Raw genomic sequence first — 57,479 nt, forward strand, 5'->3', positions numbered from 1 at the left:
AGAATGGGCATCGCATCATAGATGATCACATGGTCAAACGCGTCATCCAGGGAGAATGTTCTTGATTCTCCCTTTTTTCAAACCACCGACTGGACAGCTTGTCCGTCAGGGCTAGGACAACTTACGCCGTCAATTGGCGGACGGTATGGTTTAGCAGTAACAGTAATGGCAGTTACTAGGGTAGGAAACTCCACCTCCGCCAATACTGAAAAGGCAATTGATATTACAATTGATTTAACAAAATAATTATTAAGGTGGCATATGGAAATTCACGGTCAATCCTTTAGTAAAGCGGAACTGGAAGAAGTTGAGTTGGCAAGGGAGTTATGTAGAGGGATGAAAGTGAATGGTGAGGAGATTATTTGTTTTGAGGTTCTTTCAAGTATCTTAAATAATAACATAGCCGCAGAATCTAGAACGAGAGAATTGCTATTAACAACATATAGTCAAATAAAGCAATACAATGAGTTCTGGGTAGATGCAGCTTGGTTCGACAACAAATTTATGGAAACTATACTGTCTAAAGCAAAAAGTTTAGTGAATGAATTGTTAAAATAATAACCAAATGGCTAATTCTATTAATTGTTTTCTACCCCAAGTGAACTAAAAACTCTCTTGGGTTATCTTTTTGTCCGTCGCTGTACCGCTAACAACTTTATAAATAAGGATATGTATGAAGGGATATTACGATCCAATGAGTTTCAATCACTATATTTTTCGTATATATCGAATAATCCTTAAACACATTGTTGACCCAAGCTGACATGGTGGGATGCCTACAAATCTTGCATCGGCATTGATTAATTGAGGAAAGAAAAAACAGCGGAAGCTATGAATTTAACTATAAGAAAGGGAATAGTATTGAAGATTCCTACCATAAATGTTTATTTAAGAACTGCAGACGATGCAAGAAGAGAACATACACTTTATAAACCTAGGGGTGGTTGTGTTGTTAACAGAAGATGAAATTAGAGTGATACTTACAAATAGGTATCCATTATGGAATATATATCTGAGTCAATCAGGTGTAGCCATATGGATTGATATGAATGATGGTGTTGCGAATTTCTTTGTAATACAAGTTACACGAAAAGATGGAGTAGGCATTTCGATAAGAGAAGAACCAGTAGGTTTGGATTTTAGTGGTCATGATGCAGCATTTAGTAGTCTTGATGAAGCTCTAGATTATATGGATGGAATAGTGAATAAGCGCAAAGATAGAAGCTGATAACACCAATGTCTTCTTTAACCACACAATATAAGAAATATCAAAAGATTAGACTAAAAGAGAACCACTTACTGAATTAATCCCCAGTGAGTGGCTTCCTTGTTTTTGAACCTATTAGACTTCCAATCCATATGACAGGAATGATCAACAAATCACTTATCACATTTTGGAATAAGGGATCACCTTTAGGGTTAGAGATATCCGCCACGGTCCCAATTGCACTGAATATCAAAATGATCATACCAACAACCAGTGAATTTTGCAGTTTGTGAGTATTAGCCTTTAAAGCTGTACCATAACCAGAGAGAAGAATAGCTAAGTACCAAACAAGATACTCGACAATGACCTCAACACTCCTCAGAAATGTATTGTCCATCTGAAGTATCGACGACATAAGGAATGCAATGAGTAATGGGAGAACGAATATCCCAACTAGATATATTAGCATCCCTAGTGAAATGGACTTTAAGTCAAATTTATACTTCAAAATGAATCCCACCCATTTGCCTTTTAGTCTAAGGTTAGCAGATTAAATTTGATTGGTCTACCATCCAAATCCACAAGTTTGTCGGCTAATAATGATTCATCCCAGCCAGCCGGAAGATATTTTTTTGTGCCTTTACCCCCCTCTATTCGAACTGTGCAAGCTCGTACTCTCTCACATAGTATAAAGCATCCTCTTTCAGACGGGTGGTGAGAGATATGAAAACAATCAACTATTACACGTTAGCATTAGGCTTGTTGGGTGCGGCTAAATTAATTTTGGACGCATTTGGCATGGACTTGATTACAGATGATACAGCGAATGCCATTGCCAATGGCGTAGCTGCATTACTTTCTGTTATTGGTGTCTACACAAACCATCAAAAAGAAGAATAATTCAGAACACCCTGCACACCATTGACACCGATATTTGCCTAGTTGAATATCGTATTGGACTGAAGTGATTTCCATAACGGAGGCGTCAATCGTGGGATACTATGTTCAAGTGGATAATGGTGTGAAATTGTTTATTGAAGATGTAAATCCAAAAGGGACGAAGACCATCCTATTTATTCATGGGTGGCCTTTGTCACATACACAATTTGAGTATCAATTTAATGTGCTACCCAGACTGGGATATCGCTGTATTGGGATGGACTGGCGGGGATTCGGTCAATCGGATAAACCGATGGATGGCTACACGTTCGATCGGCTGGCAGATGACCTGCACGCTGTGATTCTTGCGTTAAAGTTGGAGGGGATAACGCTTGCAGGTCACTCTACAGGCGGCGCAATCGCTATCCGTTATTTGACCAGACATCAGAGCCAAGGCGTGTCGAAGCTTGTGCTGATCGATGCAGCTGCTCCCACGGGATTTACCAATGAAACCGCAGCTAAGTTTCTACAGCAGAATGCCAACGATCGCGCAAATATGCTGCAAAGTGTAACGGATACGTTCTTCTTTCAGTATATTACAGAGCGATTCTCGGACTGGTTTTTTCAAATGGGCTTAGAAGCTGCTAGCTGGTCAACCGCGGCTGTTATTCGATTGCTGCGAGATGAGAATGTAGCTGCCGATCTAGGACGAATTGAGGTGCCGACCTTGATCGTACATGGTATTCATGACAAAGTGATTCCGTATCAACAAGCGGTTGAGATGAATAAAGGGATTCCTAACTCTCAGCTAGTACCGTTTCATTACAGTGGGCATGGTGGGTTCTGGGAGGAAAGAGATCGGTTTAACTATGTCCTCACCCAGTTTATTGGTTGATGGATACGTGAGAGCAACCCGAGGTTTTGACGATGAGCTTCCCAACTAGGGGGGCTTATTTACGTGCCAGTGGGGGTTGATCTTCCTATATACAGTCTATTAAAAGACTTGTCTCTTATGCAGATGTTCATTATGATGGGAGAGAAGAGATTTTCTATCAAGGGGTTCACACTTTACGGGCGTGAAACAATTTCTATAGGCGGAAATGAGAAATAGCTGGAAGATCTCGAAAATCTCCAGCTATTTTTTGTCGTATTTAGTTAGACGAGCTGCCTCGAGCAAGCTCTTTACGAACAATCGGCGCAACCTTCGTGCCTAACAGCTCAATGGCATGAAGCATTTCACGATGCGGCATCGTACCTACGTTGAGATGGAGGAAGAAGCGGGTAACGCCTAGGTTTTTGCGCAAAAGCAGGATTTTCTCGGCGACATACTCCGGATCGCCTACATAGAGTGCGCCACGCAGACTGCGAGCGGCGTCGAAGGTAGCACGAATGTAGGCTTGACCCCAACCGCGTTCGCGTCCGATGACGTTCATTTGCGCTGCGGTCGGCGCGTAAAATAACTCAGCTGCCCTCTCACTCGTGTCACTCACAAAGCCATGTGAATGCGTAGCAATTTGCAACGTATTGGGATTATGACCGGATTGTCTGGCCGCTTCTTTATACAGCGCCACTAAGGGTGCAAAGCTCTCTGGCATTCCGCCAATAATCGCGAAAGCAATAGGTAGTCCTAGGATCCCTGCGCGAATAGCTGATTCTTGATTCCCACCGCTCGCAATCCAGACGGGAAGAGGGCTCTGAACAGAACGTGGGTATACACCGAGATTGGGGATGTCAGGACGGTGAGTACCTTGCCAAGTGACCTTCTCAGATTCACGTATTTTCAGCAGTAGCGCCAATTTCTCCTCGAATAACTCATTGTAATCATCGAGACTATAGCCGAATAACGGGAAGGATTCGATGAAGGAGCCCCGACCTGCCATGATTTCGGCACGACCATTCGAGAGGCCATCGAGCGTTGAGAACGATTGATACACCCGAACTGGATCATCCGATGAAAGCACGGTGACGGCACTGGTGAGTCTAATATTCTTTGTTACCGCAGCAGCGGAGGCTAAGACGATTGCTGGAGCCGTACCTGCATAATCAGCCCGATGATGCTCGCCAATCCCATATACGTCCAAGCCGACTTGATCGGCTAGCACAATTTCTTCAACGGCATTGCGAATCCGTTCGGCGTGGCTCATTATTTGACCTGTTACGGGATCAGGCGTTGTTTCTAAAAATGTACTAATACCTATTTCCATCGTTGCTGCTTGTTCAGACATCTACGTTCGCCTCCAAGAAAAGTAATGACTATATTGTCTCATGTGAGGAACGTGGGGACAAGTATTAAAGGTATGAAGCTAATTTCAACTCCATTTCTGGCGTTCTCAGTCGTTTAAAACAGCCAAATCAGCTCGCTAAGCCGCTGAGGTTCAGCGATCAGCTGCATTTCGGAGATTTTCCCGTTCATCATCGAGAACGTGAGGATGAATAACATTTTTCCACGAGGTGCTACGAGTACGCCGATGTTTCCGTTGATCAGAATAGGTCGCGCGCCTTGTGCACGGCCAGCGAATTGAGCGGGCACGGCTTCGGAGCCGCGAACCTCTGTCTTTGCTGCCACTGGCGCGAATGTAGGGTCGTTCCAGAGAACGACATTCGGGTCGAGTACGGTGAGCAGGGAGGCGAAGTCGCCTGCGCGAGAGGCAGCGAGGAAGGCATCGACGAGCTCTCGTTGGGGGGTAGATCCGCATCGGGAGCGATCTCTGCGCCTTGCAGTCTGCGGCGGGCGCGGCTCGCGAGCTGTCTAGCAGCCGCTTCCGTGCGTCCCACGATGGGAGCGATCTCTCCAAAGGGGAGCGCGAAAATATCGTGCAGCACGAACGTAATCCGCTCGGCATGATTCAAGGTGCCGAGCACGACAAGCAGCGCAACACCCAGAGTCAGCTAACAGAGCTTCATACTCGGGGTCGCTGCCGTCCTCTGAGCTCGTGATGGGCTCAGGCATGTGCTCGCCTATGGGGTCTTCACGCCTCGATTTTCGCGAGCGCAGCATATCGAGGCATACACGCGCGACGACGGTCGTCAGCCATCCGCCTAGGTTCTCGATGCGATTCGCATCAGAGCGGCTCAGGCGGATCCAGGATTCTTGAACGGCGTCGTCCGCCTCGTTCAGGGATCCAGCATGCGGTAGGCCATGGCTTGCAGATGGCTCCAGTGCTCTTCGAATTGTTTGGCAAGTGAAATGTGGTGTATGTGTTCGCATGGATGTGACAGAGCGGTAGTAGACAAGGCCATTTTGCTGGAGGAAAACTTTCTCATCTGAATCGGTCACAACCTTGTGAAACATTCCGTCATCCTAGTGAACGACGAAAATGAACCCTAGGAGATGATCGTTATGAGTTTAAGTTTGATCCCTTTTTTAGAAATGAACGGTAGAGCCAAGGAAGCGATTGATTTCTATGTACATGCACTGGATGCTAAGGTTTTATATACGCAACCGTTCGATTTTGTTCCAGGAAATCCAGATGCACCTGTGAATCCAGCTAACAAAGATCTCATTTCTTTTGCCATTTTGAAAATCGGCAATTCGGAGCTTCATTTTACAGATAACGTGACAGGCAGCACTTACGTGAAAGGTACTCAAATTACGATCGTGATTCAAACGAATGACAAGGAACAAGCTTCCCAAATCTTTCATGCCTTGATTCATTATGCACAACCAATGGCAGGGATATTTTGGCACGCATGGAATATAAAAAGAAGAACGTGAAAGGAGACTTACCATGATCGAATGTCCTTGGTGTCTTGAACATGTGCAGTTAATTGATGATATATGTCCTGCTTGTAAGCAGGAGGTTCTCACGAATCATTTGGATCAGAAGTGGGATGAACGTGATGTCGAGGAATTATCCGAGTTGAAAGAGATCGCAGATTTGAGTTTGGAGGAGCAGATCTCGCATCAGTTCAAGTGCAGCAAATGTAAGCATGAAGAGTGTCGCATTAAAGAAGTAGCCATGACAGGGACGGGCCTAAGCAAAATGTTCGATATTCAGCATCATCATTTCTTATTTGTCTCGTGTGAGAATTGTGGTTTTGTTGATATCTATGATCCGAATGTGTTACATAGTAAGAAGGCAGGTTCATTAGGAACGATTCTAGATCTTTTATTTGGAGGATGAAATGGAATGAGAGTTGTAGGTCTTATACGACATGGCGTAACGGATTGGAACACAGAAAGGCGTATACAAGGTCATACGAATATACCTTTAAATGCAGATGGACGGAAACAAGCAGAGCTGCTTGCGCACCGCATGTTGGATGAGGAGTGGGATGTCATCTATGCAAGTGATTTGGGGCGAGCGCAGGAAACAGCGGAGTTTATTGGACAAGTAAAACAATTGGCAGTGACAACGGATCCTCGTTTGAGAGAGATGTATTGTGGTCAGATTGAAGGAACGACGCTAGAAGAACGTGTGGCAAAATGGGGAGAAGACTGGTCCCAATTGGATTTGGGTATAGAAACGCATCAAGCCATTGCTGCGCGCGGGGTGAGCTTCATTCAGGAAGTGATCGACAAACATCCGGATCAGAAAGTTCTAATCGTTAGTCATGGCGGATTACTAAGCTTAACTTTAATGGATCTGATCCCGCATGAAGATATCGAAGAACATCTCCATAATACGTCTGTTACGAAATTACGCCATGTTGAGAATCGGTGGGAATGTTTATTGTACAACTGTATTGCGCATTTAAGTACGGAGCAGAACGCTTAGATGTTTAATAAAGCTTTATATGCCAACAAGAAGTTAAATTTCGTGATTCTTTTCTTAGCGTGGGTCTATCTGCTTATTATGCTGAAGTTGCTATTTCTGCGAGTTAGATTTATAGGCGAAGGACAAGATTACATGTATAATCTAACGCCATTTAAAACGATTCGAAACTACATCCTACATGCAGATTATTATCCATTTCGTGTTTGGTTTAACAATTTACTCGGAAATATTGTGTTATTCATTCCAATTGGTTTGTTTTTGCCTTTAATGAATCGTGTATTTCTACGAGTATTTCTATTCATAGTTACAACGATACTACTAATTTTTTTCGTCGAATTGATTCAAATGCTAACATGGTTAGGTAGTTTTGACGTTGATGATATTATTTTGAATTCATTTGGAGCATGTATTGGTTTGATAATCACGAAGCTGACTGTCCTTAAACTAAAGCAAGGTCGATATCTTGGAGGCAAATAAACCTATGCTAATATACCAAACAGAAGTACTAACCGTACGTGAACTCGAACTCCGTGACAAGGACCTGCTAGTTACATGGCTGAATGATCCCTTGGTATTATCCTACTATGAAGGCCGGGATCGCCCACATGACGGGGATATGGTGGATGCGCATTTCTATCAGGAAGATTCGGTGACCAGATGCCTAATCGAATTTCATAATCAACCGATTGGTTACATTCAATTCTATGAGTTGGGCGAAGAGGAACGCTCCGAATACGGTTATAATGACGCGTCTGAGAAAATCTACGGAACCGACCAATTCATTGGTGAAACGGCATATTGGGATAAGGGAATCGGTAAGCTGCTTGTGAGTTCGATGTTGGATTATTTAATCAGTAAGATGAAAGCAGATCGAGTTGTGATGGATCCGCAGCAATGGAATGTTCGAGCGATCAGTTGCTATGAAAGTTGTGGCTTTGTGAAAGTGAAGGAACTGATTGCCCATGAGATGCACGAGGGACAGCTTAGAGATTGTTGGTTGATCGAGTACTCGCGAATTACAAAGATTAGAGATGAAGAGAGAAAATATCATGAAGCTTGTTATGAGAATTATAAGTTATTTGAAGAAGGTTCATGGTTGTCTAAGCCTGTGAAAACGGTGATGGAGCAATTATCCCATTTCGACGATTATGATGAAGTGTCGGTACTGGATCTTGGCTGTGGGGTTGGACGAAACAGTATCCCGATGGCGGAAGCCTTGAGCCCAAGAGCCGGGCAAGTTGTTTGTGTAGACATCGTGCAATCCGCGCTTACCAAGCTGCGAGCTTATAGTGAACAGTTCGGAGTCAGTGAGCGGATTGAAACTTATTTATCAGATATTGGCGACTATGAAATCCCCCCAGAAGCCTTTGACTACATCGTAGCAGTATCGACGCTTGAGCATGTTGACTCTGAAGAAACCTTCGAACATGTGCTGACTAGAATTGCTGCTGGCACGAAAGTTAATGGGGTTAATTGTTTGATTATCAATTCGAATCTACAGGAGATTGATGTTCTAACTGGTGAGGAATTAACGCCTTGTATCGAACTGAATCTCACGACAGATCACTTACAACATCTATTGAACAAGCATTTTGATGGTTGGCAAATTCTATTAACGACATTAAAGAAATTATCATTTCATATTGAGCGAAATGGTAGACAGATTCAATTGAAGACAGATTGTCTCACTTATGTTGTTAAGAAAAAGGGAATCTGTTGATGGTATGTATGTGCTAGCCTTCTGCGGTTACACTACAATGGGGAAAGGGGCATTATCCCATGGATTTGGAAACAGTCTATGTTACGTATAAACAGCTATTATTTTCTGTCGCATACCGGATGTTGGGGTCGGTATCTGATGCAGAAGATATGCTGCAAGACATGTTTATCACGTTGCAAAAGACGGACACAGCGCATGTAACGAACTTGAAATCGTATTTAGTCAAAATGGTGACCAACCGCTGCTTGAATTACTTACATTCAGCAAGCAAGATGAGAGAAACCTACATAGGCTCGTGGCTGCCTGAGCCCAAAGTGACTTCATCCCGTGAGGATCCGATGGGAAGTCTTGTCCAAGAGGAAACGATTTCTTATGCGTTGCTCGTTTTGCTGCAACAATTGTCCGCCGTAGAGCGGGCGGTCTTCGTGCTCAGAGAAGTGCTCGGCTATGAGTATGATGAGGTCGCCGATATGGTCCAGAAGACAGAAGCTAACTGCCGCAAAATTTATAGCCGCGCGAAGACCAAAATCAACCATTCATCTGACGACGAAGACGAATTCACGCTAGGTGAGACGGAGCCTCTCGTTACGAAGTTCCTTCACGCCGTTGAAACGGGGAACTTCCAAGATTTCGTCACACTGTTAATGGAAGATGCTGTAATGGTTTCAGATGGGGGCGGGAAAGTACGCACCGCTATACACCCTATCTTTGGCAAGCAACGGATTGCTGCGTTTTTCGAAGGTGTTCGAGCCAAAGGGGCACTTGAGGGGCAATGGCTGCACACGACGATCAATGGTCAGACTGGACTTGTACTCCTGCTGGATCAACGACCTCAAATGGTTATTTTGTTTGAACTAGCTGCAGGGCAGCAGCAATCCAGCCACATGTATCTCATTCGTAATCCAGATAAATTGCATCATATTTCTGCTATGCTGTAATGTCACAAAACTTCAACCTCATTTGTCTTATATGCGTAAAACAAAAATAGAGGTATGTGGAGGAGATTTCAAATGGAAGTTAGAATTCAGCACGGTAAAGTTAACCCTGAGGCTTACCAAACGATGATGAAGCTAGAAGGATTCATTAAGGAAAGCGGGTTAGATGCAACCCTTTATGAGTTTATTAAGATAAGAGCATCCCAGATCAATGGCTGTGCATTTTGTTTGGATATGCATACGAGTGCGCTTCGTAAAATGGGTGAGACCGAGCAACGTATCTATTTGCTTAGCGCATGGCGTGATGCACCCTTGTATACAGACAAGGAACGTGCGGTGTTGGAATTAACAGAAGCCGTAACTATGATTTCCGCGTCAGGTGTTCCACAAGAATTGTTCGATCGTGTACGCACGCAATTTGACGAGCGCGAGTTTGTCACGCTGATCATGGCGATCAATACCATTAATTCTTGGAACCGTATTGCGATCTCGACAGGCATGTTCCCTGGTTGCATGTAGGATTTTTGTCATCATAAGTTGTTAAAAAAGGAGCTCTTTCACCATGTGAAAGGCTCCTTTTTCAAATGCAGCCTTCCGCCTATAGAGGAGGCTTCTTGCCCTCATTTTCAATCAAATGGTCATGTTCCCCATCTTCCATGATATTACGAGTTGAGTTACGAAACTCACGCAGAGTATCCCCGAAGGCGCGGCCAAGCTGCGGCAACTTGGAAGGTCCGAAGACGATTAAAGCAATGGCCAGAATTAAGATTAATCCTGAAACCCCGATATTGTTAAACATACAAATCATCCTCTTTTCATTTCATATCTTTTTTTTCATTCTTCAACTAGGTTTAACTTCGCAACACGTTGCATAGCTCGCCATTGCCAGCCGGCAACCAATACGCTGATTTCAAACAAGAGAATTAACGGCACGGTAACTGATAAGTGTGAAATCATATCTGGTGGTGAAATGCAGGAGCCTGTGATCGCGAGCGCGACATACGCGTATTTTCTGGACATTTTCAGAAGCTGAGGGGTTAATAACCCGATTTTCGTTAAAAACAGAAGAACCACTGGCAGCTCAAATGCGATGGCCATCGGAATGACAATTTGAAATAGGAAAGCGAAATAGCGATCTATGCCATAGGTTTCAACGGCGCCAATCGATTGATTCATCTTGATCATGAAGCGCATCATCATCGGGAAAACGATCCAATAGCTGAACGAAACACCGATGATAAATAGTGCGAACGCGACAGGGATGTAAGGAAGCGCGTTCCTGGCTTCACTCTCAGTAAGTCCTGGCTTCACGAAAGCCCAGGCTTGGTAGAGAATGACGGGCACTGTAAATAAGCCAGCGAACAGAAATGCACATTTCATATAAATCATCAGCCCATCTGTAAACGAAAACACATTCCACTTGATTTCACCGATCAATGGCTGTGATTTCAAGTACAGCAGGATATCTGACGAGACATACAAGCCGATACAAAGCGTGACGATGAACCAGGCAAATACGATGAGCAATCGCTTGCGAACCTCGGTTAAATGTAAGATCCAATCTTCCTGCTCCATTAAACGACACTTCCGCCTTGTTTCAAATATTTCGCAATGCCATCGACAGCCCGATAGGCCAATGCGCCAACGGTTCCAGTTGGATTGTAACCACTGTTATGTGCAAACGCTGATGCACCTACCACGAATACATTTTCCGCGTCCCACATTTGCAGATACGAGTTCACAGCAGAAGTGGAGGGATCAGCGCCCATTATCACACCGCCCGTGTTGTGGGTCGATTGATAGGGAACGATGTTGTACGGTGCTAGCTGATCCGAGGAACCAATGGTCGAAGGATTCATTTCTTTCATGATTTCTGCCGCTTTACCAGCTACGAATTTGATCATTTGCCGATCCTGTTCTTCAAAATCGAAGGTGATACGAGGGAGCGGTAAGCCGTAGGCATCCTTATAAGTCGGATCCAAATCCACATAATGATGTTTCCATGGCAGGCTGCTGCCCTGTGGAGAGACGGACAAGACACTGTTCGCATATTTCAGCGATTTTTGTTTAAAGTCTTTTCCCCAGGCCGGTGTGCCTTTAGGAACGGAATTCGTCGCAATGGGCCGTTGGCCAGTTTGAGAGATACGAATTCCCGCGCCATGGATGAAATTCAGATTCGTATGGTCGAAATTATCACCATTGAAATCAGGAATCTCCATGCCCAGGGAGCCAGCGCCAGCAAACAAATTGAACTGTTTTTCATCGAAAAAGCCTGTCGCATTTCCACCGTTGGTTTGGTAACAGTAATTTTTACCGATGACACCTTTACCCGTGGCTGGGTCATAGGGTTTACCCAATTTGGACGTGAGGAGAAGCTTAATGTTGTTAAATACATAGCTGGCCATGATGACAACTTCCGCTGGCTGCTCGAACTGCTCGCCCGTGACCGTGTTCACATAAACGACGCCGCTCGCTTTCTTGCCGTCATTCAGGACTTGGATCACATTGGAGTAAGAGCGCAGCTCGAAATTACCGCTTTTCTGCGCAACGGGGAGAACGGTCACGATCACATCTGCTTTTGCCCCGTATTCACAACCAAAGCGCTCGCAATAGCCACAATATTGACAGGCTGCACGGGTAATGCCATCGGGGTTCGTATACTGCTCTGACAAGTTAGCCGATGGCATCATATAGGGATGGTAACCGAGCTTTTTGGTCGCATCCTCGAATAATTTCAAGATGGGTGTTTTCACCATCGGTTTGGTTGGGAAAGGAGCTGAACGCTTGCCCACTAGCGGATTCTGATCAGCTTCTCCAGAAATACCTGCTAATTTCTCGAATTTATCGAAATAGGGTTCTAACGTATCGTAAGTGATGCCCCAATCCTGGATCGTCATGCCTTCGGGAATTTTCTGTTTCCCATAGCGTTCCACCGTTTTGCTGTAAATCTCGAAGTCGTAGGGGAGAAATCGTAATGTCTGCCCATTCCAATGCACACTCGCGCCACCAAGACCCTCTCCGAGCAGGAAAGAGCCGTATTCGCGCATAGGCACTGCGGCCATTTTTTCCGTATTGCGGAATGTCACGGTTTCTTTGGATAAATCCTGCATGAGATCATAACGAGAGGCGTAACGCAGCTCATCATGCACCATATAGTAATCTGCGGTACTTCGCGGCTTCCCGCGCTCTAAGCCAACAACTTTGACACCTTGTTTTGCTAGTTCTGCGGCAATAATTCCCCCGACCCAGCCCATACCAACTATGACAACGGGGACTTTCGGCATTTTAGTAGCCATAACCGTATTCCTTTCTTCCAGAGAATCGAACCTTAATGAACGAAATGGTCGTGCAAACTGCGTGGCTCGAGGGCCACGAATTGATCTTTTTCGATCATATTCATATAACTCATCTGATTGCCTGGATATTTACGCATTTTCCAGCCAGCCATATTCTTATTCCCGCCATATAAGGGATCGGAATACACGCCTTCCATGACGAGCATGCGGAATAGATTAAAGAAGGTTTTACCCGTAATCCCATTCACGACGCTAATATCACCTTTTTCCATCGAGGTAAGAATCGCATCTTGTTCTTCTGGTTGAATGTCTACGAAGCCCTTCGAATGCTTGGTTTTTGCTGTTTCCTCTAGGCTGTTTAGCCCCATCGTGACGAGTTCATGACGTTGAATACTGAGGTAATCACCCTGTGTCACTTCACCCTTCACAAACGGTCCCATCCGATATGTGCGGGCATTCACGCCCCAAGGACTGGCTAACTGATGGTCAATATAAAAGGCAGCGCCAAGCTCTGAAGCACCAGGGCCGCTATCGTCCTTAGGAAAGATACGTTCAGCTGCGGCTTCGGCTATTTGCAGTTGGGTTTGATTGAAAAACATCGGTGCTTGGTTATAATCAGCTGTGACAATCGGTTTAGGACTAGTGGAAGGTGATGGAGAGGAGGTGGTTGACTCTTTCTTAAAGCCCCCTGACATTGCGCTCCCAATGACGCCACCAACCACAACACCACCAATGGCAGTTCCGGTATATTTGAGAAAACGGCGACGTGAGTGATCGAGTGTCTGATTATGCGAGTTTTTGTCAGCCAAACTTGTCATACCTCCTTGGCATATTATGTACAACTGGGTAGTTATGGATAAGTTGGTCTATAAGCGTATTTCCTATGCATGAATTGCATGAAAATATGGAAACGCGGGCAATGTAGTGGTAGGTATCCGATTTCTATACAGTGCATTTGAACCTATGAATGTGAGGAGAAGCATGCTCATGAACAGAAAGATCGTAGTCCTCACTCTTTTGCTTGCTGGGGCATTATCGGCTTGCGGAAAGAGTGAAACGACACCTAGCCCAACGCCAGGCATGACTACAACAACACCAACGGCAACGACAAGTACAGGAGCAACTACTAAAGTGGATGCACAAGCGGTCTTCAAGGCAAACTGCGTCAGCTGTCATGGAGCTAATTTGGAAGGAATGGTAGGACCGAATCTCCAGAAAGTTGGCGGAAAGCTCTCGAAGGAACAACTTGCCACGATCATTTCGAATGGGAAAGGTGCAATGCCAGGATTTAAAGGGAAGCTTTCCGATGATGAAGTTAGCTCGTTGTCCACTTGGCTTGCAGACAAAAAATAAGTAAGAATGAACCCGCCCTTCGCTGTATTGCGGACAGGCGGGATTTTTCTTTTGTGCCAAGAGAATTCATTTCGTTCAAATAGAGGCATAGGATAATTAAGTAATTGGAAAAATACAGGGATAAGGTGCTTCCTTTTTTTCATTATGCAATTAGGGAGATGAACCAGATGAAGGGCAAAGATCGTTGGAATGATCTCTTTGAACTAGCGATGTACATACTGGCTGGCGGTTGTTTTATTTATTTTCTGGTGAAGGGCAACTGGGCTAAAATGTTCCAAGCGGTCCTCATCGTAGCCGTTCTGCAGCTGATTCGACTTGTTGTAAAATGGACGAAGACAACCATGTTCACATCGTTACGGTTCTGTGTGCTGCTGTTTATTTTTGTTACGATGTTCGTTGCCAACGAATTCGGCTATTATAGCGTCATTCCCTATCTGGATAAAATGGAGCATCTTTTTTCAGGCGTTATCCTCTGTTTCATCGGCTTATTAATATATAGCAAGGCGGCTAGTCATCACGAGGGGTCCGAACCCCCTTCATCGAATGTCGCAGTGTGGCTTTGCTTGTTTTTTTCCGTCGCGATGGCGGGCGTTTGGGAAATTTATGAGTTCGCAACAGACCACCTCTTTGGTCTAAATTCACAAAATGGAAGCTTACGCGATACGATGGGGGACATCATTTGCGGGACATCGGGAGCGATCTTGACTGCTTGTTATTTGGCTATGAAGGCGAGGAGAAAGTCACTACCTTTAGTTGATATAAGATGAAGAAGGAGTAGTGGGGAGTAGGTGGCATTTAGGTTGGCGGGTCGTTCATCTCTTGTCATTTCGCCTAGTTTGTGGCACTATAGTGACTATTGAATGGAGGAATCGACAGCATGGAAGAATTGCCTAACTGCCCCAAGTGCCAATCGGCCTACACGTATGAAGATGGTAATTTACTGGTGTGCCCGGAGTGTGCGCATGAATGGTCGTCATCAGTAAGTGAAGATGAGAACGCTGACGATCAAAAAGTGGTCAAAGACGCGAACGGCAATGTATTACAGGATGGTGACTCCGTTACAGTCATCAAAGATTTGAAAGTAAAAGGGACTTCATCCGTTATCAAAATCGGTACAAAAGTGAAAAACATTCGATTGGTCGAAGGCGATCATGATATTGATTGTAAAATCGATGATTTTGGAGCGATGAAATTAAAGTCGGAGTTTGTTAAAAAGATATAGGAATGGGGTCCGTGCTAAGCGCGGATCTTTTTAGAAGGGAAATATGGAGCAAGAGGTGAATCCGTATGTCTGATGTAACTTTTATATACGTGACCTATATCGCGACAACACCAGAGAAGATATGGACCGCATTGACTAGCACGGATTTTACGGAACAATATTTTTTCGGAACGGCTGTCCAATCCGATTGGCAAGAAGGCTCGACCGTCACCTATTCGCGGGAAGGGAAAGTGACGGATCATGGCATTATTTTACTATGTGAGCCGAATCGATTATTGTCGTTTACCTGGCAGTATGTTGCAGATACAACAGAACGTCCGCAACCGACACGGGTAACCTTCGAACTAAAACCGATGAATAACACTGTAAAACTAACCTTGAAGCATGAAAATCTTGTTCAAGGAGATATCGTGGAGCGAGATGATACCTTCGAAGGCTTTAATAATGGCTGGCCAGCCATTATGAGCAACTTGAAGAGCTTGCTGGAAACAGGGAATACGTTAGCGTTTATGTAAGATAGGAAAAGCAGAGACTCCTTCGTGGATTCTCTGCTTTTTCAAATGCTTATGGTTTTTTGGAATCCCATAATGCATCAAGATCAGGAAGCAGGAGGACACTCTCCTGTTCATTGGGGTCGGTTCGGGCTATCACACACGTACAAGAATCCGATTCACTTGGATTATAAGGCAGATGGGGCATTCCTGCAGGAATGTAGAGAAAATCACCTTTTTCCAGCTCCATATGCTGTTCCAAGTTTTCCCCATACCACATGGCCGATTTCCCATCCAGCATATAAATGGCGGTTTCATGGTCTTGATGAAGATGAGCCGTTGCTCTTTGACCCGGAAGAATGGTTAATAGCATCATACATAACCCTTGCGAATCAGCACTTTCTTTGGAAATCGCCTCGGCATAATCAAAGCCTTGCTTCCCATGGTAGGTTCGTGATGAACGGATGAGTCGACATGCACGCTTATTGTCCACGTAGCAGCACCTCCTACAACTATCCTATGCCAAATATACATAATTTAGCTTCTTGTGACCCATCTTAATAATAAGATTAAGTGATGGTGGATTTCACAAAGGAGGGACTCAATTGCAGTTATTTCATTTCTGGTATATTTTATTTTTTAGCGCATTACTTGCGGCAGGAACGATAGGAGTAGCGTGGTTTGTATATCATAAGCGGAAAAAAAGGGCTCGTTAAAACACTTTTGATAGATTTAGGATGGATAGATACCCGGTGGAGCAGGATAAAGCTCAATCGGGTTTTATTTGTTCATAGACCAATTCGTCTACAGTAAAAGGAAATATGAAGCTTTTCACGAATACCATTTAGGGTGTCGAATTGCCTATCATGTGAATACGGAGGACAAATGAAACGCTTTAGGAAACTATATAAAAATAAAATGGTCTGGGCGTTGCTTATTCTGATTGGATTTATCTACGTGAATAACACATCGTTACTTGCCAAGGAACGAAGTCAGGATCCGTTTCTAATGGCACATCGCGGGCTCGCACAAACATTTCACACTGAAAATCTGAAAAACGATACGTGCACAGCTGAACGTATTTTTGAACCAGAGCATCCCTATCTGGAGAATACGATCCCTTCGATGCAAGCAGCTTTTGACGCTGGTGCGGATGAGGTTGAGTTTGATATCCACGTAACCAAAGATGATCAATTTGCTGTCTTTCACGATTGGACGCTCGACTGTCGGACGAATGTCAAAGGCCAGTCTAAAGATTACACGATGGCTGAGTTGAAAAAGGTAGATATTGGTTACGGCTATACGGCCGACAATGGAAAATCATACCCTTTTCGAGGCAAAGGGGTCGGATTAATGCCTTCGTTAACGGAAGTATTCGCACAGTTTTCAGACAAAATGTTCCTCATACATATTAAAACGGATGATCCCCATGAAGGGGACCTGCTGGTTGATATCTTGACAAAGTTATCGCCAGAGCGTAGAAGCCAATTGACGATTTATGGCGGGAACGTACCTGTTGCCATTGTGAAGGAAAAGCTGCCTGAGATGCGCATCATTTCTGTAGATACGATGAAAAGCTGCCTACTTCCGTACCTTGCCTATGGTTGGACAGGTGTTACGCCTGCTGCATGCGAACATATACAAATTCATATTCCTGAGAAATTGGCACCATTGCTGTGGGGATGGCCGAACAAGTTTTTAAACCGAATGGATAAAGTGGACACAAGAGTTATCGTGGTTGGTGGCAATGGCACGGAGTTTTCAACGGGGTTTGATACACTTGAGGATTTGGAGCGACTTCCGTCAAACTATTCAGGAGGAATTTGGACAAATCGGATTGATCGCATTGCACCATTCTATAAGGAGAAGCAGCGCTAAGTGAAATTGGACTGCAGTGGTATTCGATTTTTGTTCACCTTCTCCAACACCAAAAAGGGCGTCCCAAGCCAAAAATGGCGAGGGGCACCCTTTTTTCAATTTCCCAAAATAAAAGTAAACTGAAGATTGTGGAAAAATGCAAAAGTGCATCCTTTTTTTTGGAATTAACCTCTTGATCTAAAATGCTTGCAAAAGTGCAACTAGTATAGCCAGCACACATCATTTTGGCACTTTTTAGGGCCAAAAGGTTGCACTTTCACACTAATTTATCTATTTTATGATCTTTTCCCAGAAAATAAGTGTACTTTAGCATCTTTGACATTTCTCATGCACGCTTTCTTAGCATAACCTTACTTATAAAAAGAAGACTGAAACGGTGTGATTGCGGCAATGACCGCATCCCGAAAAATATCACGCCGCGTAATTCTTCCGTCGGTAAACAATCCATAAGCGCCTTCTTGGTGATTGCTCCCAACCGTATTGCTCAATTCATCAATTATATGTCGCAGCTCGATTCCGCCTAGCTTCAATTTCTCTCCAATTACATTGGGGATTGGTAAATAAAGCCCTTTACCGACGAAAAGCTGCATCCCGTCCCAAGCAGCACAAACAGAGAAAAGATACCATTGCTTCGTATGGATCTCGTCATAGGTAAGCCCGCCTTCAAGGCCAAGTCCAATGTCTGCTTCGGGCTCAGCTTCAAGTGCATTTTTCGCCCGATTGATGGCCCCAATGATGGTTTCATCTTCTGTCATTGGCTGATCAGAAACACCAGAAGGGACAGAATGACATATCGGTTCTACCCCAGCAGCCAGCACCACAGCAGCTCGTTTCGCTTGATTGTGCGTGCCTAACGCAATTCTTACCTCTTTTTCAAACATATCTAACAACTCCCTACAAACCAAATGCGGCTAAAATTGATAATTTAGCATTAGTATAACATGTTTTCAATTCTGGGATGGTAACGGATGAATATGCTTTTTCTAAAGCTTTTTCAAAAATTACAAAACATTTCCAGTCTCGGTTGCGTCAAACATATAGTTGGAATGTCTAGGGGGAACAAGGGATGAAATTATTGATTCGTGGTTTCTTCGTATTGTTGAGTGTTATTTTACTTACTTCATGCTCAGGTGAGAAATACGACGTGGATAAAGCGACTGAAAAAGGAGACGTCATTAATATCCATGGCAGAATTATCAATCTGGATCGTTTCAATCAATTTCTGAATAATGTTGAAGGTCACGTCGAAAGTAAGATCCGCATAACGCAAATGACCATTGAAGGGGATCCAGTTCATTATGATTTTGCATTCAAAAAAGATAAGATCTCCTATACCTATGATAATTCAGGGGACAGTCATGGTGACAACCAACATTTAAAAACAGAATGTACACGTATCGTTTCAGAGAAAATAGAAAAAGGTGTTTCCTATAAGCTGGATGGTTGTACAGATGCGTCGATTGGGCAATCTTTTAACTTCGTGGTAGCGGGTAGCGGGGGATAGATATTTTGTTGATTATCAGTTTTACAGGGAGTGATTTTTTGCCATTTACATTTGCTCATCCATTGTATTCATTTCCGATAAAATTTATTAAACCCCGATATTTTAGCTTATTGGGTCTTATTCTTGGGAGTATGTCGCCTGATTTTGAGTATTTTATTGCTCTTGAGCCATATCAAAGTATAGGACACACATTTAAGGGGTTACTACTACAATCAATTCCTATATGTATTGTCATGTTACTCCTACTACAGATCATTATGAAGGTAATTACGATTCATCTTCCTTCGTTTTTACATATCGATGTCAAGGCTTATTGTTCGTTTAGACACTTTGACCTACGAAATAGTAAGAATTGGATCGTTTTCTTAATGTCTGTAGTCATTGGATTCTATAGTCATGTATTTGTCGATTCGTTCACGCATAAATCAGGTTATTTTGTTATGAATTTTACTGTTTTACAGAATTTATATGTTTCAGTTCCATTGTACAAGTTACTACAACATCTACTTTCGATCATTGGTATCTTGGTACAGATGCTGCTACTCCTATTTTTAATAATCAAAAGCCCATATACGAAAAGACCTTTTAGAAGAGTTGATATGAAAAGCAAGATCATTTATTGGGTAGTCGTACTTTTAATTACAAATGTCGTGGTAATCACCAAGGTGGTTTTAACGACAAGTACAAATGTTTTAGGGATATTGGTTGTCTCTCCCATATCAGGATTCATACTTGGGCTAATTGTTTCAAGTCTTATTTTTCGAAAGAGAGTAGTTTTAAAATAGAAGGGAGTCGAATGGGATGAGATTGTATACAGACCCTAGAGGCGATGCGTACGAGCAGGTCATTGATTTGGCGATTCGGAATTCAGAATGTTTTGTGCTCGGGGAGAAAATTGCGGTTGCTGAGGTACGGGGCCAATACGCAAGCGTATTGGAATCGTTGGAACCTTACCTGGTAAAGACAATAGTAATCCAAAGCAATGATATCGATGAAATTAGACGAGTTAGCAATATCTATCGCAGTCATGCCTTTTATTCCTCGGGAACCTATTATTTATATAGATGCTGTGAAGAAAGCGGGAACGTCTTAAAGCAAATGGCAAACCGTCTGTCAGATTGGATTTATCCTAAAGTGCCGGAAGACTTGTGTTTCTTGAAAGCAGGTGGCGGAGACTACCTTTACTCGGTTGTGCATGAACATATGTATGGTATGGACGTAACTGAGGAAGAAGCAATCGAACTGATGGATCGAATTACAGGGCTATTTTTGGAATTAAAGGCTCACCGTGACCTGGATCGTCTGCTAGATGATGCCATTAAGCATAAAACTGACTGGCTAAATATAAGTGGACATAGGCTGACAGAGCTGCCTGAGAGAGTCCGGGAACTGACAGAGCTGCGTGATCTTGAAATTTTTGAACAGGATCTTTATCGTCTACCTGAAGGGTTGTTCGAGTTAATCAAGCTTGAACGCTTGAAAATCCTGACAGCTGATTTGGAGAGTATTCCCGCATCCATAGCTAATCTGAAGAACTTGAGATTACTTAGTATCCAATGTGCGAGTTCGGATCGGCCGACTCCTGGTTATCGGTTCAAGCCGAAGGAAGAGATCAGCTTAAACCGCATCCCACCGGAGATTGGAGAGTTGGAACAACTAGAGCAACTTACGATTCAATACACCTCGATCCATGAGCTACCGATTGAGCTAGAGAAGCTGAAGAATTTACGATTCCTGGACTTAGGCGTATGTATGATCAATCGGAAGCCTGATTTCCTCTATGCTATGAAGGAACTGAAATACGTTTATCTGTCACAAGATTCGTTATGAAAATCCCAAAAAATAGGACTTAACACTTTGTGTTATTGGAATTAAAGCAGATGCGATAAGATATAACGACGATAAGTATCTCAAACAAGCAGAAGAAGTACAAAAAAGAATCGATAAATTGAAAAAAGGAAAAGAAGAATACCAAAAAAATGAGAAGACCGTAAATCAACTCCGTAAAGAACTCGATATTCCTGTAAATTAATTTCAAAAGTTTATTTAGTAGAGTCGACAAAGTCGACTCTTTTTTGAGTATGGTTCCTGCATACCGACATTTGAGTACTGAGAAGATTGTTTCCGCTTACATAAAGCAACTGGAAGATTTTGAGCCATGTTTTCGCAGATTTCACATGTTACAATCGTTTAGATCCATATTGGATCAAAAACTTAGAAGGCCGAAGCTTTTTTGAAGCACGGGGGACCCAATCTTTGGGGTGAAGCCGCGATCCGCGGCCGGGTGATTACTCTTTGATCCGAATCCGACAGCTAACCTCGCAGGCCGCAAAAAGGAGAGGTTTATTTTGAATCGTTACAAAAAGCTAGTAGTTACAGGTGCACTAGGTTTGAGCGTCCTTATGGGGGCGAACGCGGCATTTGCTGCAACAGGAGCTCATACGGTAGCAGGCAATGATACCATGTGGTTGATCTCCAAGAAGTATGGTGTAAGCCTATCTTCGCTTATCAAGGCAAACCCTCAAGTTGCCAATCCGAACGTAATTTGGTCGGGAATGAAACTCAATATTCCTGGAAGCACGAGCTCAAATGTTGCTACCAAACCATCGGTTACGCCTGCGCCAACGCAATCTACTTTTGCTAGCCAAGTGGTTAACATTGTTAACCAGGAACGAGCTAAGGCTGGACTGAAGCCTTTAACCAGTAATAGCGCGCTTACCGCGATGGCGCTAGATAAAGCGAAGGATATGTACAACAACGGTTATTTCGATCATACATCGCCGACGTACGGTTCTCCTTTTGATATGATGCGCTCCTACGGAATTAACTATTCCTACGCGGGTGAAAACATCGCGAAGGGTCAACAAACACCACAAGCCGTCATTACAGCATGGATGAACAGCGCGGGACATCGTCAGAACATTTTAAGTCCTAATTACACGCAAATAGGCGTGGGTTATTATAATGGTGAGTGGGTTCAAGAATTTATCGCTAACTAATAAATGCCACATAGTAAATAATATTATTAAATACAATTAAGCGTCTGTAGAGTCTTTACAGGCGTTTTTGTGTTGTGTGCTTGTACTATTAGCTCATTAGTTATGGGTTTGACCATTCGCAAAATTTACCACACATATTGCAACACTTTCCTAACAACTCCCTGTTAGTATTTCAGGTAGCAGAACACGTATTTAAATTCGTCACTACAAGTCTTTTAGGAAGTGATGCCCACAACGGGTAGAGATGTACATGGCGATTTGCGAAACAAATTATATCAGATCACACAACAATAGGAGGATTTACAAGTGAAGAATAGCACAAAGAAGATTCTTTCGGCAACACTGGTGGCAATGATAGCCACCACAGCTTTATCTGCTAGTGCATTTGCTAGAGACGTAGAGGCGGATCGGGCGTGGTTGGAATTTATCAATCGAAATGTAACTGGCACTTTTGGAGAGACATGGAATGTTAAGCCAGTTGTTCCAGAAGTAAAGCCTGTCAGCAATGAAGTTGATATCTTCCTGGAAGGATATGAGCTTCCCGCAACGGGAGTGATTGATAATGGTTCAACTCTTGTGCCAATGAGAGTTATCTTCGAAGCAATTGGATACGGCGTGGCTTGGAATGACACAACGAAAACAGTTACAGGCACAGGATCGGATGGAACTAAAATTTCTCTAACGATTGGCAGCACAAATGCTACTGTTAAAGGGGTAAAAAAGTCGTTACCTGTAGCACCAAAAATAATCGATGGCAACACAATGATTCCTGTACGCTTTGTGTCGGAGAACTCAGGATATGATGTTAAATGGGATGGAACAATGCGCAGAGTTAATATCACAGCCGCCAATGTGTGGTCTGATAGAGAAAACATGAACTCCGTCATTTCATACACGGACACAAATGGAAAAACTCTGAAAATGACGAAAGCACAGTGGGATGATTATTTTTCCGACTTTGAAGGTTCAGACGTTCCTCAAGAATTATACGGAAAATTCTTTATAGACTGGTGGGCATCATTCGAGGAAGAAGTTGTATATTTTCATGATGTAGCTAGTGATAAATGATTCATATACAAAGCTTCAACATAAGTCAATCTTTAGACTCACGGTATTAGTACAATTGACCACCCTACAAAACTGTTGCGGTTTATTTTTTTGTCGGAAATTAACATGATATGACCGAACGGGACATGTTATTTCAATCAATAATATCTATCCAAGTCACAGGACACCTAATTCAAAGGTGTTCTTTTTGTTAACCGCTGATACTCCGAGCATAGTTAGCCAATGTGTACTTGTGCTACACATTGTTCAATAGAATTGCTGCTTACAAGACATTTGAGGTGTCTGGAGATGATACACATAAATAGGTGCAAAGACTCACACCACAAAAGTACAATTCATCCTTAGATAATATCCTCCGTCTATCGTAATGGTATCTTCTGAGTAGTCCTGCAAAATACCTGTTTCCTCAACTTCTCCAGCAACGCTCACTTCTTCTGTCAAGGATTGAAAATAGATGCAGTTATCAAAATCAGCGTCAGTCCATATAACTTTCTAACTCATATGGATTTATTTGTAAAAAAATTGTTTTGAATTTCAGGAGTGGAAGTTGTGATGCATGGGAATGGAAGAAATAAGTCCTATGAAAAATAGGCGTTACGTAATAGTATGGATTAAACTGAAATGTATCGATCAAATATTTAGGAATTATGTAAAACTATGAAGAGTAAGGGGAGAAAAGAATGAATAGAACAAAGTTTTCAATGTTATGCCTGATCATCATGTTGTGTTCAGTAATTATGCCATTCAGGGTGTTGGGTGAATCGAATGAGCCATCAGTTACACCTTATTTTACCAAGGTTGCCGCTGGTTCAAGACATACGGTTGCTCTTAAAAACGATGGTACTGTTTGGACTTGGGGATCGAATCTATATGGTCAACTTGGTGATGGGACAATAAGAGATGATAAAAGTAGTCTTGTGAAAGTAAAGGGAATAAGTGGTATTGTCGATATTTCTTCGGGTGGAGAAACCACGTATGCATTAAAAAATGATGGAACAGTATGGGCATGGGGTTCAGATGCATATGGACAACTTGGTGATGGAACACCAGTTGAAGATGGAGTATTACTTAGTAGATTGGTTCCTGTTAATGTACAAGGTTTGACAGATGTTATTTCTATAGCCAATGGGGGACTTGCTTTAAAAAAAGATGGTACAGTATGGGCGTGGGGATACAATCGTGATGGTGAGCTTGGTGATGGAACTAAGATTAATAGAGTAACCCCAGTAAAAGTCTTTGGGCTTAACGATGTAGTTTCAATATCAAAAGGAGCTTTACACTCCCTAGCATTAAAAAAAGATGGTACAGTTTGGGCTTGGGGTCAAAATTATAGCGGACAATTGGGTGATGGTACTACAATAGATAGTATTACCCCAGTGCAAGTGCAAAATCTTGTGGGAGTAACACAGATTGAAAGTGGAAGTTCACATAATATTGCTCTTAAAAATGATGGTACAGTCTACGCATGGGGATTCAATAATAAGGGACAATTGGGTGATGGTACAACAAATTACTATAGTTTACTCCCAAAACAGATCACAGGTCTTATTGATATTGCAAAAATAGCTTCTGGAGAATTTCATAACTTAGCCGTTAATATAAATGGAGAAGTTTGGGCTTGGGGGGTGAACTTTCTAGAGAATGATGGTGGAGGAATGCTTGGGGATAGTACAAATCTTGACCAGCGAGTTCCAGTAAAGGTTTTAGGTCTTTCTGAAGTAAAAGATGTAGCGGCAGGTTATTCTCATAGTGTTGCATTAAAGCAAGATGGGACTATTTGGTCTTGGGGTTCAAATTTATATGGACAACTTGGAAATGGGATTTCTGTAAAGGATATTAATTTAAAAGTTCCAACACATATACAAGGTCTAACTGATGTAAAGATGATAGCTGGGGGAGTTCAACATACTGCGGTTTTAAAGAAGGACGGAACGGTCTGGGGTTTCGGGAATAACAATGCCCATCAACTAGGTGATGGGACTCGAAATGATAGCACAATACCAATACAGGTATTAGGCTTAGATTCAATTAATAGTATCGTTGCTACTGAAACTCATACTCTAGCATTGAAAGATGATGGCACTGTTTGGATTTGGGGAACAACTTATAGCCTTCAGCCTGACGAGCAGACAATAATATATCAAAAACCAACTCAGATTGATGATCTTGCTGGTATTACTAATATTAGTGCAAATGGTAGGCAATTTTTTGCATTAAAAAATGACGGCACCGTTTGGGCTTGGGGAACGAACTATAAAGGTCAGCTTGGGGATGGTTCAAATGTTTATAGAAATTCCCCAGTTCAAGTGCATGGGCTATCAGATATCGTTAGTGTAAAAAGTGGTTTTAATCATACCATTGCATTAAAAAAAGATGGTACGGTTTGGGCATGTGGTGAAAATTTTAATGGACAATTAGGTGATGGCACATCTAAAGATAAGAATACTCCAATTCAAGTATTAGGTTTAGATAGAATATCATCAATCTCAAGTGGAGGATATCACAATCTTGCCTTAAAAGAGGATGGAACTGTTTGGGTATGGGGAGGTTTAGGTGGAAATGTTGTTAGCATAGCAAGACAACTTCCAGGAATAATGGGGGCAAAAGCTGTAGAAGCTGGCTATCAACACTCCCTAATATTAAAATCCGATGGGACTGTTTGGGCAAGTGGGAATAATCAAAGTGGACAACTTGGCGATGGTACAACTACAAATAAATATGCTTGGGTTCAGGTAGCAGGATTAATTGGTGTAAGCTCAATATTCAGTGGACGAGATTATAATTTTGCTTTAAAAGAAGATGGAACTATTTGGGCATGGGGAACAAATTATTATGGTCAGTTAGGTAATGGGGAATCATGGTTAAGTATAAATAAAAATATTCCTATCAAGTCAATCACTCAACAGGAAGCAAAGTTAAAAGATATTCATATCTCACAAGGTGATTTACAACCAGTATATTCACCAAATAATACTCAATATTCAGTACAAGTTAATAATTCTGTTACAAGTGTATCGGTTAGAGCGAATGTCTATAACTTAGAAGACACGATTCTAGTAAATGGAATTGAACAAAATGCTAATCAAGATAGTATGCCAATAGATGTGAATGTTGGATCTAATATTATTATCATTGATGTAATAACTCAAGATGGTAATAGTAAAAGATATAATATTGATTTCCAGAAAGAAAACACATCTTATCTAACATCTATACTATTTGAATCAAATTTGTATACATTAAAGCTGGGTGAAACATTTGAAACTCTAGTAAAAGTAACTTATGCAGATGGTAGTGAAGATGAGGTAACAAAGTATTCCAGTTTTTCATCAGAAAATGAGATGGTCGCTTCAATTAATTCTTTAGGTGAAATTACAGCTGTTGGAGTTGGAGATACAGTTATCACAGCTACATATAATAATTACAGTTCAACTGCTAATGTTTCAGTAAGACCAGTTAAAACATTAACGCATATCGAAGCTAACTCAAAAGTAAATAACATTTACGTTGGGGATAAAGTAACTCCAACTGTTCTTGCTACTTTCTCTGATAATTCGACTGAAGATGTAACATCGCAGATGCATTGGGCTGTCGAGGATACGAATCTTCTAACGGTAAATAACGGTGTATTTACAACAATAAAGCAAGGCGTCACACATGCAAATGGAGTTTATGCTGGGATCTATGGGGCTAAGATGACTACACTTACCTTTAACATCTCATCTGTACCAATTAATAGTGGTGGCGGTGGATATACGCCTACAGTTACAACACCAGAGATTAAACCAGAAACAAAACCAGTGGTAAGTCACTTTGTTTCTAGCGTAGTAAACGAAACCCAACTTGTTTCCAGACTTACTAGGTTGGTTCAATCAAATCACTCAACACCAGTCATCTACCCAGATACTACTAATCACTGGGCTAACCACACTATCGAGATTTTCACTAATATGAGTGTAGTTAATGGTTATGCTGATGGCTCTGTTCGTCCAGATAGCAGCATCACTCGTGCAGAGTTCGCTACTGTTATCGCTAAGTTGTTTGGTCTAGAATCAAATACTGCTTCTACGTTCGGAGATTCTAAAGATCACTGGGCAACAAATGCTATTGCAGCTTTAGCTAGTGTTAGCATTATCCAAGGATATGAAGATGGATCATTTAAACCGAACAAAGAAATTACTCGTGCCGAGATTATTGCAATCATTTCCAATATTATCTCATTGAAAGCTGAAACAACTACTAAGACCTTTACAGATATTGACAGTGCTTGGAATAAAGATCAAATTATTCAAGCTGCAAACCTAGGAATTATCAGTGGTCAATCTGAAGGTAGCTTTGCTCCTAATAAGCAATCAACTCGTGCAGAAGCTTTAACAATTCTTCTGAATACTCTAAAGTTGAACGATCAGCTTATAAATATCCTTAAGTAATAGAAAGGCAGCCTTCCATTTGGGAGGCTGTTTTTGTTCATAAAAATGCAGGGATATTTTGTTATAAATTGTATAATAGAAATATGTAATAAACAGAAGATTTATAAATTGAACTTGGAGATGACATGATGTCTGATTTATTGAAAGAAAACTATCCGAAACAAATAGGTGGATGGTTACTGCTTTATGTAATTACCTTGATGTTCAGTACAGCATTGTATGGCTTGGGATCAATTACAGTAATTAGACAATTTTCTAGTAGTGTAATTGATGGAAGTTTGTTACAAACAATCATTTCTATTGGAACAATTATTAAATTACTTTTATCAGGTTTAATTTTATTGCTAGTCGTATCAAAGCAAAAGTACACGCCAAAGATCATGATTAGCTTTGAAGCATTTTGTATTTTGATAAGAATGGTCGCTATTGGAGATGTGTTTTTCAGGTATCATATATTACCAAATTCATATTACTTATCCATTTTTATTGGAATAGTTAGTTTGGTTTGGATTTTGTATTTTCTGAGATCTAAGAGAGTTAAAGATACTTTTGTGAATTAAGCATATAAGCTGATTTTATTGAACCAAGAGGTGCATAAAGTGATAAAAATTTTCACGGAAATCGAAATTGCAGCTAAGATTGATGTTTGCTTTGACATGGCAAGAAATATAGATATACATACGCAGACCGTGTGGCCTCATACCAAGGAAAGAGCGATTGCTGGGACAACTACTGGCATGATATCAGGAGGGGAAACGGTCACTTTTGAAGCGAGGCACTTCTTAATTAGGCAAAAACATACGTCGCTCATTTCGAATTATGTTCGGCCCTATCGTTTTGTAGATGAAATGTTAAAAGGTACTTTCAAAAGTATGAGACACGAACATGAGTTTATTGATTTAGGGAAAAGCACCTTGATGAAAGATACGTTATGTTTCGAGGCTCCATTGGGTTGGATCGGCTGGATGGTTGAACGAGTTGTTTTGAAGAATTATATGAAGAGATTTTTGAATTATAGGAATAAACAATTGAAGAATCTTATTGAAAAAGTTAGATAAAAGGAGCTAAATGAAATGACTAATGTGACCACTCGTTTGATTCAGAAGGATGAATGGGGTGAGCTTTTAAAATTGTATAAGCATTTACATGAGCATGATCCTGATCTTATTTTTGATAATAAGCTTGAGGAATTATGGAATGAAATTTTGAATGATACATATATGAAAATCATTGTTGTAAGCAAAGATGGAATGATCGTATCTTCGGTCGTGTTGACGATTATTAAAAATTTAACTAGAAGCGCAAGACCATATGGACTTATAGAAAACGTGGTAACACATGCACAATACAGAAACAATGGGTTTGCTAGAATGGCATTAGATAAAGCTATTGAAATTGCTATGGATTATAACTGTTATAAGGTCATGTTGATGACAGGGTCAAAGAGAGAAGAAATTCATCGATTTTATGAGAAAAGCGGATTTAGCAAAGGTTTGAAAACAGGATTCATACGTAAATTAGAATAATTTAAGGGAGTCAATAGAGTAAATGAACTTGCAATTTAGATTGGCCTAGCAAAAACGGAGGTATCTATTTGAAATTCTACATCGCATCTAGTTTCAAAAATATAGACAATTTTATCGCTATTATTATCTACTTGTTGAAAACATACTTAAACAAACAGGAAATCTGTATTTAGATGAGTTATTAATCTCAGCATCTTTAAGCTTTGATACCTACTGTTCTACCATAGCAGGAATCTCAACCGAACTGGATTTTGCTGCGTACATCACGGAAATTCGTAAAAGGAAAGAAATTTCACAAGATGAAATGATGTTAAAGGTCTATGATCTGGGGATCGATATTTTTACTAGTTTCAAGGAGAAGCAAAATAAATTAAATGATGTTAGAAGTGAAAGAATCGTCATTGAAAAAATCAATATTTTCACGAAGTTAAACATATATCTTAAAAAGCATTTTAAGTGGTAGAGGGGATCCTACAATTGAATAAACGATTAAAAATATTCATAATCAGTTTTGCGATCTTCATTATTGCTGTGGTAACAGTTAAACTTGTTGTTGCTTTCGGTGGAGACTTCGTGGTTAGCCATAATGTGTCGACGTTTACAAGTAAGTCCAAAGTAAATGGAAACACTAAACTCAGTATTGGTAGTTTAAAAGGTACGTATGAGATTGAAAATTTTAATATAAAAGCCGCTGGGAAGATCAGTATTCCTTATGAATCAACGGTTGAAACAGGGACAGTAACTCTCCAAGTCATAAAATCGAATATGGTTATGTGGGAGAAAGTTATTTCACCTTCAACTAGTGGTCTCATTGAATTTGAAGGGGTTGAAGGAAAGTACTCGATATCACTTCTCACCGAAGAGGCAAAGAAAATAAATGTGAAACTCAATTTAAAATAGGTTCCCGTATGTAGCCAAAAAAGGAAGCCAAGACGTGTCTCCACGTCCCAGGCTTCCTTTTTTCATGTAAACCTCGCCTCAAACCTCATCTAATATCTTTGAGTATAGGACAGGAGGAGGTTGAAAAACTTATGCTATCTTCAGCCATACCCAACCTATTTTACCAAGATAGATGTCTGTAGGCGGTGGGGGATAAATTCGTCCATCTTTTGAATTGTTTGCTAAATTGCGACAAATCCTTATAACCCAGCTGTTCCGCGATATGCTCGATCGAAAGGGTCGGGTCCATTAGCATTAGTTTGGCTTGGCGGAGTTTGATTGTACTTAAATAATGACGTGGCGAGACCCCGTAAGCTTTGTGAAAAACACGATTACAGTGCGCGGGAGTATAACCGAGCTGCTTCGCTATGAGCGTAATTCGAAAAGGATCCTCCCCCTTCATCGTCGTTGAAGCTTGATGCTCAATCAGCGTTGCCAACTTCGCGGCTAAACCAGAATCCCCATTAAACTGGGTAGAAGCCACAGCTTCGTCTAGTAAGACCTCGCTTAACGCGGTGAAAATACGAAATGAAGCATGCATCGTCTGCAGCTTCAGACTCAGTCCACTGGAGGCATTTTCTCTGGCAATTTGCGCAAGATCCATAAGAATGGGACGAAGTAAGCTTTCCATTTTGCTGCCAGACGGGTGAACAATCTGCCCAATTTGACTTAATTGCTGACGAAACCAAGGATCGGTTACCTCCAGATGCACACACACATACTCCATCATACTGTCATCGACTGCTCCCAAGCTAGCATGCACTTCATTCGGAAGTATCCAAACCAAGTCCCCCTGCTTCTGTACAAAATGCTTCTCGCCAACTCGCATACGTTGGGAACCGTCTACGACGAGATTCAGCTCAAACATCGGATGTTGATGCTCTGGAAATGACCATTGTGCGTTAACCTTGCGAAGATGCGCAGCAAAAATTCGAAAAGATGTCTGAATATCGGGCAGCATGCCGCCATGTACGACATTTTCGAGACCATTGGGTAATGATTCTTGTTGAAAGACTTTCATGTAGAAGGCTCCTTTGAAGAGGTGATGATCGATTCGTTACGATTACTATCTCATCTAAATAGGGTAGAAATCAAATGTTTCTTTTGTCCAAATGAAAGATCGTATTGCCCATGGGTTCAAGGTTTTGATCATTGTATAATAAGGGCAAATGACCGAGAGGAGCATCCTGTTATGAAGAATCAATTTTTCAACGCACACCATTCGCCCGTTGGCGCATTTGCAAGCTTTACACTTGGATTTCCAGGCAAAAGCGGAGGCTTCGATTTAGAACAAGCACGTCCGCCTAAGCAAAATATATATATTGGACTCGAATCCATCCAAGGCGGCACTTATGACGCATTGCCTTTCTTCGAGCAGGTGAATGAAGACGAAAGCCTTCGCTACGATATCGAGAATCCAGATCCGAAGCCGAAAAAGAAGAAGCTATTGTTTCCTTTTGCACAAGAAGAGATTCGTAGAGATTTCAAAGTCAGCACCGATACGTGGAAAGCTGGCGATTTGGAATTTAGTCTCATTTCACCGGCACAGTCGGTTCCAGATCCAACAACAGCAAGTGATGAGGAGCTTCGTTTAGCTCTCGTCCCAGCCGTTCTTGCTACCATTACCGTTGATAATTCCAAAGGCACGTCTTCTAGAAGAGTTTTCTTCGGGTATCAAGGGACAGATCCGTACAGTGCTATGCGCAGGTTGGATGATACGATGGAAGGCGCCGCGGGAGTGGGACAAGGTCGGATTACGGCGATTGTTTCCCGAGATCCTGAAGTGCGTTCAGGGATGTATTTCAGTATCGAAGATATTTTGAAGATGAAGATTGCCCAAAACTTGACATTCGGCCTTGGTACGGTTGGTGCCTTGTTCGCAGATACGCCTGCGGGTCAGAAGCGTACGTATCAGTTCGCTATATGCTTTCATCGTTCTGGCATCGTTACCGCGGGTCGTGATGCATCTTATACGTACGCACGTTTATTCAAAAATATTGAAGCGGTTGCTGATTACGCTTTGGGCAATTTCGATAAGCTTGCTGCGCTTGCTCAAAGCTCAGACATTAAAATAGAGAACTCTCGCTTGTCGGCTGATCAGAAATTCATGCTTGCGCATGCCATCCGCAGCTACAATGGTAACACGCAGCTTCTGGATATGGATGATGAGCCATTCTGGATCGTCAATGAAGGCGAATATCGGATGATGAACACGTTCGATTTGACGGTTGATCAGTTATTTTATGAGTTGGCTGTGAATCCATGGACGGTACGTAATGAGTTGGATATGTTCGTAAAACGCTATAGCTATGAAGATAAGGTTTGCTTCCCTGGCGACACTACGGAAAACTCGGGAGGTATCTCCTTTACGCATGATATGGGGGTTGCTAACACCCTTTCTCGCCCAAGTTATTCCGCTTATGAGCTTTACGGTTTGGACGATTGCTTCTCGCATATGACACATGAGCAATTAGTGAATTGGACATTATGCGGAGCAACCTATGTGGCGCATACCGATGATCAAGCATGGCTTCAAGCGAATCTCTCGATTTTTGACAAATGTTTAACGAGCATGATCAATCGTGATCATCCGAATCCGGAGCTGCGTAATGGTTTAATGTCACTGGACAGCACGCGCACCATGGGTGGAGCGGAAATCACAACCTATGACAGCTTAGACGTCTCCCTCGGACAATCACGCAACAATATTTATATGGCGGGTAAATGTTGGGCGGCTTATGTGGCCATGGAAACCATTTTTGCTCAAAATGGCAGAGAAGATCTGGCTCTTATTTCAAGCGAGCAAGCTATGAAGTGCGCCCAAACCGTGACGTCATTCGTCACCGAAGAAGGTTACATTCCTGCCGTTGTCGGGGAAGGCAATGATTCCAAAATCATTCCCGCGATTGAAGGACTGGTATTCCCTTATTTCACAGGCAATAAGTCTGCGCTTGACGTAAATGGTCGTTACGGCTTTTATATCGAAGCATTGAAGAAACACCTGGATGTCGTGCTTGTCGAAGGCATATGCCTATTCGAGGATGGCGGTTGGAAGCTTTCCTCAACAAGTAATAACTCCTGGTTAAGCAAAATTTATTTGTGCCAATTCGTAGCACGTGAAATCCTTGGATTGGCTTGGGATGAAACGGGAGCTGCAGCGGATGCAGCCCATGTTGTTTGGTTGACGCACCCGACCCTGTCGATCTGGAGCTGGAGTGATCAAATCATTTCAGGCGAGATCACGGGAAGCAAGTATTACCCGCGTGGTGTAACGAGCATTTTATGGCTGCAAGAAACGAAGTAATCACATGTGAGCAATCGAAGCTAATCGCTTTGGTTGCTTTTTTGTTGGTACTATTTGTAAAATGGAGAAGAAGAGCTTCGTTCGACTGGAGGAAGATTGAACGTATGACGAAAAAGGAAATCTCAGCCGGCGGTGTCGTTTACCGTAAAATAGACCACGATGTTCAAATTTTGCTTATTGTGGATCGTTATCGGAAACTCGCTTTTGCAAAAGGTCGAATGGAAGAAGGAGAGACAATTGAGCATGCCGCTCTTCGAGAAATCAAAGAAGAAACCAACATTGTGGGTAAAATCATACAACCTCTTATCATCAATTATTATCAATTCGAACATTTGGAGTTTGGGCATGTAGAGAAAGAAACGCATTATTTTTTAGTCGAGGCAGTTAGTGGAGATCTCAAAGCTCAAACGGAGGAAATCCGAGGTGTCCAGTGGCACGACGCGGCTGAAGCTTGGACATTACACAATCTGAATGGGTATGAGAATAATCGTGTTATTTTGAAAATGGCGCTAGAAATCTTAGGATTTCTAGGCGAGGAGAGCGAGTTAAAGGTATAATGAAAGCGTATGAATTTACTTGGTATAAGCGATAATTGATGTGTACAATGGTTTTGACGACAACTAGGAGGGGAAACATTTGAACCCAAAAAACGAATTACCGCAGCTTCTTTTTGAGGATCAGCTTGCTTTTGAAAAGTGGCTTGCGCTTCATCATAGCACTTCACCTGGCATTCGCATGCAAATCGCGAAGAAAGGCGCTCGAATCACTTCAGTTTCGTACGATCAGGCGCTTGAGAGCGCATTGTGTTACGGGTGGATTGATAGTCAGAAAGAAAAAGCGGACGAGCAGTCATATCTCCAACGATTTACGCCTCGCGGTGTCAGAAGCATTTGGTCCAAAGTGAATAAAGAGAAAGCTGAATTACTGATTGCAAGTGGGAGAATGAAGCCGTCTGGCTTGAAGGCGATTGAAGCAGCTAAGAAAAACGGGCAGTGGGAGAATGCCTATGAACCGCAAAGTAATGCAACCATCCCAGACGATTTTGCTTTGGAATTAGAGAAAAGCAGCGAGGCCAAGGCCTTCTACGATACGCTGGATCGGCAAAATAAATATGCCATCACATTCCGGATTCATACTGCGAAGAAGCAAGAGACACGCGTGAAGCGGATTCAGGAATTTATTTTGATGCTTGAAAATGGGGAAAAGATTTATCCATAAATTCGAGTGTAGCTTAATTCGGGAGTGGTTAAAACGAAATTATTATTCATCTGTAGTAAAAACAAATGGAGAAGTTTAACGGCTGAGAAAATATTTGATAAACGTAATGATTACGTGGTGAAATCAGCGGGCACCGAAGAAGGCGCAAGAATTCGCGTGACTGACGGCCATATTGGATGGGCAGATCTTATCTTTGTGATGGAAAAGAAGCATTTGCGAAGATTAAAAGATAAATTTCAAACGGAAATCGCTAGCAAGCAGATCATAATTCTGGATATTCCTGATGATTATCAATTCATGGATGAAGAATTAATTGAAATTCTGGAAGCGAGAGTATCTGAGCATATTGAGATTTAGTTTAGGACTGAGAGGATAACGAACATCATGACGAAAAAGCTATATTATGAATCCGCCTATCTGAAAGAATGGCAAACAACGTTCAGCCAAAAGCTCGAACGAGAAGATGGCATCTATGTCCTCTTGGAGGAGACTTCGTTTTACCCGCATGGGGGTGGACAGCCCTGTGATGCAGGTGAAATCAACGGAATTCCTGTCCTGGACGTTCTTCTGGAGGAGGACGAAGTTCTACACAAGCTGGAACGTATGCCAGAAGGAACGAGTGCGAATTGCAAAATCGACTGGCAACTCCGATTCGACCATATGCAGCAGCATAGCGGACAGCATCTGCTTTCGGCTGTGTGCCGAGATCTGTATGAGGCTAATACGGTGAGCTTTCATCTCGGGACAGATTACTGTACGATCGATGTGGAGACGCTTGATTTTGAGCCGACTAAATTGGCGGTTATTGAGACTGAGGTGAACCGTAAGATTTACGAGAATCGTGCGATTAGCAGTTATTTCGTAACCGCTGAAGAGCTATCGAAGCTGCCACTTGTCAAACAGCCAAAGGTGACGAAGAACATTCGTATCGTTGAGATGGCTGGCGTGGAGTATAACGCATGCGGAGGTACACATGTCTCGTCAACGGGTGAAATCGGGATGATTAAGCTTTTGAAAACGGAAAAACAGAAGGGAAATACACGAATTTATTTCCTGTGCGGTTTCCGAGCACTCGCTGAATTTAATGATAATGTCCGAATTCTTGGGGTGTTGTCTGGCAAATTTAATACAGGTAAAGATGAAATCATGGACCGTATTGAGAAATGGGAGCAAGAGCACAAGAAGGTTCAGGCGGAGTTAGCTGAGCTGAAAGAAAAGCTTGATGTGTATTTGGCGCAGGAGCTTTTAGCGGAAAGTAAAGAAGTCGTAGCGCACAAGTTCGAGGATAGATCGCTGAAGGATATGCAGGGTTTAGCGACAAAGTTAACTTCGATGACGGATTTGCCGATCCTGTTCGTGACTACTTCCGAGAACAAAGTTGTATTTGCTCATAATGGGAATTACTCGCATGCTTGTGGAGCATTTTTCAAAGCCCATTTGGGAAGCTTCAATGGCAAAGGCGGCGGCAGCGATAAAATGGCTCAAGCTGGCTTCCCTAGTGGAGAGGATGCTTTGGCATTTTATACATTTGCGGAAGAGCAGATTAAAGGGAAGTAAGAATAAAAAAGGAGGACTGATCTTCGAGGTTATATAATCTTGAGGGTTGGTCTTTTTTAGGGCTAGGAGACTTGAGCCAATAAATGAAGTTGTTTACTATATTTAAGGAAACTTTTAGCAACTGTTGGACACTTGAAGAAAGAGGCACATAACAAATGAAAAGAAGATTATTAGCATTTTTGATTGATCATTTAATAGGAACATTGATAATAGGCGTAGTATTTTTTGCAGTAAACTGGGATTCTATTATTTATCCAACAGATTCTAATTACATGAAGCCATTTGAAACTTTTAATAAGATATTAGCTGTTGGGATGATTTATTATGTACTAAAGGACATTTATAAGGGAAGAAGTATAGGAAAGATTGTGTTGAAATTAGCTGTAAGGGACAAAGATAACGCAAGTATTACACCTGGTATACATCGTTTACTAATAAGGAATATAACCATTGTTTTATGGCCAATTGAGGCATTACTTCTTTTCCTCACACAAAGAAGGTTTGGGGATATATTAGCAAGAACACAAGTGAAACAAATTAATTAGCTACTAGTCTATTGTTCCTATCTAAGTACTCAATATCGTTCAGAATAAAATCAAGGATTGAATGTGAGGTGGCTAGCTTGGCCAATAATTGTGATGATACTACAAGTAATCATGAATTGGCAGATGTCTTTCCAATTGCTGTTCAGGCAATAAAGAGTGGTGATGTGGAGAAACTCATGTACCTGCTGACTGAATATCCCGATTTAGCAAACGTACGCTCGTTACAAGGGAGGACTTTGCTGAATCACTTATGTGATTGGCCGGGGAATTTTCCAAGAGAGATTGAAACTGGGAGCGTATTGATTGGTGCGGGTGCTGACATTAATGCCCGAGCCATTGATCCTGCAAAGGGAGAGACACCCTTACAATGGGCAGTAAGTTCGAATGACGTCGCCATGGCAGAGTTTCTGATTGATTCAGGTGCCTCTGTAAATGGCTTACATAATGATTTCCGACCATTAGCACAAGCTTTATTCTACGGGTGTAAAGATGTTGCCGAGATGTTAGTCATTCGAGGAGCGACTGTAACCCTAGAGTTCGCTGCGGGACTGGGCCGGATCGATTTGATGCAGGAATACTTTCTTAGTGATGGTCAATTAATCCCCAACGCAAGTGCACACACGCAACCGATTAACCATGCAATTCAATCGGAGATTGACAAGGACGAATTGTTAGAGCAAGCGATGGTCTATGCCGTGATCAACGGTAAAGTTGAGAGTGTCGCTTACCTTCTCGAACGCGGAGCTAAGATACATGCAATGCCTACTGGGTTTCATTTCCTCGGAACACTCTTACATTGGGCTGCTGCATGCGACTCCACGGCCATTGTAGAAATGTTCGTGCACCATGGCGCTGACATACATAGGAAAACTCCAAAAGATAATAAAACGCCGCTTGATATTGCTATAGGTTGGAAGCGACATGAGAATGTTCAATTACTTATGAGTTTGGGAGCTACGCATTAAACACGTTTCTATTTTACTGGACTTTTTGGCGGATGGCTTTGCTTCGCAAAATGAGTAAGCTCGCGCTATTGTCGGCATGAATTCAACCGATAAATGGCGCGAGCCTCTACATGTTCCTATGTCCTTGTTGTCTATCCTGACGGTAAAGGTACTACCAATTCATTAACTCGTTGACCCGTTTCTTGATTGATTTCAAACAAAATCACATGAAGCTTTTCATTAGGTGTTGTGGTGGTGGTGTCTAGTTGAATTTCGAAAGTTCCCCACCCAGGACCTCCTTGACTTGCCGTGACGAAAGCTTTTTTCAAATCAGTTTGTCCATTTGAAAGCACATAATTTACTGTTCCTTCATAAACGCTTGCTTCGCCTTTTATAACATATTGATTCGGTGCGATCTTCTTAATGCTTACATCACGAAAGACCTTGTTGCCATAAACTTTTTCCATGACGAATTCATTTTGCTGATCAACCTTAGGTTGCGCGGCTTGAACTACACCGCTACCTATCAAACAAAAAACAACGATCAAGCTTGCTGCATGAAATATTTTTTTCATCTATCCACCTCCTACGAGAGATTATCTTCATCAGGGTTTGCAAATTGTTATTTTTATGGCTACGTTAATTTTTCCGAGATTTCACAGAATTATACAGTCGTAAGTTCTTCACAAGCCGTTTAATACAACACTAGCTTGATCTATACGAGCGGTTTATTCTTTCCACAAGAATAAGTCCTTGCTCGGCAGCTACAACGGTATTACTTTACGATATATTCGCATATGATTCGTTAGGAAGCGAATATATTAAGGGTCGGGGAGTGGAAGGGGAATGTCTTTTTTTGATAAAGTCAAGCAAGGGGCATCAGAGGCAGCGAAGAAAGCACAACAAACCGTTGAGATTACGCGATTCAAAACTCAAATTTCTTCGAAAGAAAGAGAAATTGATAAAATCTATAAATTAATTGGTGAATCGGTCTATACGTCTCATCTTTCTGGGGATTTCACAAAGATCGAAGCCAATGTTTCGGACTATTGCCAAGGCATAGCTCAAATCAACCAAGAGATCAGCGAAATTGAACAGAAAATCACCGAGGTTCGGAATGAAAAAGAATGTGTATGTGGTAAAGTAGTCGCAACTGACACGAAGTTCTGTTCGTCCTGTGGTCATCATTTTGTTTAAGTAAATGGAGAAAAAGCAGTTTCCCGGAGAATGCTTCTGTGGGAACTGCTTTTATTTTTTGTTCCTCAATCCTATGCTATTATACTTAAGAAGATGAAGTAATGGAGGCATGGAAGATGGCTGAACTTATCCAAGATCCTGTTGTTAAGGTAGAAATGCTGATTAGAAAACCAGTTCATGAGGTATTTGAAGCTTTTATCGACCCTGAGATTACGGCGGAATTCTGGTTCACCCACGGCAGTGGAAGATTAGAAGCAGGAACTCGGGTTCAATGGGATTGGGCCATGTACGGGGCATCTGTTGAAGTTGAGGTCGAAGAAATTGAGAGAAACAAACGAATTCTTGTTAATTGGGGCACTTTGGTTGAGTGGACATTCACCTCACAAGCAGACAACGAAACCTTCGTGACAATCACGGACAAGGGGTTCAGTGGCAACGGTAATGAAATCGTTAAGCAAGCGCTTGATTCAACGGAAGGTTTTACGATTGTTTTATGCGGACTGAAGGCTTATCTAGAGCATGGAATCCGCTTAAATCTTGTATCGGACAAGGCTCCGTATGCACATGTTAAGTAAGATAGCTTGATAGGGCAAGCTACGAATAAATGGATTTAGAGGAGAGCCAGCTGCTTCTGCAGCTGGCTTTGGCTTTGTGCGTGAACTTGACACGGTACCTCTTTGCATCGCATAATGACTAGACACCATTAGGTTTCCTATTAAATTATGGAGAGTTGGGAGAGGTGATTCTGATCGAGAAGAATCCAACACGAGATGTGTATGATGCAGTAGCCGATCCAACACGGCGAAAGCTGCTTCATCTGTTAGCCGAGGCCGAGGAATTACCTCTCCACGAAATCACGCTTCATTTTGAAATGGGGAGAACGGCGGTTTCTAAGCATTTGACGATACTGAGAGAGGCTGGACTTGTCATCGATCGCAAGGTTGGTCGGGAAACGCGCTTTCGACTGCAGGCTGCTCCGTTAAGGGAAATCCAGGATTGGGTAGCCTTTTATGGGAAATTCTGGAACGATAACTTTTTGCGACTACAGCAATTGTTGCAAACAGATTTCGATGAGGATTAAACTAAACGAAAAACTTTAAAAAGATGAGAAATTAGTTGAACCGCGCTCAGCGCGGTTTTTTCGTTTTCTTGAGAGGATACTTTCGTGAAATTGGAAAATGATGAGAAAAAGATGTATATTTGCATGTATACATAGACGAGGAAGGTATTCAGCATATAAGAGGAGGTTGTTATCGTCATATGGTGATCACCGGTGTACTCGTAATACTCGTGCTTGGAGCCCTATTTCTTGTTTATAGCACCTTCTGGGTCAAATATGAACATCATGATCTCGGCGATGCGGATAAGAAAAAGAGTTTCACTGTTGTTCAGATATCGGATCTGCATGGGCAAATCCATTTCATGAATGGATCTCTGAGTAAAATGGTAAATAACGTCAAACCTGATCTTGTGATGATCACGGGTGACTTGGTCTCTAGCAAGTCTCAACTGGATAAAGTGCTAGAGGAAATTCGTAGAATAGAGTGTCCGCATCAATTTTTTGTGCCAGGAAATCATGAGCGTTATGGGGGAGTCCGATCCCGTATGCAAATGTACTCGCAGCAAGAATACTCGGATATCCTAAGCTCCATTCAAGCGTCGAATAGGGTAGTCTTATCCAACTGTGAATACCCGATCGAGATGGGCGAGAAGAAGTGGTTGATTTATGGTTTTGATAACTCGCTTAGTGGGTATGAACGACTGACTACATGTGCAGCTGAAATACAAGAATATGATTATGTCATCATGCTTGCTCATTCCCCCAGCATTATTAAATCTGAACTCCATCATCAACTTCCGTATGACTTACTGCTTGTTGGACATACGCATGGGGGCCAGGTTCGGCTACTTGGGCAAACGATTGGCGCTTTCAAGAACTATCCTGTCGGGCTTAAGCGATTAGATAAGCGACGACAATTGTATATCAACCGTGGTTTAGGAACCTCGCGACTTCCAATACGCCTGGCGTGTTCACCGGAGATAGCGGTTTTTAAAATTCGTATGTAGCAAGGCTGCCGCGTGGATCGTGGTGGTTTGGAGGAGGTATCATTTTGGTGAAACATATCTACATCATTACGGGAGCTTCAAGTGGGCTCGGGGCAGAATTATCACGACAGCTTTTGTCGGAGGATACTCAAGTATTTGGCTTATCAAGGACGCTAAACAAGGATATTCAACAGTATGCACACGAGTTAAGATTTACATATAATTTCATAGCTGCTGACCTCTCACAGGTGGAGACGATACAAGTGATCTTACAAGAGATTATCGAATCCATGGATTCTACAATGGTTGAAACTGTAACCCTCATTAACAATGCGGCCACCGTAGCTCCGATTAAAAATATTCAAGAATGTGCGCCAAACGAAATTTTCACGTCAATTCAACTCAATATGACTGCGCCAATTTTACTAACTTCTTGTTTCATTAAAGAAACTAAGAATTTAGCTGCTAAACGCGTAATTGTAAACATATCTTCAGGCTCGGGTCGGTATCCCGCAAGTAGTATGAGTATGTATTGCTCTACGAAAGCTGCATTGACCATGTTCACACAATGTGTGGAACTAGAACAAGCTAAGGAAGCGAATCCTGTGCAGGTGTTTTCAATAGATCCGGGAATGATGGATACGAGCATGCAACAAACAGCACGAGAATCAGATTTCGAGTTATCCAGATACTTTAAACAGCAAAAAGATGAAGGTAACTTGGTTGAACCAGAAGCTGTAGCGCGGAGAATCTTGCTTGAAATCAAATCGTCACAACTAATCTGATTCATTTTCTAAATCAAGCCGTCATACCGATGTGAGATCCTTTTATTTACAGAAGCAAATGCCTATGCTACCATGAATGAATTGATAATGATTATCACTAATATCAAATTCATAAACACAATCGGGGCTGATAGGGTTGCTAGGAAATTTGTATACGCTTGAATATGCAAATCGCACCATCTATGTATATACACCACCATCTATTTATTTGTTGGGGAACAAGAAGGGGTAGGGAGGACCACATTACAGCAATTCATGGTCCCGAACACGAGGAAAACCTACGAGGTTTTATCGGAGAAAATCCCTGGGGGAAGGGACTGTATTCGTTTGGAAACAGATCCCGAAGGCTTACATTTACATCGTTATTTTAATGCTTCTTTTCCTCATGCGATCAGGTTTATATATCCGGGTGTTCAGGGTAAATAAACCGTAGATAATGGATTAGACTTTACTTCAAATAACCAAACGGCAGCCAAGGAGCTTATTGCTTCAATGGATGCCGTTTTTTAAGCCTCTTTTACAAGCCTGCCGAAATAGCCTTCTTAGCTCTTTCCACATTTCTCCCCACAGGGATATAGATCATTTCCTCAATCGTCATCAACTGCGATACCACCTGTTCCGATAAGACATTGCGTCCGTCAATGATAATAGGCTGTTGCATCAATTCAACCATGTAAACCCAATCCAATTCAGCGAACACCGGCCATTCCGTCATAATAATGAGGGCATCAGCGCCTGCAGAAACTTCATAAGCAGAATCCATCACTGTAACGTCTTCCATCGAAAATTGTTGAACGACTGGATCATAGGCCTGAACATCAATACCATAGCGATGACACAGCTGTATCAAAGTAAGAAATGGCGCATCACGCACATCATTCGTATTCGGTTTGAAGGAAATACCAAGCACGCCTAGCCGCTTTCCTTGAGGATTGCTCCATAATGAGATCAGCTTATCCATCATCTGTGGGATTCGTGCTGCATTGATTTGAGCTGTCGCATCGAGTAAGGGAAGTGAACGTCCGATGGCTTTTCCGGAAGTCAGCAGGGATTGTAGATCTTTAGAGAAGCAAGATCCGCCATACCCAATGCCTGCTTGCAAAAAGTGAGGACCAATGCGTCGATCCATGCCAACGCCATGCATAACCTCGCGAATATCCGCGTCATACCCTTCACAAACATCAGACATCATATTGGCAAATGATATCTTCATCGCAAGAAATGCATTGGATGCATATTTGATTAGCTCGGCGCTGCGTCGATCACAGACTTGAATAGGGGCAGTAATCCCTTTGTATAATTGGCGAAGCGCTGCTTCTGCTTGGTGCGTCCGGCACCCGAAAACGATTCGATCGGGGTACATAAAGTCGTTAATTGCACTGCCTTGACGTAAAAATTCTGGGTTAAATGCGACTTCAGATTGGATACCAACAGCCATTAAACTTTGTTCAAGCGCATCGCAAGTACCTATGGGAACCGTACTCTTCATAATCACAAGAGGAGGACAGACGCCAGCTGACATCAAATGAGCAACCACATCTTCGACATGACTAAGATCGGTTTGACCATCCGCACGCGTAGGGGTTCCAACAGCGATCATAAGCGCATCAGCTCCGGCGGAAGCTCTTGCTATATGGGTGTCAAAAAACAAATAACCTTCGCTGCGGCATGTTTTAAGCATTTCTTGCAGATCAGTCTCCCACATGTTCAATTTATTGACTTGTAAGTCTTGGATGACATGTTCCCGATCGACCGCTGTCACGAAATGTCCTAACTTTGCAAAGCAAACAGCTGCTACCAATCCGACATATCCCGTTCCAATAATCGTTAATCGCATGTGTAGTCCCCCTTAAGCCGTGTAGAATCCAGATTTCTTCCCCATACGACGAAAATCAATGATCTGCTCATAATCATGAAGCAATTGATCAAAAATGGTGTCCCACGATCGACCAAGAGCGAACTGTCGTGCTTCGGCACGGAAGCTAGTCATACGATCATTGTCATCGACCAAAGCGCAGATTTCACGAATAAAAGATTCCGACTTACGAGGTGTACATAATACGCCGGTTTCCCCTGGGAGCACCATTTCACGCACACCGCCGCTATTAGCAGCAACAACAGGGAGTCCAGATGCCATAGCCTCTTGAACGACATTACCAAACGTCTCGGTACTGGAAGGGAAGACAAAGAGATCAGCAGAAGCATAAATCTGAGCAAGTGCTTCGCCACTTTGATACCCTGCGAACGTCACATTAGCCGGTGCTTGCTCACGCAGCTCTTGAAGCTGGGGTCCGTCTCCAACTATGAGCCAGTGTACACGATCTTTCACAGAATATGGTAAGTGTTTCATAATGGCAGATAGGGTGTCGATGTCTTTTTCAGGAGCAATTCGACCTACATAAAGGAAGAGATAAGGGGCTGTAATCCCGTATCGTTCACGAACGTCGTTACTTTTCTTTTCTGGTGTATATAACGAGCAGTCTACCCCGCGTGACCAGAGCAACAGGCGATCTATGCCATGTTCTTGCAAGGTAGAGATCGTATCCTGTGATGGAGCGAATGTCGCATCACAAGATTGATGAAACCAATTGATATAGCTCCAATATAGGGGGACCGCAGGTTTCATTCGGTAATAAGAAAGATAACGATCAAAATGAGTGTGGTAGGAGGCTACATGTGGTACATGATGTTTGCGCGCATAGTGAAGTCCGCATAATCCAAGGTTAAAGGGGGTAGCTAAATGAAGCAAATCGGGGCGAAAACGCTCAAGCTCTGTGCGTATGGTAATAAGCCTTGGTAAAGCCAAACGGACTTCGGGATATAGGAAAAAAGGGATGCTCGTAATCGGGCGAATGGGATCTGAGTAAACCGTGTCAGCCGTGCTTTTTGGTGAAAAAACAAGATGTTCAACGCCCCGCCGGTTCAAATAGTCCGTAAATCTTCCAAGCGTGAGTGCAACGCCGTTCATTTGAGGAACAAAAGTGTCGGTAAACAACGCGAGACGCATATGAATCCCCTCCTGTAGTTCCAATATAGCTTAAGCGTAACATGTAATTATTCGGGGGATATCAGTGGAATATGAAGGGAATATAATAATTACTGATTTGTACTTTCTAAACATGAATGTATACTAAGTAGTATGGCATAGGTTAGAAACTCCAGAGAGGATGTGGTAAACCATGATTACACATTTTGCTCAATTGCAATTACCTACAGTATCCATTCAAGGTGTGAAACAATTTTATCAGGACCAGCTACATTTCCCAGTGATCTCGGAATCTGAGAATGAGATTAGCTTCCAGCCGACGGAATTTTTTACACTAACATTTAGAGAAACAAAATTAGCTCTACATCCAGCGCATTTTGCTTTCGAAGTGCCATGTTCGGAATTTGATGATGTCGTGAGTGAGCTTCGAGCGTCTGGTGTTACCCTTTTGAAATGGACAGATGGGCGAATTATTGATCACTTCGGAACCGGGGGAAATGTGTATTTCCGTGATGGGGATGGGAATTTACTGGAGATGATCGCGCATCCTTATGTCAGAGAAGGTATTTTGCCGGCGCAAGGAGATCTGAAAATCTTATACCTGAGAGAGATCGGTTTTCCCGTAGATGATGTAGCTGAATTTAGAGAATTGATGGTACATCTCTTTGATTTCAAGTTGGATAAAGTGTCTGAAAACTTTAGCTTTGCGATTGGGGGAACCGCTCACGCCGTGATTCCATCGACGAAGCGCAAATGGATTCCGATAGCAATGATGGCTTTGCAACCCGCCGCTATGGTTGTCACTTTTGGCGTAAGCAGCATGGCATACATGCAAGAGATAAAAGCTAAACTAGATGCAAAAGGCATTCCTAATGAATGGAAGGACGAAGATCAGCTCTATTTTAAATTAAACGTGTACCACTTCAATTTGAAGCTCGTAAATTTCCTCGAAGATGTGCCTGTTCGCTTGAATTTACCATTTGCAATCAAGTAAGATTAGAGCTTCTAAGGAAAATAGAAGTTCTTGAGGAGCAAGTTATTTTGTTGAAAAATGAAAAGAGATTAAACGCGTCTCAGAACCCATTTGTACTCATGCCCATGTTACTGTTGATCTGGGGATCAGTAGCTGCGGTTAGTAAATTGGTATTGAATCAATTAGACAGCTATCAGATTTTATTTTATATGTACGGAATCGGTGTGGTTATATTTTCAATCATTCTAGTTGTCAAATTGCGTGGGAATATCTCCTTCTCATGGCGGTTTTCAGAATGGATGTTGGTGTTAACCTGTGGTGTTTTTACGTTCTTATATGACTTCCTCTATTTAAAATCACTTGAACTCATACCGGCCGTAGAGGCATCTATGTTAAATTATTTATTTCCCATTTTTATCGTTGTATTTGCCATTCCGATCCATAAAGAGAAGCTAAATCGATATAAAATTCTCTCGATCATCATGGGTTTTACGGGATCAATCCTATTGATTACGAAGGGTGACTTCGCTAATTTCAATTTTTCAAACCTAAAAGGAGATCTGTTGGCGATATTTGCAGCAGTGAGCTGGGGACTGTTTACGAATCTCGTGAAGAAAAACAAGAAAGATATGCTAATAAGCACCTTTGTGATTACCTTAGTAGCCTGGCTATTGGCCATTGTGGGGATGCTCGTATATTCGTATGGCACGTTGCTTCAAATGACGGACTTCTATGGCGTATTCTGGTTATGTCTGAGCAACATCGTGTTCGGATTCTTCCTGTATTTCAGGGCATTGAAGTACTCATCTGCGTCATTAATCGCAAGTTTCACCTTCTTTGCCCCTTTTGTAACGCTTGTGTTTATTGTGGTTTTATTAGGGGAACGGCTGACTTGGATGGATTGTTTAGCAGCGGTGCTTATCTTGTTCAGTGTGCCGGTTCAGAAGTTAGGTGAGGTATTCAGTTTTAAGGCAACAACGCCATAAAAGACTTCGATGCCGCCGATAGCGGGACACCTCGAAGTGTGGCAAGCCCTATTTTACGCGCAGGAATTGGTGGGTTTAGTGGAATTTCGATGATCTCGCCAGCAGCGAGTTCCTCGGCTACATAATGACCGATCACTAAAGCGAGTCCAAACCCACGCTTGGCAAACTGCACAAGAAGATCGATGCTGCCAAGCTCGAACTCGGGTGAGAGCGTAACACCGTTAGAGGCAGTAAAGTCATCGATATAGCGCCTCGTGCTTGCCCCATTTTCCAATAATAGCAGCGGGTATGTATGTAAATCATCAAGTGCTAACGGTCTACCTGCTAGATGAGCAAAAGCTTTGCCTCCTACAAGACAGTCTTGAATCGTTGAGCTTTCTCGGAAATCGATTTGCTTGTCCGAGGCGGGGAGGCTAACGATACCAAAATCGATTTTTCCCTCCTTGAGCAATGCCAAGGTTTCGGGCGTCGTACGATTCGTAACGCGGATTCGCACACCCGGATGTTGTTCGTGGAAAGCCTCTAGATAAGGCAGTAGATGTATTAGCTGCACAATCATCTTTCGTTGTTCGGTACCAAGGGGGAAGTAATGCTGGGCATACGATCATTAATGATTACGGTAAATTCGCGTTGCGAATGCTGCCTTCCGGCGTGTTTTATTCTCATGTAACGAACGTGATAGGGCCAGGAACGGCACTCGATGTTGATATATTGCTAAGCGAATTAGATGAACTTGAAGCAAGAGGTGTACCTAAGCTTAAGTTGTACATTTCTGAGCGGGCGCAAGTGGTATTGTCGGTACATCAACTCTTCGACGAACTCGAAGAAGCACGGCTTGGCGCGCGCAGTTATGGCTCAACCAAGCGCGGAATCGCACCATTTTACGCGGACAAATACGCGAAGCTAGGTATTCAGGTGGCCGATTTATTTGACCAAACTCGGTTACAGGAACGACTCGAACATTTGCTCACGGCGAAAAATGTGTTACTCACGCATCTATATGGACATCCAGCCATCCAATCGGATGAACTCATGGCGCAACTGTTGAGCATGGCTAAACGGATAGCTCCATACGTATGCGATACAACGACGCTACTCCAAAATGCGAATGCAAATGGTGAGCCCATATTGGTGGAGGGCCAGCTTGGTGCACTGCGTGATCCGGATCATGGTATTTATCCGTATTCGACGTCGTCTTCGACACTTGCAGGTTTTGCTCCTGTCGGAGCAGGACTACCTGCCTATGCGATTACCAACGTGATCGCGATTGTTAAAGCCTATTCGAGCTGTGTTGGCGCAGGGCCCTTCGTATCGGAGCTGGAAGGCAGCGAGGCTGAGGAATTACGTCGCCGCGGCGGCGATGCCGGTGAATATGGCGTAAACACGAAGCGTCCTAGACGAATGGGGTGGTTTGATGCGATTGCCACCAGATACGGCTGCATGATACAGGGCGCGACAAGTGTCGTTTTAACAAATCTAGATGTGTTAGGCTACTTGGATGAAATACCTGTTTGTGTCGGATATGAATTGGCGGACGGGACAATTGTTGATCGGTTTCCAGTCACCGCGTTGATGGATTCGGCGAAGCCTGTTTTATTACGAATGCCAGGTTGGAAATGCGATATCTCTCAGGTTAAATGTATGGAGGAGCTTCCAGAAGCAGCGAAAGCCTACATCAATTTCGTGGAATCCGCAATTGGCGTGAAGATTTCAACGGTTTCTGTCGGGCCAAGACGCGAACAAGTTTTTCAGCGATAGCTACAGTTTGATTGCTTACAGCCGCCGCGAGGTGGCTTTTTCTCACAAACATCATAGTAATCGGGGAAATGGGAAAAATAACCACAATACATTTTTGGAGGGATTCATATGAAGAAAAGTATTGTGGTTGTGTTGATTGTGGGAAGTGTCCTGATTCGTCCAGGTCAAGGTGAAGCTGAAGTACCAATGCCATGTAGTGCCGTCCTTAACCCAGTAAATGATGACAATGGTAATGCGAGAGGTGCAGCGCTCGTTTACAAAGTGAAACTAACACCAAGCTTTCCTCGAACCAGTATCAGCATGCATGCGAATCACTTACCTGTGCCATTTTCAATTGGCGATTATGATGCGTATGAAGGTTTTGCTTATATTCAAAATGAGATTAGTTGGCGCTTCAAGCTGTACCCTACGACTCAGGAAAATGGCCCCACATGGGCAGGAAGAATTGATGATATTACGGCTGATTTAACGAATAGCACGATGGAGGTCCGACTTTCGAATACGAGAACGGGGAGGCTGGGACCTGTCATTTTAACCAGTCCGATGAATTCGTGTAAATAAAAGGGAAATGGGCTGAAACTTATCCGTGTTGGTTTCGTCTAATGATGTGAATTACTACAATCTGGGTTATTACATTGAGGGGGATTCCATATGTCAGAACAAACCATGGCTCAAAGGTTAGAAGAACTAGGAATCGTACTTCCGGTGGCAAGTGAACCAGCTGCGAAATATGCCAATTATGTGAAAGTAAACGGTCTATTGTTCGTCTCAGGGAAGGGGCCGGCCGGCAATCCAAAAGGGAAACTAGGTAGGGATTATACAACGCAAGAAGGATATCAATTTGCTAGACTAGCCGGTATCGAAATTCTCGCTGTTCTGCAATCTGCTGTAGGTTCACTGGATCGAATTAAACAAGTAGTTAAACTACAAGGTTTTGTTAATGCAGTTCCCGAATTTGAGGAGCATCACAAAGTGTTGAATGGATGCTCGGATGTCATGTTGGATGTTTTCGGAGATAAAGGGATGCATGCGAGATCCGTATTCGGGGCTGTATCGGTCAGAGATAACCTGCCGATTATTGTTGATTCTATTTTTGAAATTGAAGAATAAATGTTTGCACCGTAGGTCAGTCAGTTTTGGAGGTAATGAAGTGAAAAAAGCAAGATGGAAGCTATATACGTATGTGCCGTTTCTAGCAGCACTTCTAGTCATCGGTTTGATTCAAACCTACATGCTGGCTAATGAAAATGTGAAGCCGTATCCCGAACCTTTCGGCCGGGCAATGGAATTAACGCAGTTAGCTACGTATGGTGAACCTGTGCAAATGATTGGCGAGAGCAGCTTTACGTATCTGGCAGGGAAATCGCTCGAATTTGTCACGATTGATAAAGAAGGGCGTAATAGCAATGAGACTCGTCCCTTACCAGATGCGGGTGCGTTCCATTCCTATAGGCTGATTGATAGCGACCATATCATCTGGGTCGGGGACGACAATAAACTATTTGCGAGTGAGTGGAAGAGCGGTACATGGACTACGAAAAACGCACTTATTGAAAACGACATAACCAATTTTCAAACAGTGAGGGATTCCAAAGGGGAAATCATACTGCTGGCTTACAATGAATCAACGCTCTATGTAGGCAAATTTCATCCGAATGAAAAGCTGAGTTGGTCCAAGCTTGATATCGCTAATATGAAGCATATCCAAGGTGTAATGGATACTTCTGGCGGCAGCCTTTCCCTTGTTTACGCAATAAATAAAGACGGTAACGAATCGTTTCACTATGCTAAGCTAGTGTCTGAAACTTGGAAGCCACTTGTGCATAACAAACTAAAGGACATGGATAATGCAACGAGTAGTTTGGATGATATGGCGCTTGGGGTAGACGGTTCTTCTTTGATGACGGTGTATACCACCAGTTCACGTAAATCGGGGAAAAGTTCCTTGCACATGATCACTTTCCCATCTAATCAACCGGATAAGGTGCAAGATGAAATCCTTAACATTCCTGTATCTCAGGGGATCGATTCCGATACGATTTTACATCCTACATTTACGCATTCATCTACTGGTGAAATAACGCTTGTGGTATCGTCGGTGTATGAGAAGAATAGGCGTCAAACGAGTCAAGAGGTGTACAAGGTTGGCTTTAAGGATGGTAAAATGCTCGACGCCACTAGGATTAGTCAATTCGGTGGATTCGCTACCTATCCGAACTTTGTCTCGAACAACGGGAGCTCATTATCCATTTGGTTGGATGCCGTGAATGCCGAATCGTTTCGTGTTTACTACGCCACAGATCAGCTTCCCTATCAGGAGCGAATGAACAGCATTCGTGCAGAGGACTTACAACATGCTGCAGGGAATCTACCGCTGTTTTGGGGGATTGGCATACTTATCTCGCTTATTAGTTTAAAATGGATCCTATTACCCGGCCTGTATTTAGTTGTCATCAGTGTATTCTGGCAATACCATTATGATGAGCACGCCAAGCGGCACTTCGGGATATCACTCGCGATGTATCTAGCGGTAAAGGCGTTATTTATCGGAGATTACCGGAAGACGATCGCTCTCCAGGTGATGCCCGATTTCTTGCAATCGGTTTGGGCTAGTTTGATTATACTTCTCTTATTTGCTCTGATTTCTTATCTTTCGACCCGTTTATGGAGAAAAGGATTATCCGAACGGAATGTTGGTTTGGAGATGTTCTACTTCGTTGTACTTGATGTTTTCATGACGAATATGTGGTATTCGTTCTTCATGTCTCCGGCAACTTTGTAGTGGTTTCTCAAGAGCATATATTGAAAATAATACAAACGCTCTGGGTCGGACTGAAACTAATAACATTGAGGTGGGTTTATGAAAAAACTTTTTGGGATTGTAATACTTGCTATGCTTGGATTTGCTTTATACATCGTGCCAAGTGCAGAAGCATTATCCTGTGCGCCGCCACAACCAGCGAAACAAGAGATCGAGCAAAGTTCCGTTGTTTTCAAGGGAAAAGCAATTGAGATTAAAAGTGGAGGGCTAACTATTTTTCAAGTTGAGGTAGCTTGGAAGGGAATAGATGATCAAATAGTTGAGATTTATGATAATGGATGGGATCCCTATACGAAAGGTATCGATTATTTAGTTTTTGGAAGCCAGCGGGATGGGAAGATAATAACTAACTTATGCGGGCGTACCGGTCCTTGGGATACTGCACGAGAAGAAGCAATGAAAGGTACTAATCTTGATACCATCGTATTAAATAAAGAAGTTCCTCAAGTTGTGGAGGATAGTTCAAAACAGTTCCATATGCCTATGTGGTCTGTCATTATGGCAATCTTTATTTTCTCCCTAATACTGACGATCGGTATAGTGATGATCAGTAAACACCGTAGAAATAAATAATAGGGGTGGAAATTATGGATAATGATCTTATCTTTAATAATTTTAGACCAATTTATATGTTCTTTATCATTATTCTAGCCATTTCATTGTTAATCGTTATTTACCAGAAAAATCGGTCTAAGCTAATTAATGGATTTACGATAATAAGTATCTCATTTATTAGTTCAGCCGTATCTACTTTTATGACTTTTCAAATAGGTATTCTTTCTGATGAATTAGGAATGGGAGGAGATCCTGTTTCCTTTTTTATGTTCATTATAATTGTGATAATGTCAGTAATTAATCATGTTGCTTACTTTAATAATGGCTATGTTAACTCTTAATGTTGAAATTTGATTATTTACAAACAAACGTTCTATAATCATGATTCGGAGTGATTTCACCTATGAATTTGAAGGTTTTGAAGAAACTCGCAGGTGCTTTAGATGAAAACGGCAAACAAGAACTCATATACTTTTTACAGTCCCGAATAAAAGGGATTTCGGCTCCGATTCGTGCGATTGATGAAATCCAGGAGCAAAAGCATAAAGAAGGGCTTGTTTGTCCATATTGCGACAACCATACTGTTGTGCGATTTGGAAAATATGTTATTAAAACTCGTTCAGGAGAGGTAAAGCGGCAGCGCTACCTCTGTAAATCCTGTCGTCAAACCTTTAACGATTTGACCAATACACCACTACAACGAACAAGAAGACCTCATCTTTGGGTTCGATTCATTGAATGTATGATTGAGGGCTTTTCATTACGGAAATGTGCCGAGTTGTTGCATGATGAGGTAACTTATGTAACCCTGTTTTACTGGCGGCATAAAATTCTTGCTGCTCTGAAACAAATTCCAACCGAAACGTTCCAGGGCATCGTCGAAATGGATGAGACCTATTTCTTGTTCTCTGAAAAGGGAAAAAGGAATATTGCTGAACGTAAGTCCCGTAAACGTGGTGGCAAAGCTAAATATCGTGGCATCAGTAACGAACAGGTATGTGTATTGGTTGCTCGTGACCGTCAGAAGATGACTTTCTCTAGCGTTCTTGGACGGGGACGTATTCGGACAACCGAACTGGATAAAGCTATCGGCTGTCATTTAACTGAGTCAAACGTACTTTGTACCGATTCATGGAGGGCATTCAGTTCCTATGCTAATACGAAAGGTTTAGCCCACTACCGTTTCAAGTCAGATGGGAAACAGCATGTTAAAGGCGTTTACCACATTCAAAATGTAAACAGTTATCATAGTCGATTGAAACGGTGGATAGGCAGATTTAATGGCGTTGCAACGAAGTATTTACAACATTATCTGGCATGGTTTCGTTATTTAGACAGCAAGGAATACGAAGGCGAATACGAAAAATATGTTAGTAATTTCTTGCATATATAACGGAACGGAAACTAATCGTTCACTTCGTATTATGGAGGTATGAAATTTCTTGATTCGTAAATCATTGAAGTTGAATAAGAGAATCTTGCTTGGGATTACTGTTTTAGTAATAATACTGCTGACGTATGGGGCATTTAACTTCTATCTGATGTTTGGACCAAGGCATTCCCATTATTTTTGGACAAATAGCGCTTCTCTTTCTGATGAAAAAATAGGAAATTTCGCTCTGAATCAAAGCATAATAGCTATTACTCCTCCGCCAACTCCTCAAAATAATCATGTCAATTATGATTACTATTCATACGAGAACGGTCTGACAATTGCCACAAAACATAACGATGATAAAATCATACGAATTTGGCATGCAAATTCAAGCAATGATATAAAAACTACAAAAGGAATCGGTATTGGCAGCTCTAAGTCCGATGTATTGTCCGCATATGGTAAAAACTATTATAAAAGGGATGAACAAGGTGCTAATGTTATTGGTTACATAGATAAAACAAAGCATCAGACTTTGGAATTTTGGTTATTTGGCAGTGTAGTCAACAGTATTCGATTAGATATAGATAGCATGGAGTGAATGGAGTGAACAGCGATACGTTCATGTGGTATCGCTGTTTTCATCCTACAATTTCAACAATAAAAATTAACATAGCCTTAATAATAAGTACGTAATACATCCTTGAACTCCAAGACTTATTAGAAAAGGATAAGCGACAAATACAAGTGTACCTTTTATAGTTGTGGCAGACGATTCAGAAGCAAAAAGAAATGGACAGGATGGGATCTTTGCACTTTGTAGTGAGAATTGTGGGACTAAAATGAGAGAAACAATTACAAAAGAATTAGAACTTTTTTCAGGTGAGAGCAGAATGGTGCGGTTATAAAAAACTAATCACAAAGTGAAGCGTGCTGTTTGACCACAAGTTTCACATCAGTATACAACGGAAAGCCACTCCCTGGAGTGGCTTTTTAGACATAGTAGAATGTATAAGATTAGTGGTTTAGCAGGCTGACGCATGAAAGATAGCCTGTTCTGCTATTGGTTAGTTGTTATAAATATTAATGTAACAACATTTTTTTATTGTAAATCAATAAATAATATGATAAATTCAATATGCTATTAACTTAATGTGTTCATTTTAAGGAACAAAAACTAGGTAAAGGAATGAAGCCGTGTATGAGCAGCGAACCTATCATCAGTTTGCAAAATGTGACGAAACGGATCGGCCGAACCACAATCATCGACGATCTTACGTTTGATGTGCCGCAAGGCGAAATTTTCGGCTTCCTTGGCCCGAACGGATCCGGCAAAACAACGACCATCCGCATGATCGTCGGACTGATGTCGACCACCAAGGGACAGATCTTGATCAAAGGTAAAAATATCAAAACCGAATTCGAGCAAGCGATCCGACATGTCGGAGCCATCGTTGAAAATCCGGAAATGTATAAGTATTTGAGCGGATATTTGAATCTCGTTCATTTCGCCCGCATGGTGCCGGGTGTGACGAAAGAAAGAATCGACGAAGTGGTTAAGCTGGTTAAGCTGGAGGATCGTATTCACGACAAAGTCAAAAAGTACTCTCTCGGCATGCGTCAGCGTCTCGGGGTCGCTCAGGCGCTGCTGCACCGGCCGTCCCTGTTGATTCTGGATGAACCGACGAACGGTCTGGACCCAGCGGGGATTCGCGAGTTGCGCGATTATTTGCGACAATTGACCCGCAACGAAGGAATCACCGTTATTGTCTCCAGTCATCTTTTGTCCGAGATGGAGCTTATGTGTGACCGGATCGCGATCCTTCAACAGGGCAAGCTGATCGATGTGAAGCCTATAGAGCATTTTACTCAGGGGAACGAACAGATTCAAACGTATCGAATTGAAGCGCAGCCGTCAGAACTGGCGTTGGAGGCATTGAGGCAAATGGATGGAATCCAGGGGGTCAATCTCACCGAGGAGGGGCATGTCGAGGTCACGGCTGATCGGGAACAGGTTCCAGAAATTTTGTCGCGACTGATGCAGCAGCAAATTCGCATCTATGGCGTCCAGATGGTTCGCCTATCATTGGAAGATCGTTTCCTAGAAATAACGGGGGTGAAGCAGCTTGTTTAATCTTGTGCGCAATGAAAATATGAAGATTTATCGACGGGTGCGAACGTGGATTCTGGTCGGATTTATGATCGCATTGGTACTTTTTGTCAATATCATAGAATGGAATACTGATGGAAAACAATCGCAAGGCGAAGGCTGGCGAACGGAGCTGCAGCAGGAAAAAGAGCATCGAAACGAGCTTTTGACGAAACCCGACCTAGCTGAAGAAAGCCGCACATATAACCGACAGCGGATAGCACTCATCGACTATCACCTGGAGAAAAGTATACCCACGCCGGATGGCACAATGTGGGATGGCATAAACGGTTCGGCTTCTATGATGCTTGTGATTACCGTGTTCACTATTATCATCGCAGGAGACATCCTTGCAGGCGAATTCTCGTCAGGCACGATCAAGCTGCTACTTATCCGGCCGGCTAGTCGCCTTAAGATTCTCATAGCCAAATATATCTCTTCGTTGATGTTCGGCATGCTTTTGTTGCTTACGCTTTTTGTCGTATCCGTCACGGTGAACGGTATCTTATACGGCATTAGAGATCTGAATCTGCCATTGATTGAAGTTACGTATGATGGGTATATCGTAGAGAAGAATATGCTCCTCAACCTGTGGAAAACGTATCTACTTAATGGGATATCCACGATCCTGTATGTCACTATGGCCTTTATGATCTCGTCCGCTTTCCGCAGCAGCACAATGGCCATTGCGTTCTCCATCGTCGCCCTGTTTGGAGGCAATATTCTGCTGGAGGCGCTGCAACGGTTCGATTGGAGCAAGTACCTACTATTTGCGAATACCGATCTCACCCAGTATCTGAGTGGGAGACCTTATCAGTCTGGCATGACGCTTTCGTTCTCCATAGGAGTGCTTGCTGTCTACTTCCTTGCATTTAATTTGATTTCTTGGCTTATGTTCACGCGAAGAGACGTGGCGGCTTAAATTGCAATGCGAATGTTCGTTCGATATAATGAGAGAAAAGGAGGAGATGCTATGGGCAGGATATTGCGATTTGAAATGCAAGCAGCTGAACCAGATCAACTCATTGAATTCTATACACGAACTTTTAATTGGGAATTCACCAAGTTTCCAGGACCTCAAGACTATTGGTTTATTAAGACAGGAAGCAGCGAAGAACCAGGGATTAATGGGGGATTAATGAAATCTCCTGATGGTACGACTCGGACCATTAATTCCATTGAAGTGACTTCGATCGATGATTTTTTAGCATCTGTTACTGGGAATGGAGGAACCATTGTCGTTCCGAAAATGAGTATGCCAGGAATGGGCTACCTTGCTTATTTTACGGATCCGAGTGGAACGATTGTGGGCATTTCACAAGCGGATTTGAATGCACAATAAACATATACATGTTTGCTAGAGGAAAAGATGGGTTGCCTATTGGCCAATGTCATTAAGTTAAGGCGCGGGTCCAAATATCAAGAAAAAGAGCAGGTTATCGAAAAGATAGCCCGCTCTTTTTTTTGCACGAAAAAGAGAAGTAAGACTTGACAAGTACGTATAAATGTGTGGCGAAGCCCCTTGAAAAACGAGGAGGTTACGCCAATGAATGAGTACGCAAATTCGCTAAAACAAACACTGACATCCTTTATACGAGAAATGTCAGCCACACCAGCACCTTATGTCAAAAATCCTGAAAAAGATTTTACACGAAAGAAAAAGCTTCCCTTTGAAACGGTCATGCAACTCCTAATCTCCATGGGTGGCAACAGCATATACAAGGAGATCTTGGAATCACAAGGCTATGACGTAAATACCGCAACCACTTCTGCTTTTGTCCAGCAGAGAAATAAAATCCTGCCGTCTGCTGTGGAATGCTTGTTTCACAAATTTACGCAATCGCATACGGATATCAAGAACTACCGAGGGTATCGATTAATTGCCATTGACGGTTCGGATTTGCATATCGCAACGGCCCCTGCGGATAGAGACACCTACTGTCAAAGCCAACCCAACACGAAAGGCTATAACCTTCTGCATTTGAACGCAGCCTATGACCTCTGCAACAGACTGTACTTAGATGCCAATGTTCAGCCACGAAGGTTGCGTAACGAGGGAAGGGCTCTGGCTGCTATGGTCGACCGTTCCCCCATCAAAGGCAAAACCATTGTTAT

The 57,479-nt window shown here is 42.4% G+C and carries 66 protein-coding genes, 3 pseudogenes and 1 riboswitch (1 of these 70 running past the window's edge); of the genes and pseudogenes, 53 read left to right on the forward strand and 16 right to left on the reverse strand.

Going from position 1 to position 57,479, the window contains the following annotated elements:
• The first annotated feature begins 261 nt into the window (after positions 1-261).
• Positions 262-558, forward strand: a complete 297-nt coding sequence (locus tag AC58PQ_RS21250) for a hypothetical protein (protein ID WP_497245037.1) — start codon at positions 262-264, stop codon at positions 556-558.
• A 391-nt stretch (positions 559-949) separates the two neighbouring features.
• On the forward strand, positions 950-1,228 hold the full coding sequence (locus AC58PQ_RS21255; RefSeq protein WP_497245039.1) for a hypothetical protein: 279 nt from the start codon (positions 950-952) through the stop codon (positions 1,226-1,228).
• A gap of 76 nt (positions 1,229-1,304) precedes the next feature.
• On the opposite strand, the gene AC58PQ_RS21260 is transcribed toward AC58PQ_RS21255, so the two are convergent.
• Positions 1,305-1,715: a hypothetical protein gene (locus AC58PQ_RS21260; protein ID WP_497245041.1), complete on the reverse strand. Its 411-nt coding sequence runs from the start codon at positions 1,713-1,715 to the stop codon at positions 1,305-1,307.
• A gap of 215 nt (positions 1,716-1,930) precedes the next feature.
• On the opposite strand from AC58PQ_RS21260, the gene AC58PQ_RS21265 reads away from it, so the two are divergent.
• Positions 1,931-2,107: a hypothetical protein gene (locus AC58PQ_RS21265; RefSeq protein ID WP_477592786.1), complete on the forward strand. Its 177-nt coding sequence runs from the start codon at positions 1,931-1,933 to the stop codon at positions 2,105-2,107.
• A gap of 91 nt (positions 2,108-2,198) precedes the next feature.
• The gene (locus AC58PQ_RS21270; protein ID WP_497245043.1) at positions 2,199-2,981 is read left to right on the forward strand and encodes an alpha/beta fold hydrolase; all 783 of its coding nucleotides are present in this window, start codon (positions 2,199-2,201) and stop codon (positions 2,979-2,981) included.
• 256 nt (positions 2,982-3,237) lie between these two features.
• Here AC58PQ_RS21270 and AC58PQ_RS21275 read toward each other — a convergent pair whose 3' ends face one another.
• From AC58PQ_RS21275 to AC58PQ_RS21290, 4 genes are all read right to left on the reverse strand, one after another.
• Positions 3,238-4,311, reverse strand: a complete 1,074-nt coding sequence (locus AC58PQ_RS21275; protein WP_497245045.1) for an LLM class flavin-dependent oxidoreductase — start codon at positions 4,309-4,311, stop codon at positions 3,238-3,240.
• 113 nt (positions 4,312-4,424) lie between these two features.
• Positions 4,425-4,652, reverse strand: a complete 228-nt coding sequence (locus AC58PQ_RS21280; RefSeq protein ID WP_497245271.1) for a hypothetical protein — start codon at positions 4,650-4,652, stop codon at positions 4,425-4,427.
• Entirely contained in the window at positions 4,568-4,948 is a 381-nt protein-coding gene (locus AC58PQ_RS21285) for a sigma factor-like helix-turn-helix DNA-binding protein (protein WP_497245047.1), read from the reverse strand. Before AC58PQ_RS21285 ends, AC58PQ_RS21280 begins: the two co-directional genes overlap by 85 nt.
• Positions 4,836-5,378 (reverse strand): sigma factor, encoded by a 543-nt coding sequence (locus AC58PQ_RS21290; RefSeq protein ID WP_497245049.1) that lies wholly within the window; start codon positions 5,376-5,378, stop codon positions 4,836-4,838. Before AC58PQ_RS21290 ends, AC58PQ_RS21285 begins: the two co-directional genes overlap by 113 nt.
• Positions 5,379-5,426: 48 nt before the next feature.
• Between AC58PQ_RS21290 and AC58PQ_RS21295 the strand changes: the two genes are divergently transcribed.
• The 8 genes and pseudogenes from AC58PQ_RS21295 (at position 5,427) to AC58PQ_RS21330 (ending at position 9,978) form a co-directional block, all read left to right on the forward strand.
• Positions 5,427-5,801 (forward strand): VOC family protein, encoded by a 375-nt coding sequence (locus AC58PQ_RS21295; RefSeq protein ID WP_497245051.1) that lies wholly within the window; start codon positions 5,427-5,429, stop codon positions 5,799-5,801.
• 13 nt (positions 5,802-5,814) lie between these two features.
• Positions 5,815-6,210, forward strand: coding sequence for a zinc ribbon domain-containing protein (locus AC58PQ_RS21300; RefSeq protein ID WP_497245053.1), 396 nt, complete (start codon positions 5,815-5,817; stop codon positions 6,208-6,210).
• A 6-nt stretch (positions 6,211-6,216) separates the two neighbouring features.
• The gene (locus AC58PQ_RS21305; RefSeq protein ID WP_497245055.1) at positions 6,217-6,804 is read left to right on the forward strand and encodes a histidine phosphatase family protein; all 588 of its coding nucleotides are present in this window, start codon (positions 6,217-6,219) and stop codon (positions 6,802-6,804) included.
• On the forward strand, positions 6,805-7,281 hold the full coding sequence (locus AC58PQ_RS21310) for a VanZ family protein (protein WP_497245057.1): 477 nt from the start codon (positions 6,805-6,807) through the stop codon (positions 7,279-7,281). It abuts the gene before it with no gap.
• A gap of 4 nt (positions 7,282-7,285) precedes the next feature.
• Positions 7,286-7,744: pseudogene (locus tag AC58PQ_RS21315) on the forward strand (GNAT family N-acetyltransferase); the annotation flags it as partial.
• 27 nt (positions 7,745-7,771) lie between these two features.
• Positions 7,772-8,524 (forward strand): class I SAM-dependent methyltransferase, encoded by a 753-nt coding sequence (locus tag AC58PQ_RS21320; protein WP_497245261.1) that lies wholly within the window; start codon positions 7,772-7,774, stop codon positions 8,522-8,524.
• Between the two features lie 59 nt (positions 8,525-8,583).
• Entirely contained in the window at positions 8,584-9,462 is an 879-nt protein-coding gene (locus AC58PQ_RS21325; RefSeq protein ID WP_497245059.1) for an RNA polymerase sigma-70 factor, read from the forward strand.
• Between the two features lie 72 nt (positions 9,463-9,534).
• Positions 9,535-9,978 carry a carboxymuconolactone decarboxylase family protein gene (locus AC58PQ_RS21330; protein WP_497245061.1) on the forward strand — a complete coding sequence of 148 codons (444 nt, stop codon included), beginning with the start codon at positions 9,535-9,537 and terminating at the stop codon, positions 9,976-9,978.
• A 79-nt stretch (positions 9,979-10,057) separates the two neighbouring features.
• Here AC58PQ_RS21330 and tatA read toward each other — a convergent pair whose 3' ends face one another.
• Genes tatA through AC58PQ_RS21350 form a run of 4 tightly spaced genes read right to left on the reverse strand, consistent with a single transcriptional unit; the run spans position 10,058 to position 13,573 of the window.
• On the reverse strand, positions 10,058-10,258 hold the full coding sequence (tatA, locus tag AC58PQ_RS21335) for a twin-arginine translocase TatA/TatE family subunit (RefSeq protein ID WP_028555878.1): 201 nt from the start codon (positions 10,256-10,258) through the stop codon (positions 10,058-10,060).
• A 35-nt stretch (positions 10,259-10,293) separates the two neighbouring features.
• Entirely contained in the window at positions 10,294-11,034 is a 741-nt protein-coding gene (tatC, locus tag AC58PQ_RS21340; RefSeq protein WP_497245063.1) for a twin-arginine translocase subunit TatC, read from the reverse strand.
• Positions 11,034-12,755 carry a GMC family oxidoreductase gene (locus tag AC58PQ_RS21345; protein WP_497245065.1) on the reverse strand — a complete coding sequence of 574 codons (1,722 nt, stop codon included), beginning with the start codon at positions 12,753-12,755 and terminating at the stop codon, positions 11,034-11,036. The genes tatC and AC58PQ_RS21345 overlap by 1 nt, the downstream gene beginning before the upstream one ends.
• Positions 12,756-12,787: 32 nt before the next feature.
• Positions 12,788-13,573 (reverse strand): gluconate 2-dehydrogenase subunit 3 family protein, encoded by a 786-nt coding sequence (locus AC58PQ_RS21350; protein ID WP_497245067.1) that lies wholly within the window; start codon positions 13,571-13,573, stop codon positions 12,788-12,790.
• A 169-nt stretch (positions 13,574-13,742) separates the two neighbouring features.
• On the opposite strand from AC58PQ_RS21350, the gene AC58PQ_RS21355 reads away from it, so the two are divergent.
• From AC58PQ_RS21355 to AC58PQ_RS21370, 4 genes are all read left to right on the forward strand, one after another.
• Entirely contained in the window at positions 13,743-14,108 is a 366-nt protein-coding gene (locus tag AC58PQ_RS21355) for a c-type cytochrome (RefSeq protein WP_497245069.1), read from the forward strand.
• 167 nt (positions 14,109-14,275) lie between these two features.
• Positions 14,276-14,875 (forward strand): DUF2238 domain-containing protein, encoded by a 600-nt coding sequence (locus AC58PQ_RS21360; RefSeq protein ID WP_497245071.1) that lies wholly within the window; start codon positions 14,276-14,278, stop codon positions 14,873-14,875.
• 110 nt (positions 14,876-14,985) lie between these two features.
• Positions 14,986-15,330, forward strand: a complete 345-nt coding sequence (locus AC58PQ_RS21365) for a zinc ribbon domain-containing protein YjdM (protein ID WP_497245073.1) — start codon at positions 14,986-14,988, stop codon at positions 15,328-15,330.
• A 65-nt stretch (positions 15,331-15,395) separates the two neighbouring features.
• The gene (locus tag AC58PQ_RS21370; protein ID WP_497245075.1) at positions 15,396-15,845 is read left to right on the forward strand and encodes an SRPBCC family protein; all 450 of its coding nucleotides are present in this window, start codon (positions 15,396-15,398) and stop codon (positions 15,843-15,845) included.
• 49 nt (positions 15,846-15,894) lie between these two features.
• Here AC58PQ_RS21370 and AC58PQ_RS21375 read toward each other — a convergent pair whose 3' ends face one another.
• On the reverse strand, positions 15,895-16,314 hold the full coding sequence (locus tag AC58PQ_RS21375; RefSeq protein ID WP_497245077.1) for a cupin domain-containing protein: 420 nt from the start codon (positions 16,312-16,314) through the stop codon (positions 15,895-15,897).
• A gap of 392 nt (positions 16,315-16,706) precedes the next feature.
• Here AC58PQ_RS21375 and AC58PQ_RS21380 point away from each other — a divergent pair, with 392 nt between their 5' ends.
• On the forward strand, positions 16,707-17,699 hold the full coding sequence (locus tag AC58PQ_RS21380) for a glycerophosphodiester phosphodiesterase family protein (protein WP_497245079.1): 993 nt from the start codon (positions 16,707-16,709) through the stop codon (positions 17,697-17,699).
• 350 nt (positions 17,700-18,049) lie between these two features.
• On the opposite strand, the gene AC58PQ_RS21385 is transcribed toward AC58PQ_RS21380, so the two are convergent.
• A complete protein-coding gene (locus tag AC58PQ_RS21385; RefSeq protein ID WP_497245081.1) occupies positions 18,050-18,580 on the reverse strand; it encodes a DUF84 family protein in 531 nt (176 codons plus the stop codon).
• Between the two features lie 185 nt (positions 18,581-18,765).
• On the opposite strand from AC58PQ_RS21385, the gene AC58PQ_RS21390 reads away from it, so the two are divergent.
• The 10 genes from AC58PQ_RS21390 to AC58PQ_RS21435 all read left to right on the forward strand — a co-directional run bounded on the left by AC58PQ_RS21390 (position 18,766) and on the right by AC58PQ_RS21435 (position 30,126).
• Positions 18,766-19,203, forward strand: coding sequence for a DUF4362 domain-containing protein (locus AC58PQ_RS21390; protein WP_497245083.1), 438 nt, complete (start codon positions 18,766-18,768; stop codon positions 19,201-19,203).
• 38 nt (positions 19,204-19,241) lie between these two features.
• Positions 19,242-19,988, forward strand: coding sequence for a DUF4184 family protein (locus tag AC58PQ_RS21395; protein ID WP_497245263.1), 747 nt, complete (start codon positions 19,242-19,244; stop codon positions 19,986-19,988).
• Positions 19,989-20,004: 16 nt separating this feature from the next.
• Entirely contained in the window at positions 20,005-21,033 is a 1,029-nt protein-coding gene (locus AC58PQ_RS21400; protein WP_497245085.1) for a leucine-rich repeat domain-containing protein, read from the forward strand.
• 380 nt (positions 21,034-21,413) lie between these two features.
• Positions 21,414-21,546, forward strand: a riboswitch (cyclic di-AMP (ydaO/yuaA leader).
• 5 nt (positions 21,547-21,551) lie between these two features.
• On the forward strand, positions 21,552-22,202 hold the full coding sequence (locus tag AC58PQ_RS21405) for a CAP domain-containing protein (RefSeq protein ID WP_497245087.1): 651 nt from the start codon (positions 21,552-21,554) through the stop codon (positions 22,200-22,202).
• A gap of 306 nt (positions 22,203-22,508) precedes the next feature.
• A complete protein-coding gene (locus AC58PQ_RS21410; RefSeq protein ID WP_497245089.1) occupies positions 22,509-23,270 on the forward strand; it encodes a copper amine oxidase N-terminal domain-containing protein in 762 nt (253 codons plus the stop codon).
• Positions 23,271-23,950: 680 nt separating this feature from the next.
• A complete protein-coding gene (locus AC58PQ_RS21415) occupies positions 23,951-27,700 on the forward strand; it encodes an RCC1 domain-containing protein (protein WP_497245091.1) in 3,750 nt (1,249 codons plus the stop codon).
• Positions 27,701-27,828: 128 nt separating this feature from the next.
• Positions 27,829-28,260 (forward strand): DUF2569 family protein, encoded by a 432-nt coding sequence (locus tag AC58PQ_RS21420; protein ID WP_497245093.1) that lies wholly within the window; start codon positions 27,829-27,831, stop codon positions 28,258-28,260.
• Positions 28,261-28,299: 39 nt separating this feature from the next.
• The gene (locus tag AC58PQ_RS21425) at positions 28,300-28,758 is read left to right on the forward strand and encodes an SRPBCC family protein (protein WP_497245095.1); all 459 of its coding nucleotides are present in this window, start codon (positions 28,300-28,302) and stop codon (positions 28,756-28,758) included.
• A 15-nt stretch (positions 28,759-28,773) separates the two neighbouring features.
• A complete protein-coding gene (locus AC58PQ_RS21430) occupies positions 28,774-29,226 on the forward strand; it encodes a GNAT family N-acetyltransferase (RefSeq protein WP_497245097.1) in 453 nt (150 codons plus the stop codon).
• A 477-nt stretch (positions 29,227-29,703) separates the two neighbouring features.
• The gene (locus AC58PQ_RS21435; protein ID WP_497245099.1) at positions 29,704-30,126 is read left to right on the forward strand and encodes a hypothetical protein; all 423 of its coding nucleotides are present in this window, start codon (positions 29,704-29,706) and stop codon (positions 30,124-30,126) included.
• A gap of 160 nt (positions 30,127-30,286) precedes the next feature.
• On the opposite strand, the gene AC58PQ_RS21440 is transcribed toward AC58PQ_RS21435, so the two are convergent.
• The gene (locus AC58PQ_RS21440) at positions 30,287-31,186 is read right to left on the reverse strand and encodes a helix-turn-helix transcriptional regulator (RefSeq protein ID WP_497245101.1); all 900 of its coding nucleotides are present in this window, start codon (positions 31,184-31,186) and stop codon (positions 30,287-30,289) included.
• 171 nt (positions 31,187-31,357) lie between these two features.
• Between AC58PQ_RS21440 and AC58PQ_RS21445 the strand changes: the two genes are divergently transcribed.
• From AC58PQ_RS21445 to AC58PQ_RS21475, 7 genes are all read left to right on the forward strand, one after another.
• The gene (locus AC58PQ_RS21445) at positions 31,358-33,469 is read left to right on the forward strand and encodes a glycoside hydrolase family 52 protein (RefSeq protein WP_497245103.1); all 2,112 of its coding nucleotides are present in this window, start codon (positions 31,358-31,360) and stop codon (positions 33,467-33,469) included.
• Between the two features lie 104 nt (positions 33,470-33,573).
• On the forward strand, positions 33,574-34,026 hold the full coding sequence (locus AC58PQ_RS21450) for an NUDIX hydrolase (RefSeq protein WP_497245105.1): 453 nt from the start codon (positions 33,574-33,576) through the stop codon (positions 34,024-34,026).
• 79 nt (positions 34,027-34,105) lie between these two features.
• Positions 34,106-34,687 carry a YdeI/OmpD-associated family protein gene (locus tag AC58PQ_RS21455; RefSeq protein WP_497245107.1) on the forward strand — a complete coding sequence of 194 codons (582 nt, stop codon included), beginning with the start codon at positions 34,106-34,108 and terminating at the stop codon, positions 34,685-34,687.
• A gap of 24 nt (positions 34,688-34,711) precedes the next feature.
• The gene (locus tag AC58PQ_RS21460) at positions 34,712-35,044 is read left to right on the forward strand and encodes a low molecular weight protein tyrosine phosphatase family protein (protein ID WP_497245109.1); all 333 of its coding nucleotides are present in this window, start codon (positions 34,712-34,714) and stop codon (positions 35,042-35,044) included.
• 27 nt (positions 35,045-35,071) lie between these two features.
• Positions 35,072-36,244, forward strand: coding sequence for an alanyl-tRNA editing protein (locus AC58PQ_RS21465; RefSeq protein ID WP_497245111.1), 1,173 nt, complete (start codon positions 35,072-35,074; stop codon positions 36,242-36,244).
• A gap of 155 nt (positions 36,245-36,399) precedes the next feature.
• The gene (locus tag AC58PQ_RS21470; RefSeq protein ID WP_497245113.1) at positions 36,400-36,789 is read left to right on the forward strand and encodes an RDD family protein; all 390 of its coding nucleotides are present in this window, start codon (positions 36,400-36,402) and stop codon (positions 36,787-36,789) included.
• 77 nt (positions 36,790-36,866) lie between these two features.
• A complete protein-coding gene (locus tag AC58PQ_RS21475; protein ID WP_497245115.1) occupies positions 36,867-37,754 on the forward strand; it encodes an ankyrin repeat domain-containing protein in 888 nt (295 codons plus the stop codon).
• 131 nt (positions 37,755-37,885) lie between these two features.
• Here AC58PQ_RS21475 and AC58PQ_RS21480 read toward each other — a convergent pair whose 3' ends face one another.
• Positions 37,886-38,308, reverse strand: coding sequence for a Gmad2 immunoglobulin-like domain-containing protein (locus tag AC58PQ_RS21480; protein ID WP_497245117.1), 423 nt, complete (start codon positions 38,306-38,308; stop codon positions 37,886-37,888).
• Positions 38,309-38,579: 271 nt separating this feature from the next.
• Here AC58PQ_RS21480 and AC58PQ_RS21485 point away from each other — a divergent pair, with 271 nt between their 5' ends.
• The 5 genes from AC58PQ_RS21485 to AC58PQ_RS21505 all read left to right on the forward strand — a co-directional run bounded on the left by AC58PQ_RS21485 (position 38,580) and on the right by AC58PQ_RS21505 (position 41,761).
• The gene (locus AC58PQ_RS21485; protein WP_497245119.1) at positions 38,580-38,930 is read left to right on the forward strand and encodes a zinc ribbon domain-containing protein; all 351 of its coding nucleotides are present in this window, start codon (positions 38,580-38,582) and stop codon (positions 38,928-38,930) included.
• Positions 38,931-39,046: 116 nt separating this feature from the next.
• Positions 39,047-39,505 (forward strand): SRPBCC family protein, encoded by a 459-nt coding sequence (locus AC58PQ_RS21490; RefSeq protein ID WP_497245121.1) that lies wholly within the window; start codon positions 39,047-39,049, stop codon positions 39,503-39,505.
• Between the two features lie 170 nt (positions 39,506-39,675).
• On the forward strand, positions 39,676-40,011 hold the full coding sequence (locus AC58PQ_RS21495; protein ID WP_497245265.1) for an ArsR/SmtB family transcription factor: 336 nt from the start codon (positions 39,676-39,678) through the stop codon (positions 40,009-40,011).
• Positions 40,012-40,190: 179 nt separating this feature from the next.
• A complete protein-coding gene (locus tag AC58PQ_RS21500) occupies positions 40,191-40,997 on the forward strand; it encodes a metallophosphoesterase (RefSeq protein WP_497245123.1) in 807 nt (268 codons plus the stop codon).
• A gap of 47 nt (positions 40,998-41,044) precedes the next feature.
• Entirely contained in the window at positions 41,045-41,761 is a 717-nt protein-coding gene (locus AC58PQ_RS21505) for an SDR family NAD(P)-dependent oxidoreductase (protein ID WP_497245267.1), read from the forward strand.
• A gap of 517 nt (positions 41,762-42,278) precedes the next feature.
• Here AC58PQ_RS21505 and AC58PQ_RS21510 read toward each other — a convergent pair.
• Entirely contained in the window at positions 42,279-43,598 is a 1,320-nt protein-coding gene (locus tag AC58PQ_RS21510; RefSeq protein WP_497245125.1) for a UDP-glucose dehydrogenase family protein, read from the reverse strand.
• A gap of 12 nt (positions 43,599-43,610) precedes the next feature.
• The gene (locus tag AC58PQ_RS21515) at positions 43,611-44,768 is read right to left on the reverse strand and encodes a glycosyltransferase family 4 protein (RefSeq protein WP_497245127.1); all 1,158 of its coding nucleotides are present in this window, start codon (positions 44,766-44,768) and stop codon (positions 43,611-43,613) included.
• A 172-nt stretch (positions 44,769-44,940) separates the two neighbouring features.
• Here AC58PQ_RS21515 and AC58PQ_RS21520 point away from each other — a divergent pair, with 172 nt between their 5' ends.
• Positions 44,941-45,741, forward strand: a complete 801-nt coding sequence (locus AC58PQ_RS21520) for a VOC family protein (RefSeq protein WP_497245129.1) — start codon at positions 44,941-44,943, stop codon at positions 45,739-45,741.
• Between the two features lie 47 nt (positions 45,742-45,788).
• Positions 45,789-46,706: a DMT family transporter gene (locus AC58PQ_RS21525; RefSeq protein WP_497245131.1), complete on the forward strand. Its 918-nt coding sequence runs from the start codon at positions 45,789-45,791 to the stop codon at positions 46,704-46,706.
• Here the strand turns inward: AC58PQ_RS21525 and AC58PQ_RS21530 are convergent.
• Complete coding sequence (locus AC58PQ_RS21530; RefSeq protein ID WP_497245133.1) at positions 46,687-47,265, reverse strand: LysR family transcriptional regulator substrate-binding protein; 579 nt, start codon at positions 47,263-47,265, stop codon at positions 46,687-46,689. The genes AC58PQ_RS21525 and AC58PQ_RS21530 overlap by 20 nt on opposite strands.
• Here AC58PQ_RS21530 and AC58PQ_RS21535 point away from each other — a divergent pair.
• From AC58PQ_RS21535 to AC58PQ_RS21590, 12 genes and pseudogenes are all read left to right on the forward strand, one after another.
• A pseudogene (locus AC58PQ_RS21535) lies at positions 47,235-48,464 on the forward strand (adenylosuccinate synthase); the annotation flags it as partial. The gene AC58PQ_RS21530 and the pseudogene AC58PQ_RS21535 overlap by 31 nt on opposite strands.
• Before the next feature lie 108 nt (positions 48,465-48,572).
• Positions 48,573-49,025 (forward strand): YoqH family protein, encoded by a 453-nt coding sequence (locus tag AC58PQ_RS21540; RefSeq protein WP_497245135.1) that lies wholly within the window; start codon positions 48,573-48,575, stop codon positions 49,023-49,025.
• Between the two features lie 90 nt (positions 49,026-49,115).
• On the forward strand, positions 49,116-49,574 hold the full coding sequence (locus AC58PQ_RS21545) for a RidA family protein (protein WP_497245137.1): 459 nt from the start codon (positions 49,116-49,118) through the stop codon (positions 49,572-49,574).
• Between the two features lie 40 nt (positions 49,575-49,614).
• A complete protein-coding gene (locus AC58PQ_RS21550) occupies positions 49,615-51,246 on the forward strand; it encodes a hypothetical protein (RefSeq protein ID WP_497245139.1) in 1,632 nt (543 codons plus the stop codon).
• A 78-nt stretch (positions 51,247-51,324) separates the two neighbouring features.
• Positions 51,325-51,858, forward strand: a complete 534-nt coding sequence (locus tag AC58PQ_RS21555) for a hypothetical protein (RefSeq protein WP_497245141.1) — start codon at positions 51,325-51,327, stop codon at positions 51,856-51,858.
• Between the two features lie 14 nt (positions 51,859-51,872).
• Positions 51,873-52,181: a hypothetical protein gene (locus tag AC58PQ_RS21560; RefSeq protein ID WP_497245143.1), complete on the forward strand. Its 309-nt coding sequence runs from the start codon at positions 51,873-51,875 to the stop codon at positions 52,179-52,181.
• Between the two features lie 62 nt (positions 52,182-52,243).
• Positions 52,244-53,276 (forward strand): annotated as a pseudogene (locus AC58PQ_RS21565) (IS1595 family transposase).
• Positions 53,277-53,282: 6 nt separating this feature from the next.
• Positions 53,283-53,816 carry a hypothetical protein gene (locus AC58PQ_RS21570; protein ID WP_497245145.1) on the forward strand — a complete coding sequence of 178 codons (534 nt, stop codon included), beginning with the start codon at positions 53,283-53,285 and terminating at the stop codon, positions 53,814-53,816.
• Positions 53,817-54,416: 600 nt separating this feature from the next.
• Positions 54,417-55,349 carry an ABC transporter ATP-binding protein gene (locus tag AC58PQ_RS21575; RefSeq protein ID WP_497245147.1) on the forward strand — a complete coding sequence of 311 codons (933 nt, stop codon included), beginning with the start codon at positions 54,417-54,419 and terminating at the stop codon, positions 55,347-55,349.
• A complete protein-coding gene (locus tag AC58PQ_RS21580; protein WP_497245149.1) occupies positions 55,342-56,286 on the forward strand; it encodes an ABC transporter permease in 945 nt (314 codons plus the stop codon). The genes AC58PQ_RS21575 and AC58PQ_RS21580 overlap by 8 nt, the downstream gene beginning before the upstream one ends.
• 51 nt (positions 56,287-56,337) lie before the next feature.
• A complete protein-coding gene (locus AC58PQ_RS21585; protein ID WP_497245151.1) occupies positions 56,338-56,706 on the forward strand; it encodes a VOC family protein in 369 nt (122 codons plus the stop codon).
• A 204-nt stretch (positions 56,707-56,910) separates the two neighbouring features.
• A protein-coding gene (locus AC58PQ_RS21590) for an IS4 family transposase (protein ID WP_497245153.1) crosses the window boundary here: on the forward strand, positions 56,911-57,479 show its 5' end (the start). Its footprint extends 754 nt past the window's final position; only the first 569 of its 1,323 coding nucleotides appear in the window; it begins with the start codon at positions 56,911-56,913; its stop codon lies off the right edge, out of view.

The organism is Paenibacillus sp. J22P143 (assembly GCF_059692035.1).

Coding starts and splice junctions, on each gene's coding strand:
- AC58PQ_RS21250 (WP_497245037.1), top strand. CDS start 262: ATGGAAATTCACGGTCAATCCTTTAGTAAAGCGGAACTGGAAGAAGTT.
- AC58PQ_RS21265 (WP_477592786.1), top strand. CDS start 1,931: ATGAAAACAATCAACTATTACACGTTAGCATTAGGCTTGTTGGGTGCG.
- AC58PQ_RS21275 (WP_497245045.1), bottom strand. CDS start 4,311: ATGTCTGAACAAGCAGCAACGATGGAAATAGGTATTAGTACATTTTTA.
- AC58PQ_RS21290 (WP_497245049.1), bottom strand. CDS start 5,378: ATGTTTCACAAGGTTGTGACCGATTCAGATGAGAAAGTTTTCCTCCAG.
- AC58PQ_RS21295 (WP_497245051.1), top strand. CDS start 5,427: ATGAGTTTAAGTTTGATCCCTTTTTTAGAAATGAACGGTAGAGCCAAG.
- AC58PQ_RS21300 (WP_497245053.1), top strand. CDS start 5,815: ATGATCGAATGTCCTTGGTGTCTTGAACATGTGCAGTTAATTGATGAT.
- AC58PQ_RS21305 (WP_497245055.1), top strand. CDS start 6,217: ATGAGAGTTGTAGGTCTTATACGACATGGCGTAACGGATTGGAACACA.
- AC58PQ_RS21310 (WP_497245057.1), top strand. CDS start 6,805: ATGTTTAATAAAGCTTTATATGCCAACAAGAAGTTAAATTTCGTGATT.
- AC58PQ_RS21320 (WP_497245261.1), top strand. CDS start 7,772: ATGCACGAGGGACAGCTTAGAGATTGTTGGTTGATCGAGTACTCGCGA.
- AC58PQ_RS21325 (WP_497245059.1), top strand. CDS start 8,584: ATGGATTTGGAAACAGTCTATGTTACGTATAAACAGCTATTATTTTCT.
- AC58PQ_RS21330 (WP_497245061.1), top strand. CDS start 9,535: ATGGAAGTTAGAATTCAGCACGGTAAAGTTAACCCTGAGGCTTACCAA.
- tatA (WP_028555878.1), bottom strand. CDS start 10,258: ATGTTTAACAATATCGGGGTTTCAGGATTAATCTTAATTCTGGCCATT.
- tatC (WP_497245063.1), bottom strand. CDS start 11,034: ATGGAGCAGGAAGATTGGATCTTACATTTAACCGAGGTTCGCAAGCGA.
- AC58PQ_RS21345 (WP_497245065.1), bottom strand. CDS start 12,755: ATGGCTACTAAAATGCCGAAAGTCCCCGTTGTCATAGTTGGTATGGGC.
- AC58PQ_RS21350 (WP_497245067.1), bottom strand. CDS start 13,573: ATGACAAGTTTGGCTGACAAAAACTCGCATAATCAGACACTCGATCAC.
- AC58PQ_RS21355 (WP_497245069.1), top strand. CDS start 13,743: ATGAACAGAAAGATCGTAGTCCTCACTCTTTTGCTTGCTGGGGCATTA.
- AC58PQ_RS21360 (WP_497245071.1), top strand. CDS start 14,276: ATGAAGGGCAAAGATCGTTGGAATGATCTCTTTGAACTAGCGATGTAC.
- AC58PQ_RS21365 (WP_497245073.1), top strand. CDS start 14,986: ATGGAAGAATTGCCTAACTGCCCCAAGTGCCAATCGGCCTACACGTAT.
- AC58PQ_RS21370 (WP_497245075.1), top strand. CDS start 15,396: ATGTCTGATGTAACTTTTATATACGTGACCTATATCGCGACAACACCA.
- AC58PQ_RS21380 (WP_497245079.1), top strand. CDS start 16,707: ATGAAACGCTTTAGGAAACTATATAAAAATAAAATGGTCTGGGCGTTG.
- AC58PQ_RS21385 (WP_497245081.1), bottom strand. CDS start 18,580: ATGTTTGAAAAAGAGGTAAGAATTGCGTTAGGCACGCACAATCAAGCG.
- AC58PQ_RS21390 (WP_497245083.1), top strand. CDS start 18,766: ATGAAATTATTGATTCGTGGTTTCTTCGTATTGTTGAGTGTTATTTTA.
- AC58PQ_RS21400 (WP_497245085.1), top strand. CDS start 20,005: ATGAGATTGTATACAGACCCTAGAGGCGATGCGTACGAGCAGGTCATT.
- AC58PQ_RS21415 (WP_497245091.1), top strand. CDS start 23,951: ATGAATAGAACAAAGTTTTCAATGTTATGCCTGATCATCATGTTGTGT.
- AC58PQ_RS21420 (WP_497245093.1), top strand. CDS start 27,829: ATGTCTGATTTATTGAAAGAAAACTATCCGAAACAAATAGGTGGATGG.
- AC58PQ_RS21430 (WP_497245097.1), top strand. CDS start 28,774: ATGACTAATGTGACCACTCGTTTGATTCAGAAGGATGAATGGGGTGAG.
- AC58PQ_RS21440 (WP_497245101.1), bottom strand. CDS start 31,186: ATGAAAGTCTTTCAACAAGAATCATTACCCAATGGTCTCGAAAATGTC.
- AC58PQ_RS21445 (WP_497245103.1), top strand. CDS start 31,358: ATGAAGAATCAATTTTTCAACGCACACCATTCGCCCGTTGGCGCATTT.
- AC58PQ_RS21450 (WP_497245105.1), top strand. CDS start 33,574: ATGACGAAAAAGGAAATCTCAGCCGGCGGTGTCGTTTACCGTAAAATA.
- AC58PQ_RS21465 (WP_497245111.1), top strand. CDS start 35,072: ATGACGAAAAAGCTATATTATGAATCCGCCTATCTGAAAGAATGGCAA.
- AC58PQ_RS21470 (WP_497245113.1), top strand. CDS start 36,400: ATGAAAAGAAGATTATTAGCATTTTTGATTGATCATTTAATAGGAACA.
- AC58PQ_RS21480 (WP_497245117.1), bottom strand. CDS start 38,308: ATGAAAAAAATATTTCATGCAGCAAGCTTGATCGTTGTTTTTTGTTTG.
- AC58PQ_RS21485 (WP_497245119.1), top strand. CDS start 38,580: ATGTCTTTTTTTGATAAAGTCAAGCAAGGGGCATCAGAGGCAGCGAAG.
- AC58PQ_RS21490 (WP_497245121.1), top strand. CDS start 39,047: ATGGCTGAACTTATCCAAGATCCTGTTGTTAAGGTAGAAATGCTGATT.
- AC58PQ_RS21500 (WP_497245123.1), top strand. CDS start 40,191: ATGGTGATCACCGGTGTACTCGTAATACTCGTGCTTGGAGCCCTATTT.
- AC58PQ_RS21510 (WP_497245125.1), bottom strand. CDS start 43,598: ATGCGATTAACGATTATTGGAACGGGATATGTCGGATTGGTAGCAGCT.
- AC58PQ_RS21515 (WP_497245127.1), bottom strand. CDS start 44,768: ATGCGTCTCGCGTTGTTTACCGACACTTTTGTTCCTCAAATGAACGGC.
- AC58PQ_RS21520 (WP_497245129.1), top strand. CDS start 44,941: ATGATTACACATTTTGCTCAATTGCAATTACCTACAGTATCCATTCAA.
- AC58PQ_RS21530 (WP_497245133.1), bottom strand. CDS start 47,265: ATGATTGTGCAGCTAATACATCTACTGCCTTATCTAGAGGCTTTCCAC.
- AC58PQ_RS21540 (WP_497245135.1), top strand. CDS start 48,573: ATGAAGAAAAGTATTGTGGTTGTGTTGATTGTGGGAAGTGTCCTGATT.
- AC58PQ_RS21545 (WP_497245137.1), top strand. CDS start 49,116: ATGTCAGAACAAACCATGGCTCAAAGGTTAGAAGAACTAGGAATCGTA.
- AC58PQ_RS21555 (WP_497245141.1), top strand. CDS start 51,325: ATGAAAAAACTTTTTGGGATTGTAATACTTGCTATGCTTGGATTTGCT.
- AC58PQ_RS21560 (WP_497245143.1), top strand. CDS start 51,873: ATGGATAATGATCTTATCTTTAATAATTTTAGACCAATTTATATGTTC.
- AC58PQ_RS21575 (WP_497245147.1), top strand. CDS start 54,417: ATGAGCAGCGAACCTATCATCAGTTTGCAAAATGTGACGAAACGGATC.
- AC58PQ_RS21585 (WP_497245151.1), top strand. CDS start 56,338: ATGGGCAGGATATTGCGATTTGAAATGCAAGCAGCTGAACCAGATCAA.